Below are 57,671 nucleotides of genomic sequence, written 5' to 3' on the forward strand. Positions count from 1 at the left end.
CTGAAGTGCTCTTTGATGGTATTAATATTCATGGCAACACCTTAAAAAAGGAGCATAAGATCACAGCCCGCACGTCAGGTCAAACTTAACCTCGCATTGCGCAAAAAACGTTCATGATCTTGCCCTGAGTATAGGTAGAGGTTAAAACATCATTGATAATGAGCACTTTCAGCAAACCGATAAAAAGGAGACCGAAGTCTCCTTATTTATAGGGGAAGAAAGAATGAGAATTAACCGTGGTTGCGAATCCACTCATCCATTTCTGTTTTTAAGTTATCTGATTTAGTACCAAAAATAGCTTGTACACCACCAGACACCACAACAACGCCAGCAGCACCGAGTTGTTTTAGTTTCGCTTGATCAACCAACTCTGTCTCTGCAACCGATACGCGTAGGCGAGTAATACAAGCATCTAAGTTAGTGATATTTTCTTTACCACCAAATGCCGCTACTAATTCACCTGCTAACTCTGACCCTGTTGAAGTATTCGCATCAGCGGATTCATCTTCACGGCCCGGTGTTTTCAGATTCAAAGTACGAATAACAAACGTAAATACCACATAGTAAAGCACAGCATAAGCAATACCTAAGCCTACCAGTAGCAACATGTTTTCTGCACGAGGAGATTGAACAACAAAGTCAATAAAGCCGTTAGAGAACGTGTGGCCATGAACAATGCCTAGCGAGTTGGTTAAGACATACGCCAAGCCCGCAAGTACCGCGTGAACCGCGTAAAGTACAGGAGCAATGAATAGGAAAGAGAATTCAATTGGCTCAGTAATACCGGTTAGGAAAGAAGTTAATGCCGCAGAAGCCATGATACCCATGATTTTTGCACGGTTCTCAGGTTTAGCACAATGCGCAATCGCAAAAGCCGCTGCAGGAAGACCAAACATTTTAAATAGGTAACCACCCGCTAACTGACCAAAACCATTACCCGCTTCGCGAGTCACATCATTCGCAGTCAAGAAACAAGTCATAATACCTGTTGCTGGTTGACCGGAGTTAGTCACACAAGAACCTGCTTCGTAGAAGAAAGGTACGTTCCAGATATGGTGTAAACCAAATGGAATCAGTGCACGCTCAACAATACCGTAAATACCAAATGCAGTGACTGGGTTTTGATGCGCAGCCCAATCAGAGAAAGAAGCAATAACGCCACCAATCGGAGGCCAAATTACCGATAAGAGAATACCTAGAGCAATCGACAAGAAACCGGTAATAATAGGTACCGCACGTTTACCCGCAAAGAATCCGAGATATTCTGGTAGCTGAATTTTATAGAAACGATTGAACGACCACGCTGCAACACCACCCGCAAGAATACCGCCAAGTACGCCTGTTTCGATGCCATCAACACCCATTACCTCTGCCATAACGTTCAAGGTCGCAACCATGATGCCATAGCCGACAATAGCAGAAAGTCCTGATACACCATCGTTATTGGTAAAGCCTAGGGCGACACCAACGGCAAACAAGAGTGCCATTTGACCAAATACCGAGCCACCAGCTTGTTCCATTAAATGGGATACGACTTCTGGCAGCCAACTAAAGTTTGCCGCCCCAACACCAAGCAAAATACCTGCAACAGGTAAGACTGATACTGGAAGCATCAGTGCTTTACCTACTTTTTGCAGGTTAGCAAAAGCGTTCTTTAACATGTTTATGCTCCTGATTAAGTTATTAGAATTTTTCGGGTTCCAACGGCACACCCCCGTAGCCTAAATGTTAGCACCCAATGAAAATGTAACCACAAATGTATTATATTTTCCGCCTCTAAATATATCTTGATGCCCCTCAAACTTTCCAGTTCGCAAAGAAATTTAGTTTCAAAGTAATAGACAGATCACACAGCCATCACTTGTCGACAAGGCAACAGAAGCATTCTATCCTATTGTTTATATTAATAATAATTTTCCATCAATTAATTTTACTTGGTAAATTAAATTGATGAGGTTGTTATTTTTAGTAACAAAATTACCAATTGATTAGTTTAGACTAAATATTCAACATATTAAGTAAACAAGGCTAATTCTTGATGATAATTTGAAGTAAAGCACGTAAAACAGCCATTCCAGGCGTCTTACACCTATAAAATTTGATTTTCATCGCAAAAAAAGATCTTGGAAGTTTTTGCTGGTTTTTTCTGCAACTTCGCCCAAAGAAAGCCCTTTAAGTTGAGCAATATACGCCGCAACCTCAACCACATAAGCCGGCTGATTCTCTTTACCTCGATGAGGTACTGGCGCTAAATAAGGCGAATCGGTTTCAATCAACAACCTATCTAATGGTAGTGCCTTTACCACGGCTTTGAGCTCTGTTGCTTGGCGAAACGTAACGATCCCAGAGATCGAAATATAGAAGCCTAAATCCATTGCCGCCTGCGCAAAAGCCCAATCTTCAGTAAAACAGTGTATAACCCCGCCACAACGCTCTGCGTGATGTGCTTTGAGTATAGCTAAAGTATCTTCTCGCGCTTGACGAGTATGAATAATCAATGGCTTATTGAGTTCAACGGCAGTATCAATATGCTGAATAAAACGCTGTTGTTGTAATTCCGCCATTTCTGGCTGATAGTGATAATCGAGCCCAGTTTCACCAATCGCAACCACTTTAGGGTGACGGGCATAAGTGTGAAAACGCTCTAGATCAAAATCACTTTGCACGTCGAGAGGATGAACACCACAAGAAGCATGAATATTATCGAAGGGAGTAATCATCGCTAACATATTGGGAAATGAGTCTAACGTCACACCCACAGAAAGTAATTGTGTCACTTTAGCCCGTTCGGCTTTAGCAAGAACATCGCTGATATCTTGGTGTAAATCTTGATAGTTCAGTTTATCAAGATGACAATGTGAATCTACAAACATGTTTCCTCATTAAATTTAAATAACCAATCAGCAATTAAAAGTTCACTATTTAACCCACTAAATCCCTGTAATTGATTGATCAACTGCGCCAATGAATCCGTTTGTTGTTGTAATAAAGACAAAGAACGAGCTTGAGCAAGCCACTGACTTTGCGGAGTAAAGTAAGGCTGCCATACCCCAAAAGCGGTTTTTTGGGCGTCAGTCAAGAGATACCAAAGCCAACGTAGTCCACTGAGAGGCTGGCCACTGATCGTTTTCGCACAATTTAATAATGCCGAAATGTCGCCTTGTAATGCCTGAACAAATTGCTGCTCAATCGCCAAATAATTTTGGAGTTCACCTTGTAAAATAAACGCTCGAGTCAGTAATGGAGCATTACCATGAATATGAGCAGCAAAAGCAGGAATCGATTGTTGACACTGTTCGGTTAACCACGGCATAACGGCTTGTGGCTGCGGTTCTGGAATAATAATTTGTTGGCAACGACTGACGATTGTCGCCAGTAAACGGCTCACTTGATGAGTCAGTAAAATGAAAACACATTTTTCTGCGGGCTCTTCAAGCGTTTTCAGTAAAGCATTCGCTGCTGATTCATTCATTGCTTCGGCAGGCTCAATCACGATCAACCGAAAGCCTGAGAGCTGTGAAGACTCTTGTGCTAATCGATTCGCTATACGAATTTGCTCAACCGTAATCGACTTGCCCTCTTTTTCAGGACGAACAAGATGATAATCCGGATGCGTGGCCGATAGCATTAACTCACAGCCATGACAAAATCCACAGGGCTCACTACGCTGTGTAGTACACATTAATGCCTGCGAGAATTTCTCAATCAACTGCTCTGCGCCTACTCCGTGTGGGGCATTGATTAAGGTTGCTGAAGCAAAGCGCTGATGCTCAAGCTGTTGTTTCCAACGCTCCCATGCCTCGCTTAACCAAGGATATACTGCGTTCATCATTAACCTTTATGTTGATTTAACCAGTTTAATAACGCTTGCTGAATATCTTGTGTCACCGCTTGTAAGGTTTGCTGCGCGTTAATAATCGTGACTGATGGATTGTCCTTAGCCAGTTCTAGATAACGCTGTCGTGTACGTTCAAAAAAACTCAAGTCCATTCTCTCAATACGATCCAACTCCCCTCGCCCACGAGCTCGCTCTAATCCGACTCGCGGATCGATATCTAAGTATAAAGTAAAATCTGGGCTAAACGCCCCTAACGCTAACTGCTTAAGCTGCTGCATCGTCGCAGGGCTAATCTGCCGTCCGCCGCCTTGATAAGCTTGCGAAGACATGTCATGGCGATCGCCCACGACCCAGCATCCTGCCGCCAATGCAGGTTTAATGACGTTTTCCACAAGTTGTACCCGTGCGGCGTACATTAGCAGCACTTCCGTCACATCTTGTAAAACTTCACCAGGGTGATCTTCTTTGACTAAAGCACGCATTTTTTCAGCCAATACCGTGCCACCGGGCTCACGAGTCTGGGTAATTGACTCAATACCAAAAGCTTGTAACGTATCGATCACAACCTGAATAGCCGTGCTTTTTCCTGCGCCTTCTAGCCCTTCTACTACGATAAATTTTGCGTTCATTGTCGACTTCTGATCACTTGTAAATAGGCGCGAACCGCGCGATTATGTTCTGCTAATGTTTTTGAAAACACGTGATCACCATGACCACTGGCCACAAAATAAAGGTAATCACTCTGTTCCGGATTTAAAGCGGCCTTAATCGAAGCGGGGCCAGCCATCGCGATCGGCGTCGGAGGGAGTCCATTGATCACGTAAGTATTATATTCTGTCGCTTCACGCAAATCAGCACGGCGAATCCGCCCTTGATAACGATCACCCATTCCATAAATAACCGTAGGGTCCGTTTGTAAACGCATTCGCTTGTTTAATCGATTAATAAACACCGAAGAGACTCGCTCCCGCTCCGCATCGATCGCCGTTTCTTTTTCAATAATTGACGCCAAAATAAGGGCTTCGTAAGGAGTTTTCAATGGCAAATCAGGCTGACGATGCTCCCATTCATGCTCAAGCAGACGATTGAGCTTACGATGCGCTCGACGAAGGATATCAATATCCTTCTCCCCTTTAGTAAAATGGTAGGTTTCCGCCAAAAATAAGCCTTCTAACTTTGCATTATCGATGCCTAATAATTGGGCGATGTCTGCCTCTGAATGCTCAGTCAGCGTTTGTTGTAAGTTAGGATTTTGCGCTAAGCTAGCACGCCATTCAGAAAAACGGCTTCCTTCAATAAAGGTGATCGAAAACTGAAATTCTCGCCCAGAAACCAATAACGCTAAACTATCTTGTAGCGATAACCCGGGCTGTAATTGATACGTTCCCGCTCTAATCGGCGTTAATTCAGGGTAGAAACGACGTAATAACTTCGAGGCCAAAGGATCATCAACTAACCAAGCTTGATCGGTCATTAACGCCAACGCTCTGTTTAAACTCGTCCCACCATGAATAGTGATCAACTGCGGTTCAGTGATCAATAACGGCTGCGCGAGGTAATCATTGGTCTTTTTAACTGCATAAAAGTAGCTTGCAGTAGCAAAAACAATGATGACTAAAATTAAGGCCAGTAATTTTTTAATCACGAATTAAAACTCTCCTGAAAATATCGTACATAACGGCCGATGGTATACAAATGATGCGCAATACCGATGACAGGCGCGACTTCAATGATGGCATTAGAAATAAAAACCTCATCAGCAGCAATTAAATGCTCCATTGGAAACTGACCAATTTCCACGGTCAACCCGAATGATGTTGCCGATTGTAAAATCATCCGCCGCGCGACACCAGCAACACCAGCATTATCAAGACTCGGCGTATATAAGGTGCCATTTTTCACCCAGAACAAATTTGCCATCGTTGTTTCAACGATATGATGATTAAGATCCAAACAAACGCCATCGTCATACCCTGTACGATCCATTTCACCACGCAGTAAAACTTGCTCTAAGCGGTTATTATGTTTATGTCCCGCCAGCAATGGGTTGAGTCCCATGCGCTGCTCACAGACGCCTAATCTGATCCCTTGACGTTGCCATTGATGATAATGAGCTGGAAAATCAAAGTGACTCAATGTAATTCTTGATGAATGTTGTTGGCTTGGACTATAACCTCGTCCTCCTTCGCCACGGCTAATATGCAGTTTCATTCCCGCCAGTGACTTACCTATCGCCGCTTGATTCAACGCAAGTTCTATTTTCAACCAATCAGGAGATGGAATCGCCAAGCGCTGTAAGCAAGCCTCCATTCGCTCTTGATGATAATCCCAGAACTGAATTTTACCTTGTTTAATCAATAGAGTACTAAAGCAGCCATCGCCATATTGGAAAGAACGATCACTGGCGGTAATTAGGGGCTCGTTGAATCCATTTTGCCCAATCATGCTTGACTCCCTGAAAAAATAAACGGCCTAATGCAAAGCACCAAGCCGTTTAAACTCAAACTCAATCAGATAGATTAATTATACGCGTTTAAAAATCAGTGAACCGTTGGTACCACCGAAGCCAAACGAGTTGCATATCGCATAATCCATACCTGATACTTTACGCACCGTATGGGGCACTAAGTCTATCTCTAACCCTTCTTCTGGGTTATCAAGGTTAATGGTTGGTGGAACAATTTGGTCAACCAACGACATGATGGTAATGATCGCTTCAACAGAACCTGCTGCACCGAGCAAGTGACCCGTCATTGATTTGGTTGAAGAGACTAATACTTGTTTAGCGCCTTCTTCACCTAATGCTCGTTTGATGCCTTTTACTTCCGCGACATCACCGGCCGGAGTTGACGTTCCGTGAGCATTAACATAACCAATTTGAGTCCCTGTGACTCCAGCATCACGCATCGCGGCTTCCATCGCTAGAGCGCCACCAGAACCGTCTTCACTTGGTGAAGTCATGTGATAAGCATCACCTGACATACCAAAACCGACCAACTCAGCATAAATTTTAGCACCACGAGCTTTAGCGTGTTCATACTCTTCAAGCACAATCACACCAGCACCATCACCCAATACAAAACCATCACGATCTTTATCCCAAGGGCGTGAAGCTTTTTGTGGTTCATCATTGCGAGTGGATAACGCTTTCGCAGCACCAAAACCAGCCATACCTAAAGGTGTGGAGGCTTTTTCTGCACCACCCGCAACCATGGCATCGGCATCACCGTAAGCAATCATCCGTGCGGCATGACCAATATTGTGCAAGCCAGTGGTACAAGCGGTTGAAATTGCAAGATTTGGACCACGTAAACCACGCATAATAGAAAGGTTACCTGCAACCATGTTAACAATGGTTGAGGGAACGAAAAATGGGCTAACCTTACGTGGACCTTTTTCGATTAATGCCTGATGGCCAGATTCAATTAACTCAAGACCACCAATTCCCGAACCAATGGCGACACCAACACGTGGCGCATTAGCTTGCGTAATTTGCAGACCGGAATCGTCTAGAGCTTGAATACCCGCAGCAATGCCATATTGGATAAAAAGATCCATTTTTCTGGCATCTTTTTTAGACATATACTCTTCGCAATTAAAGTCTTTGACTAGACCTGCGAAACGAGTTGAGAAATTTGTAGTATCAAAGTGCTCAATATTAACAATACCACTTTGACCAGCTAGCAGGGCTTTCCAAGAAGATTCTACAGTGTTGCCTACTGGTGACAACATACCCATGCCAGTGACAACGACACGACGCTTGGACACGATCATATTCTCCGGGATAGAAACATTCTATGAGAGGGATAGATGACTAAAAAACTCAGGCGGCCAGAGGGCCGCCTGGGGAGAACATTACTGAGCGTTGCTGGTCACGTAATCAATCGCAGCTTGAACAGTAGTGATTTTCTCTGCTTCTTCATCAGGAATCTCAGTATCAAATTCCTCTTCAAGAGCCATAACTAATTCAACAGTGTCTAGAGAATCTGCACCTAGATCTTCAACGAAAGAAGATTCATTTTTTACTTCTGCTTCGTCTACACCTAGCTGTTCAACGATGATTTTCTTTACGCGTTCTTCAATGTTGCTCATGTTTTCTTTTCCTTTACAGATTTCGCCTAATGCGATGATTCCGTAGTTTATTCGAACTAGTGAAAGTTGCAAGGGGGACCTTGCTGGTCAAACCACAAATTTACCGATTTTAACCGAAATTCACACCATTTTTGACATAAATCATGCACAAATGTTGCGCACCTAAAAACCAACTGTTAAGAAAAGTCAGCATTTATTGACGACTGTCGCTTAACTTCTCCAAACACTTGGCATTAAACCATGTACATTCCGCCGTTGACGTGCAGAGTCTCACCCGTAATGTAAGCTGCTTCATTGGACGCTAGAAAAGCCACTGCAGAAGCAATTTCATGAGGTTCACCCAGACGACCCGCTGGAACTTGCGCTAGTGTAGCAGCACGTTGCTCATCATTCAGCGCTTTTGTCATATCTGTGGCGATAAAACCTGGTGCAACTGTGTTCACAGTCACACCACGGGATGCAACTTCACGTGCCATCGACTTGGTAAAGCCAATTACGCCCGCTTTTGCCGCTGCATAGTTAGTTTGTCCAGCATTACCCATGGTACCAACAACCGAACCAACATTAATGATTCGACCATGGCGTTTTTTCATCATGCCACGTAATACCGCTTTCGATAAGCGGAAAATCGACGTTAAGTTGGTATCTAAGATATCCATCCACTCTTCGTCTTTCATACGCATCAATAGGTTATCACGTGTGATACCGGCATTATTCACTAAAATGTCGATGCTGCCAAACTGTTCATTGATCGCTTTGAGTACCGATTCGATCGATGCAGGGTCAGTCACATTCAAAGCAAACCCTTTACCCTTCTCGCCTAGATAAGTACTAATTGCATCTGCGCCACTATCGCTGGTTGCTGTTCCAATCACGGTTGCACCGCGTGCGACAAGCACTTCTGCGATTGAGCGGCCAATCCCACGACTTGCTCCCGTGACTAGAGCGACTTTACCTTCAAGGCTCATGAATTCATTCATGTTTGATTCCTACTTTATTGCACAGCTTCGAATGAAGCGCTATCGTTTACGGCTACCGCATCCAGTGTTTTCACTATGCGTTTGGTTAATCCAGTTAACACTTTACCTGGACCAACTTCAATAAGTTTTTCAATCCCTTGGTCACTCATGCTTTGTACCGCTTCTGTCCAACGTACCGGATTATAAAGCTGACGCACAAGGGCATCTTTAATTTTTGCAGGATCCGTTTCAGCCAGCACATCAACGTTATTAATGACCGGAATTGATGGGCTATTAAACTGAAGTCCAGCGAGCGCAATGGCTAATTTTTCTGCGGCGGGTTTCATTAATGCACAATGCGATGGCACTGACACTGGCAAGGGTAATGCTCGCTTGGCACCCGCTTCTTTGCACAGTACACCAGCACGCTCAACAGCCTCTTTCTGCCCAGCAATCACGACCTGACCTGGGGAGTTAAAGTTTACCGGAGAAACAATTTGACCTTGAGCGGCTTGTTGGCACGCGTTGGCAATCGCCTCATCATCAAGACCAATGATCGCATACATTGCTCCCGTGCCAGCAGGTACAGCCTCTTGCATTAATCGACCACGTAATTCAACTAAGCTGATCGCCTGCTGAAAATCAATCACCCCCGAGCATACTAACGCAGAGTATTCACCTAAACTGTGTCCTGCTAAGACTTCAGGTTGAGGCAAGTTCAATGACTGCCACACACGCCAAATAGCAACCGATGCAGCAAGGATAGCGGGTTGCGTACGATGAGTTTGGTTAAGATCTTCTGCTGGGCCTTGTTGAACTAATGCCCATAAGTCATAACCTAATACTTCAGAAGCTTGGCTAAACGTCTGTTTTACAACATCATACTGTTCACCAAGCTCCGCAAGCATACCGATTGCTTGTGAACCTTGGCCTGGGAATACAATAGCAAACTTGCTCATCTTCTTTCCTTAACCTAATAAAATGGATAAAGAGTCAAGCGACTCTTCAACGTCAAATAAGTGATTGGGGAGCAATCAGAATTTAACCAAGGCAGAGCCCCAAGTAAAACCACCACCAAACGCTTCTAACAGCAATAACTGGCCACGTTGAATGCGTCCATCGCGCACCGCTTCATCTAATGCGGTTGGTACCGTTGCAGCTGAAGTATTACCATGGCGATCTAACGTCATCACAACTTGATCTAATGACATAGAAAGTTTCTTTGCAGTAGCAGAAATAATTCGATAATTGGCTTGATGCGGCACCAGCCAATCTAATTGCGACTTATGTAAATTATTCGCCGCTAAAGTATCTTTGACTAATTTTGATAATTGAGTCACGGCGACTTTAAACACTTCGTTACCGGCCATATGCAGCCACTTATCAACATTACCGCCACGCTCAGGCACTTCAAGACTGAGTAACTCACCAAACTCACCATCGGCATAGATATGAGTTGATAAGATACCGGGCTCTTGACTAGCACCAACCACCACCGCTCCTGCCGCATCACCAAATAAAATAATGGTTGAGCGGTCGGTTGGATCGCACGTTTTCGATAATGCATCCGCACCAATCACCAGTACTTTTTTACACATGCCTGATTTAATGTGTTGATCAGCAACCGACAATGCATACACAAAACCAGAGCATGCTGCAGCCAAATCAAAAGCTGGACAACCTTTGATCCCGAGCTTAGCTTGAACCTGACAAGCAGAAGAGGGAAAAGTATGACTGCCGCTCGTCGTGGCAACAATAATCAGATCAATCTCATTCTTATCAATTTGCGCCATTTCGATGGCTTTTTCAGCAGCATAAAATGCCATATCGGCGACGGTTTCGTTATCAGCGGCAATTCGACGCTCACGAATCCCCGTCCGGGTCACAATCCACTCATCATTGGTATCTACCATTTTCTCTAAATCTGCGTTAGTACGCACTTGAGATGGCAAGTAGCTGCCAGTACCTAAAATTTTGCTATACATGAAGACTAATAATGCCTCTCGAGTAAAACCGCTTCCAAACGATCGCTTATGCGGCTGGGGACTTGTCGTTTCACTTCATGAACCGCTTCACCTATCGCATTGACGACTGCGGATACATCGGCACTTCCATGACTTTTAATGACTATGCCGCGTAATCCTAGCAAACTTGCGCCGTTATACTGGTCGGGGTTCAAGGTTTTTAATTCATAAAACAGTTCAGAAAACACTTTTCGGGCAATCCAACCCTTTATGGATGAGGCTAAAAAGAGATTTTTTAACTTATCAATAAAGAGTTGTGCAGTCCCTTCACAGGTTTTTAAACAAACATTACCGACAAATCCATCACACACCACAACGTCGGCGGCATCCATCAATAACTGATTCCCTTCAATATAGCCAATAAAATTCACCGCTTGAGTTTGCTTTAGCAGCTGTGCACAACGCTTAACCAGATCATTACCTTTTATCTCTTCCGCGCCAATATTTAAAATCGCCACGCGGGGGGAACGTTGTAAATGTTGCTCAGCCAATGCCGATCCCATCACTGCAAATTGAAACAGGGAATCAGCATCACTAGAGACATTCGCACCAAGATCCAATAACCACGTTTTACCACCCGATATCGTGGGTAAAGCGGTTACTAATGCCGGACGCTCAATCCCAGGGAGAAGCTTTAAACGAAAACGTGAGAGTGCCATCAGCGCGCCGGTGTTACCAGCACTGACACAAGCATCCGCCTGTTGTTGAGCGACCAGATCGATAGCCAAACCCATTGAACTGTCATGGCTATGGCGTAATGCTAGTGAGGGTTTTTCTGAGTTAGCGATCACTCGATCACTGTGCACAATACTCAAACGAGGATCGGGTTGGTAACCTAGTAAAGATAATTGCTGAGTGATCGCGCTATGATCACCCACTAATATCACTTTTAGCTCTGGGAAATGCGACAGTGCCTGCACGGCGGCAGGCACTGTAACGCGAGGACCGAAATCCCCGCCCATTGCATCAAGTGCAACGGTTAGATTTTGCAAAGGTCACAACCTTACTTGTTGATAACCTTTTTGCCACGGTAGTAGCCTTCAGCGGTTACATTGTGACGTAGGTGAGTTTCACCTGAAGTTGCATCTACAGATAGTGCAGCTGAAGTTAGCGCATCATGTGAACGACGCATACCACGCATTGAACGTGATTTCTTGCTCTTTTGTACGGCCATTGACCCTACTCCTGTGTTATGGATTGAAGATTTACTTCTTCAAACTTTTTAAAACATCGAATGGATTCGGCTTATCATCCAACACTTCGTCGGGGATCTCACCAAACACCAAATTGTCTGAGTTAACGCTACAATCCGCTTCATCGTGCATCGCTACTTGGGGTAAACCAAGAATGAACTCGTCTTCAACTAACTGAATCAAATCAATCTCACCGTACTCGTTAGGATCTACCAAATCGTACTCATCCGGTGCATCTTGCTCACTTTGCTCACTGTAGTAAGGAGTATAAGTAAACTCAATGGTGCATTCATGTGCAAATGCTTGATTACAGCGCTGACACTCTAAATCAACTTCGATGTTAGCTTTACCAGAGATAACAACCAGTTGCTGTTCATCCATCCCAAATGACAATGAGACTTGTGCGTCGCGTTTTACGCCATCAACTGACTCTTCTAAGCGCTTTAAAAGACTGGCTTGAATGATACCATCATAATCCAATCGTTTTTGAGCGGCTTTTGCCGGGTCAATCGTTCGCGGTATTTTTACCTTTTGCATAGGGCGCGAATATTATCTTCCAAAATTGTTTTAGTCAAAGAAAAAGGCAAAAAAGTTGCTATGCCTTATTTCGCTATTGGCTTAAGAAGCACGTTACTATTGTATGATAAATACAGGATTAATCCGTCGTAAGGTGTACCATATCGCTCACTTTACTTGAGACGATCTGCCAGTTTCCGGTATGCTACTCATACACTGAAGACAATTGTAAATCAAAATGCAAAATTACCAACTAGTTTTGGCTTCAACCTCACCTTATCGACAACAATTACTAGAAAAACTGGCTATTCCTTTTGTTACCGCTAGTCCTGATTGTGATGAGACACCGTTGACTGACGAGACACCAGAACAGCTGGTGATGCGCTTAGCGACCAACAAAGCGCGCTCTTGCCAGCTATCATCACCAAGTCTAGTGATTGGTTCAGATCAAGTATGTGTTATCAATGGTCAAATCATTGGAAAACCATACAACCGAGAGACAGCGATTCATCAGTTACTGCAACAAAGTGGTCAAACCATCACTTTTTACACTGGTCTCGCGCTACACAATACTCAAACCGAACAAACGCAAGTCACTATCGATACTTTTAAAGTACACTTTCGTACGCTGACACCAGATATGGTGGCTCGATATGTCGATAAAGAGCAGCCTTTCTACTGCGCTGGGAGCTTTAAAAGCGAAGGACTGGGCATTGCTCTCTTTGAACGTTTGGAGGGGGATGATCCCAATTCATTAATCGGTTTGCCACTGATTAAGCTAATTAAACTCTTAGAAAGTGAACAGATTAGAGTGATTTAATCATCGAACGAATCTCACCACGACAATACACACCGAGGCGAGATTCATCCCCAAAAAACCATCAAGCTTGGCGCATTTGTCCTAATGCACGTTCTAAGGACGCGTCCAATGGTGCACTGATATCCATTTTGTCTCCTGTTGCGGGATGCATAAATTGAATATTGGCAGCATGTAAAAACAGTCGATTAATGGAAAATTGACTCACGTAGGCGTCAAATCGGCGATCACCATATCGGTCATCCCAAGCGATGGGATGACCCGTATATTGAGTGTGTACACGTATCTGGTGCGTTCGCCCTGTAATCGGGCTTGCTTGAAGCAAAGTTGCCTGGGCAAACTGTTCGAGCACTCTAAAACGAGTTTCTGATGGTTTACCATTAGGGTTTACCCGAACAATACTATTAACCTCATTTTTTAATAATGGTGCATTGACCACTTTAACATTCGCAGGCCAACGCCCCATCACCAATGCAAAATAGTATTTTTGTACCGTTTTCTCACGAAATTGCGCTTGTAAATGACGTAAGGCCGAGCGCTTCTTAGCGACCAATAGAATACCAGACGTGTCTCGGTCAATACGATGGACGAGTTCTAAAAAACGTGCCTGTGGACGCAATGCTCGCAAAGCTTCAATTGCACCAAATTTTAAACCACTACCACCATGTACTGCCGTTCCAGAAGGTTTATTGAGAATCAAAAGATGATCGTCTTCATAGACGATACACGCTTCTAGTTCAGCAACGCGATTAAGCTTGATACTGGGTGCGGCCGGTTCTGAGTCATTGACCTCCATCGTCACCGGAGGAATACGGATGCTATCGCCTGCGGCCAGTTTATACTCAGCCTTAACGCGCTTTTTATTAACTCGCACTTCTCCTTTGCGCAAGATTCGATAAACCACGCTCTTAGGAATATTTTTTAATTGGTTACGCAAAAAATTATCAATGCGTTGACCAGCCATATCTTCATCGATATCGACGAACTGGACTTGGGTTTTAATTTCGCTCATAACCGCCATTTTAACCTTAATTGGCGGAAAATCACCTTTTTCTTCACAGGAAAAAACTACGTTTACGATAAATGCCACTTCAAACTGGCGAAAATAACAGCAAATCTTCGTTACACCTTGAAACACCTATGACAGTGAATCAAAGAATCACAAAGTTATTGACGTTTTTCGTGACGTAGACCTCGCGAACTGTGATCTTTTTGTACAGACCGTTAAAAAAATAAGGAGTTTCTTACAATGCCGATTGCTGAGTTTAGCAGTCACTGCTATAGTTCACAGCTGCAAAGTATGAAAGGTTTGGCATGTTGTTTAGCCTTTTATTCCTTGCAAAAATGTGAGTAGTTCTCTGACTATTGATGTGCAGCATATGGCGTAAGACACGATTGATAGCGGTTTTCTTGTTGTTCTACTCCTCGCCTTTTCATGTTGAGTACCTACCGCCACCGCGCGGTTCACAAGCAAACGTATGCTTGTGATAACTGAAGTGCCCTCAGAGCATCCCCTCCAGCCGGGAGGCTGTAATCAATAAGCCATGGGATCTGGCACCGTGAAAACGAAATACAACAACAAGAATAATAATCAAAACAAAGAAAAGATAACGAGATTTTAAATGAAAAGAATGTTAATTAACGCAACTCAAAAAGAAGAGTTGCGTGTCGCTTTGGTTGATGGCCAGCGACTGTTTGATTTAGATATTGAAAGTCCTGGACATGAATCCAAAAAAGCCAATATCTACAAAGGCCGTATCACTCGTATTGAACCTAGTCTCGAAGCTGCATTCGTTGACTATGGTGCAGAAAGACACGGTTTCCTCCCTCTTAAAGAAATTTCCCGCGATTATTTTCCTGAAGGTTACACTTACCAAGGTCGTCCAAGCATTAAAGAAGTGCTGCGTGAAGGCCAAGAAGTAATTGTTCAAGTTGAGAAAGAAGAGCGTGGCAGTAAAGGCGCAGCCTTAACCACCTTTATTTCATTAGCCGGAAGTTATTTAGTTCTTATGCCCAACAACCCTCGTGCTGGCGGTATTTCTCGCCGTATCGAAGGCGATGAGCGTACCGATCTAAAAACAGCATTAAGCACCTTGGTCTTACCACAAGGTATGGGACTTATCGTCCGTACTGCGGGAGTCGGAAAAAGTGCTGAAGAACTGGAGTGGGATCTGAATGTTCTCCTCAATCATTGGAGTGCCATTAAGCAAGCCTCTGAGTCCAACCCAGCGCCTTTTCTCATTCACCAAGAGAGTAACGTTATTGTTCGTGCGATCCGTGACTATTTACGTCGTGATATTGGCGAAATCCTCATTGATAGCAATACCATTTACGAACGAGCGCTTGAGCATATCCGTCTTATTCGCCCAGACTTTGCCAGTCGCGTAAAGAAATACGACGGTGAGGTTCCGCTATTCAGTCACTTCCAGATTGAAAGCCAAATTGAATCGGCCTTCCAACGTGAAGTTCGCCTGCCTTCTGGTGGTTCGATTGTTATTGACCCAACCGAAGCCTTAACGTCGATCGATATCAACTCGGCTCGTGCAACCAAAGGCAGTGATATCGAAGAGACTGCCTTAAATACCAACTTAGAAGCTGCGGATGAAATTGCTCGTCAATTGCGTCTTCGCGACTTAGGCGGCCTAGTGGTGATCGACTTTATCGATATGACGCCAGTTCGCCATCAACGTGAAGTTGAAAACCGTTTACGTGAAGCCGTGCGTTTAGATCGCGCTCGCGTACAAATCGGGCGTATCTCTCGCTTTGGTTTGTTGGAAATGTCTCGTCAACGTTTAAGTCCTTCTCTAGCAGAAGCCAGTCATCACATTTGTCCTCGCTGCTCAGGCACTGGGGTTATTCGTGACAATGAATCACTGGCATTATCTGTACTGCGCCTTATCGAAGAAGAAGCACTAAAAGACAATACGGTTCAAGTTCTTGCCGTGGTGCCTGTTTCAATCGCGTCTTATTTGCTGAATGAAAAGCGCCGCTCGATTAACCATATTGAACGTAATCAAGAAGTGAAAATCACCATTGTCCCTAACTCGGATATGGAAACGCCACATTTTGAAGTGCTACGTATTCGTGAAGGCGAAGAGCAAGAGATTCTCTCTTACTTGATCCCAAATAAACTGGAAGCAATGAGAGAAGCCGAAGGGAAAGAACTGACTGACGCTGAAATCAAACCTAAGCGTATTGAAGAGCCAGTACTGAAAGGTTTTGCTTCTCCAGCCCAAAATGCACCGGCACCGAGGGTTCAGGTAGAAACAGCGCCAGCAGAACCAGTAACAGAAAAGCAGCCGACACTGGTCAGCCGTTTCTTTAAAGCACTATCAACGCTATTCAGCTCAACGCCTGAAGAAGTGAAAGAACCCGTTGTGCCCGCTCAAATAGAAACGAAACCCGCACAACCTCGTCGTGAGCGTAATGAACGTCGCCGTAATCCGCGTGATAAGCACAATAAACGCAAAGCGGATGACGTGGTTGAAAAAGCAGAGAAAGAATCAGCAACACCTGCGCCACGTAAACAACAAGATCGCAAACCTGCCCAAGAGCGTCCTGAGCAGCCTCGTCGTAATAAACCACAACGAGACAACAACCAATCGCTCAAACTTCAAGAGCAAGGTCGTCAACTGGCTGAAGAAGCACAAAAAGAGGCCGTTCCATCCCCTCGTGCCGACAAAGCCATCACACCAGACATTCAAGAAGTAAAACCAGCGGTTGTGAAAGAACGCCGTCAACGTCGTAAGTTGGAGAAGTCGATTCGCGTTAAGGATCAACAAACTTCAAATCCTGTCGTTGATGAGCCGATAGTGTTAGCGCCTGATGCGGAACAAGCAACACCAACACTGGTTGACACCACACCATTAGCAGCTATTGAAAGCCCAGTCGACCAAGAGCAAACCAGTCATGCTGATGCTCAAGATCAAGACGAACAGAAACAACGCCGTAATCGCCGTTCACCTCGCCACTTACGTGCCAGTGGACAACGTCGCCGTCGTGGTCGTGATCGCCGTCCAAACCCTTTCCGCTTACGTAAAGGAGGAGTGGCATCGCCTGAAATGGCAATGGGTAAAGTCATGCCGCGTTATGATCTTGCTAAACCACATGGACAACAGCATCAAGCAGTAGCAACGCCAACAGAGGTAACGACCCATCAACCGTCTGTTGATGTCAATACTGAGGCTTCGCCAGTGACACCAACTGTCGTGCTCGGTGGATTTGCTTTCCCAGAAATGGCCATGGGTAAAGTAATCATTCGTCGTACTGAAACAGACGTTGTATCACAAGATGCGCTAGTCGCGACCGTCGATAGTCAGCAAAGCGTTGTTGAGCAGCCTATAACAAGTGAAGCAATGCCTGATGCAGACGTGCAGATTATCGTCGCTAGCGAGTCAATAGAGACCTCTGTTGAGAGCATAGAACAGTGTGCTCCACAATCAGAGACACAAAATGAGACCGTTGAAGATCTACAAGAGCCATTGGTGATCAGCGATACGGATATTGAACCTGTGATTGTTGAAACCGATGACTTATTACCTGAAGAAGCACCGATTGTCATTAACGCCCCTACGTTAACCAATCATGCTCGCAAACAAGGTTATGCGTTTGCTCCAATGGCAAAAGCCCCGGGTTCAGCAGACTTAAAAGAGATCAATGTCGTGGCAGCTCCAGTCCGTGACCAACGTTATCAGCCTCAAGGTGCTGGTAGCCAAGCTGCACGTACACAAGCAGCGGCAGGCATGACCAAACCTCAGTCTTTCTAACTCGTTATACCGATTAAAAAGGCGTCCTTATTAAGGACGCCTTTTTTATTAGTTAACTAACCACTCGTCAATCAATCTCTGTGACAAACTAAAAAGCATAGCTTAAACTAAGCGTACTATAAATTTCATCGCGGCTCTTTCCTTTAGCAACCGTGCTGTTATTGATGTACTCCGTATCAAAAACCAAAGCTAAACGTTCAGCCAATTTATTGGATAATGAGCCTTTTATGCTCGTCGTTGTATTGCTATCACCATAATCGACTCGCGCTGACGCACCAATCGCTAAATTTTGGCTAATCGCACTTTGCGCTTGTACAAATGCATTCGCAATCCATTCATTATCACTACGTGAACCCTGCACCGTCGAAGAAGGCTGACGTACCGAATGACGAAAACCTGGACCTAAACCTAGATCCACTTTAGTGGTTTCTGTATCCAGTAATGTCGCCCCAAGTCCTCCAACTGCTAAAGCTTGATGACGATAGGTCGCATACTGATCATGCTCATACTTACTATTACCAAATACGAATAAGTGCCGGCTGACATCATGTTTAATATCGTAAATAAGACGATACTTGTTAGTACCATCATCATTACTGTCAGATTTATAGGAATAAAAGGTCGCTAATGCTAACTGCTGTCGCCATTGCTCCTGTTGATATTTAACCAGCGCACCTGAGTTTACCGACAGTGTTGATGCACTATTTTTAGAATAAATAAACCCAAGCTTAGCATCACCACTCCATGGGCTTTTTGTATCGGTAACGTCTGCTACAGCAAAACTAGAAGTCAATAATCCGATCCAGAGTGTACTCAATGAAAATGGAATCGTGTGTTTCATCATCAGCGTTTATCCGTTCATTAATCGAAATAAACGGTCACTGTAACAAACCTATTGAATACCTAAGTAAGAATTATGTTAAAATCTTTCTATATTAATCGACTTAACATAGATCATTATTGTTTTACATGCGTCATTCTCTTGATGGTAAATACGCTGCTTTATCGCTATCTCTTGAGCGTATGAAGGATAATTTCAGATCACCATCAACATTGATTACATAAAAAAGCAGCCATATAACTGGCTGCTGAAATCAAGGTTCATCGAGAATCATTAAGCGTTTTTGAACGCTTTGATAGCCTGTAAATGCTGAGAGATTTTTTTGAATTTGTGTGGTTGCTCTTCATCCCATACAATCGAATAATAGGCTTGTAACTGCTGTTCCGTTTGCTGGTTATCTAAAACTGCATCCTGTCGTGATAAGAAAACTAGGCAGCGGCCTTTATTTTTCATGCGATACTGCTCAACACATTTCGTGGCAATATCTTCATACTCTTCTGGCCTGTCAATTTTGCCTTGCATATTGCGTTCTGGGTGCAAGTTGGGGTTAAACATTACTTGCTTAATACCACACAGAAAACCTATTCGCTCAGCCCAATATCCGCCTAATCCAACACCGCAAATCAGTGGATGGGGATCATCTGAACGTTCAATCGCGCGATGCACTTCTTTTAGTAAATGCTGCATATCATGCTTAGGATGTTGTGTGCTATAGCTGATAAAGTGCACATCATCATCAATAAATTGCAGTTGTAAAATTTTCTCGTGATTGCCCGGACTGGTTGAATCAAATCCATGTAAATAAATAATCATACGCTTCCCCCACTGCTTTGAATGTTTAATCTACCACGAAAGCTAGGGATTAAAATGTTATCTACTGCATTATTCATGACTTCAACTCAAGCTTGCTGAGAAAAAACCGCTAACGTTTGTTGTAATTTAACCGCTTGCTGCAAATAAGAGTCATCGCCCCAAAGTTGAAATGCGAGTAAATACCACAACATCGCCATCAATTGGCAGCGAGGTTGCCACATTTTTACACCAGCAATCCATTCATCAACCTGATCGATCTGACGATAGTGGCAATAACGAAATACAGATTCCAATAATGGCAGCTCAGTCGCTTCAATCATCAAAGCAAGATCCAAACGAGGATCAGCAAGAGTGGCGTACTCCCAATCGATCACTCGGTAGCCTATATGGGTTTGAATAATGTTGTAACCAGCAAAATCGAAATGACACAAACTCGCAGGTATTGACGAGCAACTCGGTGCTGATCGCCATTGATGATAGAGGGCTTCATACTCGGCACTCTTCAATTTATCGGATAGCTGCAACCAATAGTGATCGACACGTGCGGTGTAATTAAAAGGGGCTACGGGTAGACGAGTTACCGAGGTTTGATGGATCTTGGCGAGCAACGGAATTAATGAGTCACCGGGTAAGCCTTCCATCAACGCTTTGCCCGCTACCCATTCAACCAATAATCCTTGATCATTAATGGTGATGGCTTTAGGTCCGAGCTGTGTTTGCTCTATCGCTTTTAGAATTTGATATTCTTGAAAACGAGAAATAGCGAACGCTTTAGTGATTGTGGTGACGGGCCGCCACACATAGTGCTCATTAGCAGAGTGTTCAATCCGCCAACAGCGATTGGTTAGACCACCGACTAGGGTTTGTGCATATTCTGGAGGAGAAGGAAAAAAGTGAGTTAATGACGCTAACGTCGTATCCAGTCGACATGCTTCACGCCACGACATTTTCGCCATCACTCACCTCATTACTGTATACTTACCAACCAAATAAGCTTCTAGACTGCTGTTTACGTATTTCTGTTTCATCAGCCCACTCAATCAAACCCGTTCTCAGGTCCATTAAGCGCATGGTCATTTTGTAATAGACATCTTTATCATTACCGGCACTTTTAACAATGCTTGATAAGTTACCGTACAGCATGTATTGCGCACCGACCATTTGTCCAAATTGAATCGCGGAACGTTGGTCAACCAACTCATCGGTATTTTGGAAATTCAGTTGCTTACGTACTGCTTCAACCCGATCCATATCGACAAACCGGAATTTACCTGAATTGAGCATTTTGGTACTAATAGTGTCAGTGATCGATTCAGTATCAATATGCTCACTGGTTTTATTCTTAATCCGTTCCACAAAGACGATAGGACGTGCATCGCGAGTGATCGCTGCTACGGAGCCCGACATCATCATGCTATCGACCATCTCCGCCGCGATTTTTTGTAAATCCGTAGAACCAAAGTCGACAGTTACTGTTTCCACCGCTTGTGCATCACCATAACTGACTCGGTTCGAACATCCGCCCAATAAAACCGCGACACCAAGCAGTGCAATTACACTCTTTCTCATGTTGTTTCCTCAATTCATCTGATCAATTAATTATTTAACTCACGGATTTGTAATCGAAACTGCGTTCCTTGCGGATTAACTGACACTTCTGACATGGTGCGTTGTTCACCGCCACGTAACATCAGTGCCTGCCAAGTTCCCGGCTGTGGATTAACTTCAAGCCCATTATCATCATACCAATAAAAACGATATTGAAGATGTTGATCACCGCGATAACGACTGAGTACTTGTACTACGCCTCGAGTATGACCATGAGCTTGAACGGTTTTAATCTCTTCTATTTGTACTCTTCCCGCCAGCACATTATCAGCAAATAACACCCGTTGACTCATACCATCAACTCGCATACCGGCGGTATTACTGGCACAAGCCGTTAGAAAAAAGAGCGCCAATACACTTACTATGATTGTTTTCATCATAACCTTCCTAGTTGTCGGTGCCAGATGGTGGCTTTACTTCCTTGCCGAGAAACCCACACCAAAGTCGTACCGCCTTCTGGCACATTAAAGGTATAGCTTAGACCATCAGAAGTCAGAGTTTGCTCACCTGATTTTACGCTATGATGCGCCGCATAAACACGACCGGGCAAAGTTATCCAACTTCGAGTGTCCGGTTGCTCCGTTAACGTATTAAACACATTCAGCAAAAGGCTACTCACCCCATCACCCTGTGTACTCTCTTTACGAATTTGATCTTTGGCAACCACCCGCAAAGCTTGACGAACCACCATACTCGGCATACGTTCGGAGAGGTCATGCCTTGCCATCAAATTAACATCGGTCAGTAAATCACTTGGTAACGCTTGTTGATTTAAGAATAGTGGAGAAAAACGCGTCGGTGCGGCTGTTGGATAATAAGGTAACGCCAAAGAGTATAATACCGTATTCCCCCGCCGATCCGAGAGAGGGAGTGTCAAACGCCAATTCTGTCTCGCATCAACAACCCCCTGCTCCTCAATAATAATCACTTGACCTTGCTGAGCATGCAGCGCTGTTCTTTCACCATAGCGTTGCGTCAGTTGAGATAAATGCTCATTCATACCTAAACGCTTCGCGACCCGCATCGTACCATCAATCACGGCACGATTGGAGGGCACCACCGCTAATGCTCGCCGATAATCAACATAAGCACTGTTTAGGTCATCCGCGGCTTCATACAACAACGCCGACACGTACAACAGATAACCACTCTGTACTGCTTGTAGTGTCTCTCCTGCATCCGGGTATTGCGCTAAAATACTGCCAATATTGGGAGTAATACCACTTGCTCGTAACTCTTTCTGTGCTTTTTCTAATTGCGCTTGACGGTTTTTACGAGCTTGCTCTTGTACCTGATTCGCGCGACGCATTTCAACCAATGCACTTTCTAATTGATTACTATGCAGGTAGTTCAAACCCAAATAAAGGTGTAAAAAACCGAGCTCATAATCAGCAGGCGTATATTCTTGCAAGTTATCATTGATAGCCAATGCACCAGCACTGCTTGCTGTCGCACTTAATGAAATAACGGCTTGATCTTGCTGACGTTGAACAGCCGCATCAGATAAGGCGAATGCCGAACGACTCTGTTCAAATTGCTCAGCAAGTAAATAAACCCGTCCTTTTTCGAGATTATCTAAAATATCACCAGCGACATAATCCGATAACGTTGCACTAGCTTGAGCATAATCGCCCTCTTTTACGGTCTGATGTAATCGAGCATTTTGCGCACTGTAATGGCTAAATAAGTTACCAGCGGTAAAACTAGCACAAGCGCTCAGTAATACGCAGACCGAAAGTAAACCGCTGCGCAGCAGATAAACGTTCACTCGGTGTTTTCTCCCCCGCAAAGCCAGCATCAACTCATCAACAACGGACCTAAAGGTCGGCCACCAACCAAATGCATGTGAATATGATAAACCTCTTGACCACCGTGGGCATTACAGTTGACGATCAGACGATAGCCATCGGCTGCAATTCCTTCTTGCTTAGCTATTTTTTTAGCCACGGTAAAAAGACGTCCTAAGGCTAATTCATCCTCATCGGTCACATCATTCACAGTCGCAATCAATCGGTTAGGGATAATTAAAATATGGCTTGGTGCGCGTGGATTAATATCGCGAAATGCGGTAACCAGTTCGTCTTGATAAAGAATATCAGCAGGGATTTCTTTACGGATGATTTTGCTAAATAGGGTTTCTTCAGCCATGACATACTCCATTAATAGGGATGAATAAAATCGTTTCCGTTGAGTATGCGACAAGGGACGATAAAGCTCAATACAAAACACGGCCCACTTAACAGAATGGCTTTCAACTACTTACGCAACCGACGTTTTGCTGCCCGGATCATGAAATGCGTGTGTCATTATCAATACAATACTGACTAATTTGTTAATTTTTTATGACTGCCATTCACACCATTTATTGTTGCACGTCAAACACTAGAAACGTCACCCGATTGACAACGTTCAATCATACTAAGGGGCTGCGAGTCTGACGAAGAGTACAATCTTAAATGGAATGAATCTTGTTGAGTCATTTTGCTACAAAGTACTTCATGGAGAGAAATATGCAAGGTTCTGTTATTCGACGAATGTACGCAGGCTTTACACTGATCATTATCATGTTCGCCATTACCGTGACCATCATGATGGACAGCATGCGTCAGATCCACCAAAATTTCGAAGGTGTAACGAGTTCGGTATTACCACTGGTCTCGTTATCTAATCAAACCAGTGTCCAACTCCTTTCTGCGGATAAATCGTTTAAAGATTTTTTGACCACCCAAAATGTTGAGCTGATGAATCAACGCCGTCAGGAATTTACCCAAGCACAAAGTGAATTTCAGCTCTTGATTGATAAACTAGCCGCCGCGAGCGCTCAACATGCAGTACTCGAAGAGCGGATCAGCGCTTTACGAGAACTAGAACAACGCTACTTCAATGAAGCCTATTTAGCGATGACCAACTATCAAGCGATGTTTGATGCGCAGGCTAAAGTGCAGCAATCGACTCGTGACTTTCAACGCCTGCATTCATCACTCAGTGTTGGTATGAGGGAACTGGTTGATCAACAAACCAGCGTATCGATAAAGATGATGGCGAATGGTTATTTTATGCGCCTAAGGGATGCCGAGCTAATCACCTCTGATGCCCTAGCAAGTTCAGATCGAGAGTTTGTCGATAAATCTCTCGCCAGAAATCGGCGGGCAGTCTCTCAACTCAATGATGCATTCAGAGGCCTAGCAGCTCAATTACCTGAACTTAACCGAAATTTTAGTGAATCTATTCAACAGTTCACTCTAGATGTAGGTCATAAAGGTGGCGTGCTTGATCAACATAATGAGTATCTACAAGCCCGCTATGCTCTGTATGATAATATTGCCAACCTAGCGAAGGATGTCGATAACGCAATGGTTATTTTAGATTCCTTTAACCAAGCAGCAACGCAAGATTTAAATCACGCGTTGTATGATGCGGGAGAAGTGTATGATTCTGGCGTCTATCGAGCGATTGCGATCGGTTTATTGGTCACTCTATTAGCAGCGGGGATTGGCTATCATATTGCTCATAGTGTAAGAAGCCCCCTCAAGCACATACTCACCACCTTAGAAAGTTTAACCCAGGGCGACATGACCAAACGTATTGAAGTTCGCCATCATAATGAATTTGCTCGAGTGAGTTCGCACATTAACTCTTTAGCCGATAATCTGCATGATATTCTAATGAAGCTGAACACCGCATCCGATGATCTCACCCTGACCGCGAATACTAACCAATCAACATCACAACATGCGCAAAATAAACTCAATAGCCAGCGTGAGCAAACCGCGAATGTTGCGACAGCAATGACCGAAATGGCTCATTCGGTACAAGAAGTGGCGAATAATGCGCAAAACTCTTTGCATATGGTCCAACAAGTAGAAAGCGCGTCAGAATCTGGACGACGGATCATGAATGACAACATCACCACCATCAATCAACTTGAATCGCGCCTGACCGATTCCGTCAGTGCCGTCAGTGAACTGCACAAAATGAGCAGTAAAATTGGCTCGATTTTGGATGTAATTCGCAATATCGCCGAGCAAACGAATCTGCTCGCACTAAATGCGGCTATCGAAGCGGCACGCGCAGGAGAACAAGGACGAGGCTTTGCGGTTGTCGCAGATGAAGTGCGTGTATTAGCGCAGCGTACTACGCAATCGACGTCTGAAATCGAAACCATGATCAGTAACTTGCAATCTAGCTCAAATACGGCCAGTAAAGTGATAGAGAGCTGCATGCAAGAGATGGATCAATCGGTCGAAAAAGCTTCAACGGCCAATAGTGCCATGGAGGAGATCCAAGCTCTGATCATCGAGATTAGCCAAATGAGTACCCATATTTCCCAAGCGGCACTCGAACAGAGTGAAACCACTAGTTCAATGGCTCGCAGTATTGAAGACATTAATCATATTGCCGATCAAAGCTATCAAGCGATGAGTGAAATCGCCCAAACCAGTGCAAATTTAACTCGTCTCGCCGAGCAACAAGGGCAATTAGTACACCGTTTCACCTTGTAATTTATCCAATCATTATGCCCTGAGTTTTCAGGAACCACACCCAGCCCCATGATCATAGATACAGCTTGTGAATGGGGCGCTTACTCATCCCCCCAGCTAAGCGTATTGTTCTCCAGCATTGGGTTAGCTCTGTGTCAAAACTGCGCTGCTCTGGTACTTTTATTCGCTCTTCTGGTTGTTTTTTCACGGCCTCACCGTTATATCAACACAAAGGCTTGCACACTTCCTATTTCCCCTCTCCACTTTGCAAGCCACACATGAGGATTATCTATGGCCGTTCATGTTGGCATTATTGACCAAGACCCCGTGCGTTTAGTCACCCCCCTACTCGACAATCGGACCATCAGTCGGCACATTGTGTTTATTGGTGACGACTCTCAGCGCAGTCTGTTTTCTCGCTTAAGTACCGTTCTGGATCGGCGTAAGATCACATCAGAGTTTTTTGAAATCCCTGCTGGCGCTGAGATAGCCAAAATAAAAGCCGCAATTCGACAACTGGCAGAAAAACTCAAAAATCGTAAAGAAGAGGTGAAATTGAATGCCAGCTGTGGCCTTCGTCATCGTTTACTGAGTGTGTATGAGGTATTTCGTACTCATCATTGGCCTATTTTTGTCGTTGAACCCAGCAGCGACAGACTTTGCTGGCTCTATCCAGAGGATGCTGGCGACACACAACTGCAAGATAACATCACCATTGCCGATTATCTGACTATCTTTGGCGCTCGGGGTGAGTTCAGTGAATACCATTTATCGCCTCAGCTCGATCTCAAACTCCACGCTCTAGGACAGCGTTGGGCAAGTCACGCACTGGAACTCGGTCCCGGTCTGGCTACGCTCAACTATCTGGCGACCACGTGCCGAAAAGAGCAACGTTTAGAGGTTGAATTATCAGAAAAGCAGCAAGGCTATCGAGAGTTAAATTTATTGCTCGATGATTTGGTTGACAGTGGAATTGCCACTTATCAACAAGGGATACTGACCTTTGTCAATGAAGATGCACGCCGCTTTGCCAATGGCGAATGGTTAGAAACCTTAGTCCACAGTACAGTAAAACAGATCCAACACGATCTACCGACCATTCAAGACTGCTCTCTTAATGTACAAGTCTATCGTCAGCTTGGTGAGCGAGAGGTTCGTAATGAGCTGGACGTCGCCACCGTAGTCAACAACAAACTGCACATCATTGAATGCAAGACGAAAGGCATGCGCGACGATGGCGATGACACCCTCTATAAGCTTGAATCTTTGCGTGATTTACTTGGTGGCTTACAAGCGAGAGCAATGTTGGTGAGTTTTCGTCCACTCCGCCACAATGATATAACTCGAGCAGAGGATCTAGGCTTGGCCCTGATTGGACCCGATGAGTTAAAAGATCTGAAAACTCATCTTACTCATTGGTTTAAAGCAGCAGGAGGTGGAGAGGCGGTATAATCTTTACGACCAACAAGCGTGAGATTCCAGTGAACCATCAGGTTCATCAGCGCTCAGCAAGATAAGCATTCCTCGTTCAATAGCGCGTCATGAACGATTGAACGAGGAAAAGGATAGCTAATAGCTAGTGATCATCCTCGGTAAAGTTCGATGGCAACGTCATCTTCATTTGATTCCAAATCTGCGCACTAGCAATACCATAGTGGCGGATCACATGAGGCAATTGCTCAAAATTTTCGGTCTGACACACATCCAGCAACTGACGATAAAACGCAAGGGCCAGTTGACGAGCCTCAGGATTAGAAAAATAGTAGCTACCAACACGGTCATAGAGCTTCTTAACCCCATTAAAGATCAAGCCATAAATTTGGTTGCCCGAGTGGAAAGCTAAACGTTGAAAAAGCATGTAATCATAGAAGTTGAACGTTTTAGCGATCAGGGCATCTTGACGTTTTTCTTCATCTTTCTCACCATCTTCTTTGATATGCTGTTTGATTTTTTCGGCATAAGGTGAAGAAGCGATAAACGCATCCCAACTTTCAGCATTCAGCAGTGCTTCACTGCACTCAATCACATTACTGATGGTTCTTGCCGAGCTCTCTTGATTGTTTTTAAATGCGTAACGCATAAAGATTGGGCTGATATTAGTCCGTGCCGCTAACAGATCCTCAACGATACTGGTGGCATTTTCGGCATCCAATGTCATCAAGGTGTCTAATATATGCAAACCTGAGGTTTCCATAAATTGATTCACTTTGGTCGGCTTGCCATGTTGAATGGTTAACCATCCATCACGAGCCAGACGCTGTAATACTTCACGTAAAGTGGTTCGAGTAACGCCGATAAGTTCTGATAATTCACGTTCTGCGGGTAAAATTGACCCAGGAGCAAAGCGGCCATTCCAAATGCTTTCGATGATGTATTTTTCTGCAAAACCCGCTGGGCTTTTTGCCTTGATAACCATTAACTACTTATCCAGTGTCTGTTGATTTGCGTCGAATAGTACTCATCATACCACCAGTTGTCATTCAGCGGAAACAAACCCTCAGTAAAGTTATGTGAGCTTTTTGTTGGAGTAATTACTCTATTTTTTGACAAGGTTTTATTAGTCTCGTCATATAACTACGATTTTTTCAATGTAACTTACCAAAAACAAAGCGTTAAAAGCCGTGCTACTATATTTACTCTCCAATCCTCATCCTCTACTCTTATCCATCTCTATCCTCAACGACTGAGGAAGCCAGTAGCAGAGCTGCGGCTCATCTCATGTCATCAAGGTCGCTAACTAACTGAGAGAAATAACCATGCCGATGTCACTCGGAAGTGCCTTTATTAAAAACTTTTTAGGCAAAGCGCCTGATTGGTACAAAGTTGCCATTATTACCTTCCTTATTATCAATCCTATCGTCTTCTTTTTCATCGATCCTTTTGTTGCCGGATGGTTGTTAGTCGCGGAATTCATTTTCACTTTAGCTATGGCGCTGAAGTGTTATCCTCTCCAGCCCGGTGGATTACTGGCGATTGAAGCGATTGCGATAGGCATGACCAGTCCAGAACAGGTCAAACACGAGTTAGTCGCCAACATTGAAGTTCTACTTTTATTGATGTTTATGGTCGCAGGGATCTACTTTATGAAGAACTTGCTCCTGTTCATTTTCACCAAAATCTTACTCGGCATCCGCTCCAAAATACTGTTATCTGTCGCCTTTTGTCTGACTGCCGCATTCCTTTCCGCTTTCCTTGATGCGTTAACCGTCATCGCCGTGATCATCAGTGTCGCAGTCGGATTCTATGCCATTTATCATAAAGTGGCTTCTGGGCAGCCCATTCTCGCTACGCACGATCATACTCACGATGAGCAAATCTCTGAACTGACTCGTAATGACTTAGAAGACTATCGCGCTTTTCTACGCTCACTATTAATGCACGCAGGTGTCGGTACCGCTTTAGGGGGCGTGATGACCATGGTTGGTGAGCCGCAGAATCTTATCATTGCCGATCACGCGGGTTGGCTTTTTGGTGAATTTTTCATCCGTATGGCCCCCATTACTATTCCTGTGTTGCTTTGCGGTATTTTAACTTGTGTGGTGATAGAAAAATTTCAGATATTTGGTTATGGCGCTCCACTGCCTATCAATGTACGACAAATACTCATGGACTTTGATAGCCAAGCTCGCCGCAACCGAACAAAACAAGATATTGCCAAACTTTGGGTTCAGGCCTTGATTGCCGTTTGGCTGATTATAGGCTTAGCTTTACACCTTGCTGCGGTTGGTCTGATCGGTTTATCAGTGATCATTCTCGCCACCAGCTTTTCTGGCATCGTTGAAGAACATGCGATGGGTAAAGCTTTTGAAGAAGCGCTGCCCTTTACCGCGTTACTGGCGGTTTTTTTCTCGATTGTCGCCGTGATCATCGATCAACAACTGTTTACACCTATTATCGATGCGGTGCTGCATATTGATGATAAGGGCAGTCAACTGGCTCTGTTTTATGTTGCTAATGGCTTGCTATCGATGGTTTCTGACAACGTATTTGTCGGTACGGTCTACATTAGCGAGGTTCAAGCGGCGTTAACACACGGCATTATCTCAAGAGATCAATTCGATCTTCTTGCAGTGGCAATAAATACCGGGACCAACCTCCCCTCTGTAGCAACGCCTAATGGCCAAGCCGCTTTCTTATTTTTACTCACTTCAGCGCTAGCGCCATTAATTCGCTTGTCGTATGGGCGCATGGTGTTTATGGCGCTACCCTATACCATTGTCATGACCTTAGTGGGATTAGTCGGTGTGATCGTCTTCCTAGAACCGATGACTGGGTATTTTTATGATCTTGGCTGGATAACCCATCATAGCCTCAAAGCGGGAGCCATGCTCAGCAGCCATTAAAAATTGTATTGAATAAGAAACCAATCCAAGCTAAAAAGCTCTAATCGACGACGAAATGACTATTTCGTCGTCATGTTAATTTAGCAAGGACAGTCATGTGAACTTTATCTTTCAACTTCAACGCTTTTCCCGCTCTCGTCTATCATGGGCTTTACTGCTTGGCTTAGTGATTTTTTTTGAACTTTGCGCACTTTACTTCCAGCATGTCATGCTGCTTGCTCCCTGCGTGATGTGTGTTTATGAACGTATCGCTATGCTCGGCATTGTCGGTGCCGCAGGTATCGGCTTAATTAACCCCCAACGCGCTCTGTTGCGATGGCTTGGTTTTGCCGGTTGGGGTTACAGCGCTTATCAAGGCCTAAGCCTTTCACTCCAACATGTCGATTATCAACTGAACCCATCTCCATTTAATACTTGCGATCTGTTTGTTACTTTTCCGAGTTGGGCACCACTTAATCAATGGATGCCGTGGATGTTTGAAGCGTATGGCGATTGTAGCCAAATCTCTTGGCAATTATTCAATCTATCGATGCCGCAATGGTTGGTGGTAATTTTTGCAGGTAATTTACTCGCGCTGAGCGTGATGGTGGCCGTACAGTTTGTAAAACAGAAATAATAAAAATGCCCACCATCAGGTGGGCAAAATCAGCAGTGCGATTAATACTTAGAAGAAATATTTGAAACGAACGCGAACCCCTACATCTTGATCATCGGCAGCGTTGTCAACTTTCGAGAAGTAAGAACCCAAGTAGATAGAGAAATCTTGTACATCCATTACGTTAGCAATTTCATAAGATGCCCAAGTCGTATTCATTTTCTCTTTGCTGCCAGTGTCTGCTTGTGAATAGATATGGCCTAAACCAAAGCGCTTATACTGAATCACTGCACCAATGGAAGTATCTTCTTTGGTACCAGTGACATCAAAATCACGGTAGGCGTAACTCAAATCCAGACTAAAGTCTTGTACTGAGTAGTTAACCGTTGCACCGTAACCAAGATAATCATTAGCCGCATCGGCTTTATCTGCCGTTAAGTTTGCTTCTAATGCTGCAGCAAAACGTAAGTTATCTGTAGCTTGGAAAGCGACCACAGGGCGAACAAAAACTGCGTTTTTGTCAGCGCCATCATTTTGCTTAAACAGCGAGCCTAATTCAAAATAGAGACTATCGATCGATTTTGCATAGCTCACTTGACCATAGTCACCACGGCCACGAGCGTCTTTCATACGGTAAGGTTCAGCATCAGCAGCAAAATCGAGCATCGTATCTTGGCCAACAGGGAACATATCAAAGCCTTCAAAGCGACCAATTTTTAATTCCCAATCGGCTTGACGACCAATAGCGAAGAAAGCATCATCCAGATCCACATCACCGCTGGATTTTAGTAGCGGCTGAACTTGAACTCTTAAATAGTGATCATTCGCGACTTCACGTTCTGCTGCGATCTGCACCAAAATACGGCCACTTTGACTAAAGTCTTGAGTACCTTGATTGTTTCTATCTTTATCGACGAAGTTAAGATCATACTCAACATCACCGCCAATCGTAAATAAACCCTGTTCATTTTCAACGCTGATCCCTGCATTCGCAGCCAGTGCAGCAGAGACCAAAACAGAAGCAAGCGAAAGTTTACCAAAGGTATTAAATTTCATTATTATCTCCATTGACCTTAAGGTCATTGTGTTGATTTTATTAGTTTAGTGCTGTCCTTAGCTTTACCCAGACCCCAAGTGTGCGATTAGGGGGTACATCGTTTTCATGTGGTTATCGTTTTGAAGTCCGAGGTCAGTGACCACTGTGCATGAGAATCCCTTCGTGCCGCTGACGAGCTGAGTGTACATTCACCAAATAGATAGAAACCATGAATCTGATCACAATGAAAACCGTTCCCAATTAATAAATTACGAATTATTTCCGTTTCGTCACGCTTATTAAATTAATTTGGATACGAAATTAATTACTGGCATGATTTTTAATGTTAATTTTTTTACTGAAAAAATTAATTAAACCCAAGAATGTTATTAGCTTGATAAAACATGTGGGCATAGGCATAGATAAAATGATGAATGGCGGAGACGAGAATGATATTACTTATGTGTGCATGATATCGTTAGAGGTTAAATAATAGATCCCTTCTCTCGGTCTGAAAATAATCTTGCTTTCGCCTTGACATGATTTAGCTTATCGTCAATCAAGCCTCACCATCATTGGGCCTGTTACGGTCGACTTGCCGAATTGGTCATGGCAAACCTTCCTCTAGCAGTCATAAAAATAGCGCGCCATGTCAATGCGAAAAACAAATATAAATATGCCAATGATCGAACCACTCTCATTATCCGTAAACGAGCTTAACTGACAGCGAATTAATCGTTTTAGCACTTTTCTTTGTTGACAAAATGAAAAACTGCAGTGAACTCGGTAGCTTTGTTGTGACGTAGAATGCCAAATGGCTACTTAGTTGTAACATACGTGTATAATGTGTTGCAGACTGCTTTGTTTTCTTTAGAATAATGTGCCGAAGCAAACTAGTTGATAGATAATCCCTCATCACTGACTTAGTTTTGACGTTTATTTATCCATTACATAAGACTCTATGGTTTCCTGGGAGGAAAAATGAAAACCAAAAGTAACATTAAAGTTACTTTGATATTGTTAGGGGTTGCGGTTTTAGGTCTTATTGGCGCTATCTTCAGCACTGATATGGTGTTGTTTGATCCCAAAGGACCGATTGGTGAAGCGCAAAAATCACTGATCATTACCTCCGTGCTACTCATGGCAATTATCATTATCCCGGTCTTGTTCATGGCGATTTACTTTCCTTACAAGTACCGTCATAGCAACACTAAGGCTGAGTACAAACCCAAGTGGGAACACTCAACGAAGATTGAAATCGTCGTTTGGGCGATTCCATGTTTGATTATTCTCGCGTTGGGCCGCATCACTTATCTTACTGCTTTTTCACTCGATCCGAGGCAAGCAATAGAGTCAGATAAGCCACCGTTGACTATTCAGGTCGTCGCGATGAACTGGAAATGGCTATTCATCTACCCAGAGAAAGGAATCGCCACCATCAACGAAATTTCATTTCCCGTTGATCGCCCAGTGCAATTTCTGGTGACTTCAGATACAACAATGAACTCTTTCTTTATCCCTCAATTAGGTAGTCAAATCTATGCGATGGCAGGGATGGAAAACCGTTTGAGTTTAATGGCTTCTGAACAAGGTGTTTATCGTGGCATGTCAGCGAACTACAGTGGATTAGGTTTTTCCAATATGCATTTTAAAGCTCATGCCGTCACTGATGAGCAATTTGAGCAATGGGTTAACCAAGTAAAAAGTTCAGGCAACGTGCTTGATGACTATAGCTATCAAGCGCTAGTGGATAATTCCCACGAGCAAATTCGAACTCAGCACCCGATTACCTACTTCTCTACGGTTAATCCACTGCAATTTAAAGACATCATTGAGAAATATTCAGGAGTCCAAAATGGCTTATAAAGGCGATGTTCATGCCGAGCCGAATGCAGTCTTCGGTAAACTGAACTGGGACGTTATCCCGTATCATGACCCGGTTATTTTACCCGTCATGCTTGCGGTGGTTCTCGGCGGTTTAGCACTGCTCGGTTATATCACTTACGCAAAAAAATGGGCTTACTTATGGCACGAATGGTTTACCTCTGTCGACCATAAGAAGATAGGTCTGATGTACATCATCGTCGCAGGTGTGATGATGTTTCGTGGATTTGCTGATGCTGTCATGATGCGTTCGCATCAAGCTGCAGAGAGCGTCGGTCTTGGATACCTTCCACCAGAACATTACGACCAAGTCTTTACCGCTCACGGCGTGATCATGATTTTCTTTGTTGCGATGCCCTTTATCGTCGGCTTAATGAATATCATTGTTCCGCTGCAAATCGGGGCTCGAGATGTCGCCTTCCCTTTCCTTAACTCTTTGAGTTTTTGGTTATTCGTGGCAGGGGCAATTCTTGTCAATATCTCATTGTTTGTCGGTGAGTTTGCAGCAACGGGTTGGTTGGCTTATCCTCCTCTTTCAGGGAGTGAATATAACCCTTGGGTCGGGGTCGATTACTGGCTGTGGGCGCTGCAGATATCCGGGATAGGTACCTTGTTAACTGGGGTTAACTTCATCGCGACGATATTGCGCATGCGAGCGCCTGGAATGAAACTCATGCAGATGCCGGTATTTACTTGGACATCGCTCTGCGCCAACGCGTTAATTGTCGTGGCATTCCCGATTCTAACCGTCACTATTACCCTACTCACCCTTGACCGTTATATCGGTACTCACTTCTTTACAAGTGACATGGGTGGTAACCCAATGATGTACGTAAACTTGATTTGGGCTTGGGGTCACCCTGAAGTTTATATCTTGATTTTACCTGCATTTGGTATTTTCTCAGAAGTGGTGGCGACGTTCTCACGCAAACGTCTTTTCGGTTATACATCGTTAGTTCTTGCTACCGCTGTGATCATGCTGCTCTCTTTCGTAGTTTGGTTACACCATTTCTTCACCATGGGGGCGGGGGCGAGCGTCAATGCCTTCTTTGGTATTGCGACCATGATTATTTCCATTCCAACCGGGGTGAAAATATTCAACTGGCTGTTTACCATGTACAAAGGACGGGTCGAGTTCTCAGCCAGTATGTGGTGGACTTTCTCATTCCTTATCACCTTCACTATCGGTGGTATGACAGGGGTTATGCTGGCCGTTCCTGCGGCTAACTTTGTCCTACACAATAGTTTATTCGTTATCGCCCACTTCCATAACGTGATTATTGGTGGTGCGCTGTTCGGCTACTTTGCAGGTTTAACCTACTGGTTCCCGAAAGCAACCGGCTTTAAGCTCAACGAAAAATGGGGCAAGATCTCTTGTGTCCTATGGAGTGTCGGCTTCTTTGTTGCCTTTATGCCTGTCTATGTATTGGGCTTTAACGGCATGACTCGTCGCTTATCGAGCATAGAAAACCCAGAATGGGCACCGCTGTTGTGGATTGCTGCTGCGGGTGTTGGTCTCGTCGCTCTTGGCGTGGCTGCGCAAGTATGGCAAATCTTCATCAGTATCCGTGATCGCAAAGATAACTTAGATACCACAGGTGACCCATGGAATGGCCGCACTCTTGAGTGGGCGACCTCGTCACCACCACCATTCTATAACTTTGCGACATTGCCAAAAATTCACGATCGTGATGAGCATCACTACCGTAAAGAACATGGTATGGCATACGTGAAACCTGAGCGTTACAAACAGATCCATATGCCAAAAAATACTTGGGCTGGCGTCGTAATCAGTGCTTTCTCATTGGTATTTGGATTTGCTTTTGTTTGGCATATCTGGTGGATGGTGATTGTTGGCTTCGTTGGTATGATTGGGGCGTGGATTGCTTACAGCTTCGACCGCAACAAAGATTACTATGTTCCAGTATCGGAGGTTGAAGCGATTGAAACTCCGCATCTAGAGCGCGTTTATCAAGACCACCCGCATTTCAACTCTCAACCAGAGCTTTCTGGCTCTAAACAAACGGTATGAGGATTGAGGAGTAATAATGAGCACACATACTCAAACTAATGACTTACATGATGATCATGATCATCATGATACCGCCGGTGACGATCTCTTTGGCTTTTGGGTTTATATCCTAAGTGACTGTTTATTGTTCGGTACCCTGTTCGCTGTTTTTGCGGTTTTTTCTAACAGCTTTGCTGGAATGGTTGAACCAAGCGCTCTGTTTGACCTTTGGTTTGTTGCTGGCACAACGGCTTTACTATTGCTAAGTAGCTTAACCTTCGGTATGGCAATGCTAAAGCAAAATGCCCATGATATGAAAGGCATGGCGACTTGGCTAGGCATTACTTTCGCGTTAGGCTTTGGCTTCTTGATCATGGAGCTCTATGAGTTCCATCATCTTAGCCTCGCTGGGGCTACTCTTAGCACCAGTGCCTATTGGTCATCTTTCTACGCATTGGTGGCGACTCACGGTCTGCACGTCTTTGCCGGTTTAATTTGGATGATCGTCTTATTCTTCCATTTTAAACGCGATGGTTTCACCACAGCGAATAAGACTCGCTTAGCACTACTCAGCTTGTTCTGGCACTTCTTAGATATTATCTGGATCTGTGTATTCAGCGTAGTGTACTTAATGGGGGTAATGTAATGGAACACTCTTATGAACAGACCCATGGTGGTCAAGCGCATGGTAGCGTGAAAGAGTACTTACTGGGTTTCTTGTATTCGGTACTCCTGACGTTAATCCCATTTGCGATGGTGATGGCAGACATTGGCTCGCCAACCACCAAAGTTGTGGTCATTCTGATCTGTGCCGTGGCTCAGATCCTAGTACAACTTGTGTTCTTTCTACATATGAACACCTCATCAGAGCAAGCTTGGAATGTGATTACCGCCGTCTTTTCTGTGGTAATTGTCGCTATCGTCTTAGTCGGCTCTATGTGGATCATGCAGCATCTTAACCACAATATGCTGATGGGACACTAACTGGAAGTAATGATGTTCAAGCACTATTTACAACTTACTAAACCAGGCATCATCCGCGGCAACCTCGTTGCCGCGGCGGGTGGTTTCTTTCTGGCCTCACAAGGCCAGATTGACTGGCAACTTTTTATTGCTGTTTGCCTTGGCACCAGTTTGGTCGTAGCCTCTGGCTGTGTCTTTAATAACTACATTGACATAGACATAGATGCAAAAATGCAGCGTACACGTAACCGTGAACTGGTACAAAAAATCGTTCCCGTTTCACACGCGCTGATGCAAGCTTGCTTACTTGGGCTTGCTGGCTTTGCCATTTTGTATTTTTTCACCTCAAAACTTGCCTTTGGCTTCGGTGTACTGGGTTTTGTCGTTTATGTCGGCTTTTACAGCCTCTATTATAAACGCCATTCTGTGCATGGTACTTTAATTGGTGGTTTATCTGGTGCTTGTCCTCCTGTCATTGGTTACTTTGCCGTCACTCATCAACTTGATATTGGTGGCGCCATTTTATTTTTAACGTTCTGTATTTGGCAAATCCCCCACTCTTATGCGATTGCCATTTATCGATTTAATGATTATAAAGCGGCTAACATTCCTGTTCTTCCTATTCAAGAAGGTATCGCTAAGGCTCGCTACCATATCATTGGTTATATTATTGCCTTTGCTGTGGCATGTTGGGCACTCACTTACCATGGATATGCGGGAAGTTGGTTCGCTTTAGGTATGGGATTGATTAGCCTTTATTGGTTATATATCGCCAAGGTTGGCTTTCAAAAGATGCCGACCGAGCAGTGGGGCAAACAATTAATGTTGTTATCTATTGCTTGTATCATGTTGTTCTGCTTATTGATTTCAGTTGATTTCGCTCATGTAGCAGTACATAACGATATTCAAGCGGCACTGCCAACGTTCAGTTTAGAAGGCCTATCGTCATGAGTTCAAAAGCGATTAAATACACCTTAATAACTGGGGCGATTTTGATCGCCATTGTTATTAGTTTGTATGTTAAATATTCAACCGTCCCCATCGGGGAGCGACCAGTACAACCCAATCAAATCGGTGGTAACTTTAGTCTTCATACCGCACTGGGTGACATTAATTTGGATGATTATCAAGGGAAAGTAGTGGTACTTTACTTTGGTTATCTGAGCTGTGCAGAGGTCTGTCCGGCGTCAATGGGCGTCATGTCGGCGGCTTTTCGCATGCTACCAGCCGAAGTCGGTGATGAGGTACAAGGCTTGTTTATCAGTGTCGACCCCTCGCGCGATGATCTGACATCATTGCATCAATTTGCGCAGCATTTTGATCCCAGAATTAAAGGCGCAACTGGTACTGCAGAAGACATTAATAAAATCACAAACCAATATGGTGTCTATTATGACATGGTTAATATGCAAAATTCCGCATTGAGCTACACCGTTGATCATGTCTCCCGATTCTTTGTTATCGCCCCTAATGGACAGTTTGTTACGTCGATGAGCTACAGTACAACACCGACAGAACTGGCTGCCCGTATCGAACGCACACTACAACGCTACCAAGAAACTAAACAAGGTTAATCATGAATCGTATTGTCCAACTCTTTATTGGCGTCATTTTGCTACTCGTATTAGCAACCATCGTTCGTCATTTCACGGCTGAAAGCGATGCCGCCTCTAGTCATCATCATGCTCATCATTCTTTACAAGATGAACAACTGATTGCTATCGGTAAAGGCTTATCGATTGCAGAGCCTAAAGCGAAAGCCACCATTCCTGGAACCAAAGTCAGTGCCGGATACCTCTCATTGGTCAACCAGTCTGACTCTGATATTGTTTTCGTCGCTGCACGTAGCGATGCCGCAACACATACTGAGTTACATCATATGGTGATGGAAAATAGCCGTATGTCGATGCGTCAAGTCGAGAGCATCACGGTGCCAGCTCGTGGTCAGTTTGATCTTACTCCAGGTGGCTATCATATTATGTTTATGGATATTGCAACGCCCTTCGTCGCTGGGCAAACTGTTGTTGTCGAATTGATCGATGATGCGCAAAATGTTTATCCTGTTGAGCTACCGGTACTGGATATGAGTAACAACCACACTCACGCCCATTAATCACCTCGGGAGAAAAAAGTGCTTACCTCCGCGAAAAAACTGTCTTTGATTGCACTCACCAGTACCATCTCTTGCAGTGTCATGGCTGAGTCTCCGACAAGACCCACAACCTCAATGGATATTATTGCCGAGCAGCAAGCACTGCCCTGCGAGAGCATGCTCACTGAGTTTGCGGCAGAGGTACTGAAACTCAATCCACACCGCATGCTAGAGCAGATAACCCCTATTAGCCATGATCAGTTGTTTCATGCCTTCACGGTCACCGATTATCGAGACAGAGCGAGCCATATCACTTTTCATGCCGTAGAAAATGCCGCGGGCCAATGTCAGGTAACGGCGATCGAAAGTTACTTGTTACAAACCAATTGTGCGGACGCAAGGCACGAAGCGTTCAGTAAGTGGACATTTCAAGGTAAACTGAATCAAGAAACTATGGTTCTTACTAGCGATCGTATCGCTGGTAAACAAGCTTTTCTGACCGATCAAAGCCCCGCAGTTTGCTTAGTTACAACTCGCTATCAAGTGATAAAACCAGCTAGCCAATAACCTACGCGTTTAATGATGAAAAAAGGCCCTGTTGAACACAGGGCCTTTTTATGTATAGATTAATTTTAAAGGCTACTCTCGGTTAGAGGAAGGCGCTAGCACTTCACGATTACCATTATGGCCTGGTGCACTGACAATACCTTGCGCCTCAAGCTGCTCAACGATTCTTGCCGCACGATTGTAGCCAATTTTAAACCGACGTTGGACACCAGAGACCGAACCTCGGCGAGTTTCTACAACGTGTTCAACGACTTGATCGAATAGCGGGTCCATGTCCTCATCATCGTCCATTTTCTCACCTGGCAGCAGCGACTCTGGTCCTTGATCACCGGCGATAATATCACTGATATAGTTAGGCTTACCGCGAGCTTTCCAGTTATTGACCACCGCATGGACATCATCATCAGACGCAAACGCTCCATGAACGCGAATAGTATGGCTCGACCCCGGAGGGAGATAGAGCATATCCCCCATTCCCAGTAATGACTCTGCGCCACTTTGATCAAGAATAGTTCGAGAATCCGTTTTGGTTGATACGGTAAACGCCACGCGAGTTGGAATATTTGCTTTAATTAAGCCGGTGATCACATCCACTGAAGGGCGTTGAGTAGCAAGAATAAGGTGTATACCCGCCGCTCGGGCTTTTTGCGCCAAGCGCGCGATCAACTCTTCTACTTTTTTACCAACCACCATCATTAAGTCTGCAAACTCATCGACGACGACAACAATATAGGGCAGCTTTTCCAAACGCGGGGGAGCGGTATCCATGCTATCCCCTTCTTTCCAAAGTGGATCGTGAATCGGATGCCCAGCCTCCGCTGCCATTTTGAGTTTATCGTTAAACCCTTTGATGTTACGCACGCCCAATACTGACATTAATTTATAACGACGCTCCATTTCGCCGACACACCAACGCAATGCATTGGACGCATCTTTCATATCGGTGACAACCTCAGACAATAAATGTGGGATGCCTTCATATACCGATAATTCGAGCATTTTAGGGTCAATCATGATAAATCGCACATCTTCTGGCGTCGATTTGTAAAGCATACTGAGGATCATCACGTTAACCCCAACCGATTTACCGGAACCTGTGGTTCCTGCCACTAACACGTGTGGCATCTTTGATAAATCGACAACCACGGCTTCACCAGCAATATCTTGCCCAAGAACCATGGTCGTTGGTGACTTCGCCTCTTTAAATTGCGCACTACTGACGACATCCGACAAGTACACCGTTTGTCGACTCATATTCGGTAGCTCTAAGCCAACATAAGGCTTACCAGGAATAACTTCCACGACTCGTACCGCCATCGCCGATAAGGAACGCGCTAAATCCATCGATAAACTCGATATTCGGCTGACCTTGACTCCAGGCGCTAAATCCAATTCAAAACGCGTAATCACCGGCCCAGGAAAAATCCCCACCACTTGAGCTTGAATTTTATAATCAGCCAATTTTGATTCTACTAAACGGGCAATCTCTTCTAACGCTACGCGATCTATGAAGTTTTCACGTTTCTCAGGATGATACAGCAGCTCTAAAGTGGGCATTGGCTCAGCAGGTTTGGGCAAATTGACATTTTGCTGCATCAAAAATGGATTTTGGGTCGCCGCCATATTGGCTTGCGCATCAGACACCATGCTTTGAAATGCCTGAACATCAGCGTCCAATGGCAATGACTCATCGTCGTCATCACTCATCTCAATATTCTGCTCATGATCAGCAGTCAGTCTCGGCTCCGATGATGGCGAGTGGCTTAATGTGGGCGACGATGACTCGTCTTCAACAACATCTAAGCGAGATATCGCAGGTTGAGTCATGGGATCGTCCCATTCCGTTTCCTCTAACATTTGAGGATTAAATACAGGTTCATCATCCACGTTCGCTTCGCTCAGCGTCACCGATCCTATCGATTCGACTGGCTGAACAGGATTTTCTTGAACAGGGGGAGTGAAATCCGGTTCTTCAGCAAAGTCGTCGTATTGACGAGCTTGCTGTTCTAACTCTTCTATCGTCGCATTAAGCGAGACTTTCCGCTCCGGTTTCTCTGTATTTTGGTTATCCGGAATATGAATATTGAAGCGTCGCGGTGCTTGCTCTGTCGTTGTTGACTGGCGTTCAACAATCTTATTATTCGTCTCCAAAATACGCTCAGAGATCGAATTGACGGATGAGGTATTGTCAGGCGCGACATCGGGAGACATCGGCTCAAGATCAACACTCTGTGGCTGGATAAGCTCGTCTTTGTCACCACGGACACGGCGAATCAACCACTGACCGCCTCGGATACCGTTACTGCCGAGCCACTCGACAATCGTTAACCAAGAGATTCCGGTTAATAACGTTAGCCCCGCTCCCCATAAAAAGAGCAGCACTAAGGTCGTACCAAGTAAGTTCAGGGTCGGTAATGCTAAGCTAGTGAGAACATCACCAATCACACCACCGGACGAAAAATACCAAATATCATCAAAATTGATATCAGCTAACCCACAACTGGTGAGGATCAAAATAACTAAGCCAAGTAAACGAGTCCCCCACAGCATCAAATCAATACTTTCTTGCTCCTCACGACGGCGTAACGTTATCCATGCCGTGACAGTAAAAATAATCGGCAATAGATAAGCCAGCGAGCCAAAAACAAAAAAGAGTGTGTCAGCAACCCAAGCGCCAACGATACCACCAGCATTTTGAATGTCAGAACCCCACGCGGTTTGTGACCAAGAAGGATCCGCAGGGTGAAAGGTCAGTAAAGCTACCGCCAGTAACACGGAGCAGAGAACCGCCAAGATAAGCCCACACTCTTTTAAACGCTGCTTGCCATTTAAACGTGAGGGAGGCAACTGCTCAGAGGTTTTGATGATCGTTTCAACTTTATTGTTACTGTGTTTGAACATATACCAACTTGACTATGATAATGGCCAGTATAAAAAATACTATAACCCATATTGGAGAGGAGAAAACAGTCTGAGCGGCGATGGCCGCTCAGACTGTTGGTAGATTTAACCATATCACGGTTAAAAACCCAATGTATCAACGTCAGAATGCGGTAAGAAGTCTCTTATTCACATCATCAAGCTTAACGAGTTTTTATCACCAGTTGATTGGTTTGTTTCACTTCTTCCATGACCACGTAGGTGCGCGTATCGTTAACGCCAGGTAACCGCAACAAGGTATCACCCAATAGTTTACGGTAGGCTCCCATATCGGATACTCGTGTTTTCAATAAATAATCGAAATCCCCAGAAACGAGATGACACTCTTGGATGTCATCGAGTTTTTGCACAGCAACATTAAATTGCTCAAAAACATCTGGTGCCCCCCGATTAAGGGTAATCTCCACAAACACGAGCAGTGAGGCATCAAGATACTGGGGATTTAACAGGGCAGTATACCCAGTAATGTATCCTTGACGCTCAAGTCGTCTTACCCGCTCCAAACAAGGGGTTGGCGAGAGACCAACCCGTTTGGATAATTCTACATTCGAAATACGACCATCTTTTTGCAACTCATTTAAGATATTGCGATCAATACGGTCAAGATCCTTGGAGGGCCTTTTATAGTTGTCTGCCATTTTTTATTCCACCTTATTACTTCCTTGCAAAAAAATATATTACAACTTCTTCATATTCAGCATCAAACTTTATATACGCACAACTATACTAGTCATAAACTCGACACAAAATTCCAACAAAAACCCAACATGAATGATTCATGTAAGGAGTTAGAATGATTATTGGTGTACCTAAAGAGATCAAAAACCACGAATATCGCGTGGGAATGATACCCGCCAGTGTAAGAGAGCTCACTTTACATGGCCACCAAGTGATTGTCGAAACCGAAGCAGGATCCGGTATCGGCTTTTCAGACGATGATTATATCGCTGCAGGGGCATCCATTGTTCCTAATGCAGCAAACGTATACTCGCAAGCCGAAATGCTCGTTAAGGTCAAAGAACCTCAAGCCACAGAACGCGCTATGCTCAAAGAAGGGCAAATTTTATTTGCCTATTTGCATCTTGCTCCAGATTTTCCACAAACTGAAGCACTTATCAAGAGTAATGCTGTCTGTATTGCCTATGAAACTGTAACAGATAGTATGGGTCGATTACCACTACTAGCACCAATGTCTGAGGTGGCTGGCAGAATGTCCATTCAAGCCGGAGCTCGTATGTTGGAAAAATCTCACAAAGGAATGGGAATTCTCCTCGGCGGCGTGCCCGGTGTCGCGCCGGCCAACGTATTGATATTGGGAGGTGGAGTAGTCGGCGCGAGTGCCGCAAGAATCGCCATTGGCTTACGTGCGAATGTCACTCTACTCGACCGTAATCTAGAAACCTTACGCAAATTAGATGAAGAGTTCCAAGGTCGAGCGACACTGCTCTACTCCACCGCTGACGTCATTGAACAACAAATTATTCACGCCGATCTAGTGATTGGTGCGGTGTTGATCCCTGGAGCCAGCGCCCCAAAATTGGTCAATGAACAACATATTAAACGCATGAAACCCGGATCGGTGGTCGTTGATGTCGCTATCGATCAGGGGGGATGCTTCGCGACTTCTCATCCCACTACCCACGATCAACCCAGTTATGTCGTGCATGATGTGGTTCACTACTGTGTCGCGAATATGCCGGGAGCCGTAGCACGAACCTCCACTTTTGCTCTCAATAACGCTACCCTTCCCTACATTGTAAAACTTGCCAATCTGGGTTATCAACGAGCGTTGCTCGAGGATAAAGGATTATTGGCGGGACTGAACATCCTCAAAGGACAAGTAACTTGTAAAGAAGTCGCAGACAGCTTTAATTTACCTTATATCAACGCGATAGAGGCGCTAAAATCTACGCATTGAGTTTAAGTCGACGCTAAAACTGGCTGCACGTAACGATAGTGTCGACTGATACGACCGCTTTACCCCAGTAAAGAAGCCTGCTTGGCATGAATGAGCAAGTTTCTTGGTGTTACCTCTCGCGGACAAAATTCACTGACTGACACTTGATAACCTTGCTCTTCTAAGAACAGTGCCTTATCACAAACGAGCCACATTTCTAATAAGCGTCTAAAGCCTTGTTGAACAAGGCTCAATTTTTCCATACGCCAATAACGGGCTAACCCTTGCTGTTCATAGTTCGCAAAATTAATCTTATCTAACGCCAACAAAAAGCCTTTTTGTTCTGCTGCCCAAAGACAAAATGCTTTAAAGCCTTCAGAAAGCTGTGATTTTTTAATGCTTGGTGTCGGTTGATAGTCTATTAAGCCTAATTCCGCTTTAAGTAACTCATCCCAGCCTAAGCGATAACTCATCTCTTGTTGACGGTGACGTTTCACTCGCTCACCTCCAGTAACCGTCTCTTGAACAGGAATACGTAACTCTTGGCGAGTGAGATTCAACCCAGACTGCTGACCTAAACTCGATAATGGTTGATAGTGATCCGCTTCGATAAGATGATAACAACAAGGCGCAACACTCACTGCAGACACCGAAGCTTGCGCAGCGTATTGCATTAAGCGCACATGTAAATCACCACAAGCGTGCAAAGCCACCGCATGTTGACAGGGTTTAAACAACTTTTGGCTACTCGGTTTAAAAGCATCGCCTTGCACAAACATCATCGCTAATTGGCGCTTATCCGCTTCAGCTTGTCCTTGTAGACATAAGGCCTCTTGATATTCAAAACTGAGCACTGGACTATCAGAATAAGTGGCTAAAAAACGCCCCAGATACCCTTTACCTGCACACCACTCTAACCATGATTGACCTTGATGCCGAGCGATCAACTGTTGTCCCAATCGCTTAATTTGTTCAATTTTTCGCCCAGGAATACCCGTATAGAGCGAATGCAGCCTTTGCGTATTCTCGTCAGTAGGCAATACCGTGAGTAATGGCTGTTTTACAAGAAAATCGTGAGTGCTGGCAATGATCTCAGCAAGTCCTTCAATATATATCGATAGATGGCAAAGCAAAACATCCGGTTGCTGTTTCAGTTGAGCTATTTGCTGTGGAGAGAGCGAGTTAAGCCAACGATCCAGTTCAGAGTTAACCCCATGCCAATGATCAGTATCATCCACACTATGATGAAAGGGCTCAAAACGCCAAAACAACGCGGTTTGAGAAAGAAATTTATCGAGCTGAGTAAAAAGTGTCTGCATTATGCCCCCTAACTAAAGCGCTATTTTAGGGTCAAGTTAACGAGGAAGAAAGAAGACCATTGGCAAAAAACCGTACTATACTGCCAATAGATCGCCTATCCTCATCTAAAATGACGGCTCGGTTACACTTTTTTATGCTTAACACATAAATAATTAAGATTGTCTATTTGTTGGTGATGTCGATACAGGTAGGATAGTGTATCCTTTATTATCGGGCTCTAAAAAAGATACGGATTTTATGAATATAGGTTTACTTATCGCTCTCGGAGTCGTGCTTCTGGTTTTGATCTTAGGCTACAACATTATGTTGCAGTATCGATTGAAAATAGAAACGGCCAAGAAACAAGAATCTGCACGTTATCTAACCATTATTGATGCTACTGAAGATTTAATCGGTAATGCGCATCATATGCCATTTAGTAAAGATTTGCTGGTTTGTTTAAATAACCGAATTCTTGATGCTCTGCAAAACATGCTTGATTTAGATCCCAAAAATAAGCAATTGGCACAGCGCGTCGAAAATATGCAGGCACAAATTAAACACCTAAAAGAAAACCATCCCGGTGGAGAAAGTACGCCGTTTAAAGTTCCAAGTAGCGATAAGCAAGCCATTGTCATGCTCAAACTGGTTAAACGACTCCGAGATACGGTACGCAGTGAACACAACAAAGGTCGTTTTGATACCCAAGCCTTCGTCGCAGAAAACGCTCGGCTTGAAACCATTCAAATTCGAATTAATATTGAAAACGTGATTAAGCGTGCCAACGATTCGATTGTTCGTGGACAACCAGGTACCGCACTGCAACTTCTCCGCAAAGGGATTGATGTTCTGAATACCAAAAACGACAGCTATTCGACTCAAGCAAGAGAAAAACTGCAAACCATGCATGATGACATTGAACAACGCCGTCAAACTAAAAGTGCTGCTGATGTCCAACAAATGGAAGACAAAGAGCGCAACAGTGATATGGAAGCATTATTTGGTGAGAAGAAAAAGTGGTAAAGGGACAACTCGATACTTTTCCCATAGCCATCCTCCATCATCAAATGCCAGACAGACGACAATTCATCATTTACCGTCTTTTATCCCGAGACAAGTAACCGTATAGGACGTTACCATTGTTCCCCATGAATATCGACCAATGGTATGATTGGGGCTCCACGTCAAGTTCATCCTATCACTACTGATCCAAATGATAGCTTAAGCCGATATTTTTTAATGACCATGATACAGACCGCCATTCAACCATTACTCGCTCCAATTGAGCAATTCCTACTCTGCCCGACGCCCGACTCTTGGATAGTTCAAGCCAAACGACCTGAGAATTTAAACGTTATTTTACGAGATCATTTATTGTGTGAGCTGAAGGCGGCGCAAAGCGCCATTTTTTTACTCAAACGCTATGTGCTAACCGATGAAGCCGCTCAGCAATTGACAGCCTTAATTCAACCCTATGAACGTTTTGCTTATCAATGCCAAGGCGATTTGCTTTCTCTCAAAGGAACCAGTCAGTTGTCGAAATCGATTCACGCGAGAAGTGACTGTGCCTATGGCGAAGCGATGATTGAGAAAATGGTTTTATTGATCAAAGAAGAGTTGCATCATTTTTATCAAGTAGCAGAAATTATTGAACGCCAAGAGTTAGAGTATCAGCCAATCAATGCGAGTCGCTATGCCAAAGGCATGCTTAAGCACGTTAAAACCTTCGAACCGGATGCATTGATTGATAAATTGATCATCGGTGCGTTTATCGAAGCTCGATCTTGCGAACGATTTGCTAAGTTAGCTCCTCACTTACCAGAAGAGATTGGACGATTCTATCTCTCATTATTGCGTTCTGAGGCTCGGCACTATCAAGATTATCTAGCATTAGCTGAACACATTGCAGTAAACGATATCCGTCAACGTATCGACTATTTTGCTGCTATTGAAGCTGAGCTCATCCAGAGCCCAGATGATGATTTTAAATTTCATAGCGGTGCGCCAATTTAATTGGCGCACTCTCAATGCTAAACAGCCATCAGTGAGGCATTAATCTCGGCTAAGACTTGAGCGGGATGATTAGCTTGAGTGATAGGCCGTCCAATCACTAAATAGTCCGAGCCCGCTTCTAGGGCTTGAATCGGCGTCATAATCCGTTTTTGGTCACCAACATCAGCTCCAACCGGACGAATCCCCGGTGTAACCAACTTAAACGATGAGCCTAAATGCTGTTTTAATGCAGAGGCTTCTTGAGCAGAGCAGACCACGCCATCTAAGCCAGCATTTTTAGTTAAGGTCGCTAAACGTAGTACATGCTGCTCTGGCGCAAGGTTAATCCCTATCCCTGCCAAATCGACCTGCTCCATACTGGTTAATACGGTCACCGCTATCAGTAACGGACGCTCGTTACCATAAGGTTCGAGTATTTCACGAGCGGCCACCATCATTCGCTCACCGCCACTAGCATGGACATTTACCATCCATACGCCAAGCTCTGCTGCAGCGCGAACCGCTTTCGCACAAGTATTCGGAATATCATGAAACTTTAAGTCAAGAAAGACAGAGAAGTCACGGCGATGCAATTCACGTATCAACTCCGGGCCAAATAGGGTAAACATTTCCTTACCCACTTTTAATCGACAGCTCGATGGGTCAATCTTATCGACGAAGGCAAGCGCCTCTGCTCGTTTTTCATAATCCAAGGCAACAATGACTTTTTGGTCGTTCATTTTTACTCCTAATAATGACCTATCGTTTTGATACTTAACCTTTGTTCCATTCAATACGTACCGATGGATGCTCGGTCTATTTCTGGTTAAACATACATGAGGGAATTACTCACCATCTAAACCACGGATCGGCTTAATTGTCCCCCACCCCTTACAAGAGGGGCAATGCCAATACAGCGAGTGAGTCGAGAATCCGCAATGACGACAGCGATAGTGAGGTTTGGCTTTTAGCTGTTCTCCAACCAATTTTTGTAAGGTAGAAAGGCTGGCTTTCGCTCTGCCTTCTTCCGCTTCTGCGATGTGATAACCAATTAAGCGATAAAAACCTTTCATGGTCGGGTTTTTAACTAATTGACGAGTTAACAGCTCTTGAGCACTTGCCACACCATCATGTTGAGCGACCAACTGCGCAAGCATTAACTCCGCAGAAACTCCGGCATTGTTATCAATACATTGGCGCAAAAACTCAACCAGAGCATCTTCTTGACCAAGGTGATGATAACATTCAGCCAAGGTTGGTAACACTTCACCAATGAAGTCAATATCTTGGCTTAAGACACGCTCTAAATGACTGATCGTCTGCTGATATTGCTGATTCGCGAGACATAGCTTACCCAGCGAAATACTGGCGCGGACACATTTAGGATCTTCATGCAATGCACGTTTAAAAAACTGCATGGCTTTATTATCTTGCCCGTCAGATTGCTCTAGCATTGCCAACTCACACCAAAAATGAGCGATACTATTTTTCATCCGCTTACGCCCCAACTTCACTAACGCCTGTGCACACTCAATCGCTTTATGCCATTCGCGTGTTTGTTGGTAAATCGCCGTTAATTGTTGCAAAGCGGACTCGCGATGCTCAGGTTCATCGATCAATTGTTCAAATATTTTTTCGGCGCGATCGAGAAAACCTGCCACCATATAGTCTTTAGCAAGCTGTTGCAGTGCTAGATTTTTTTGATCAATCGTTAAGCCTGATCGGGAAATAAGATTCTGGTGGATGCGAATGGCGCGATCGACTTCACCACGGGAACGAAACAGATTACCTAACGCGAGATGAGTATCAATCGTTTCATTATCAACTTGAAGCAGTTCAATAAAATGGTCAACGGCTTTATCAGATTGATCAGAAAGTAATAAGTTTAACCCCGTAACGTATTGGCGGGAGATTTGGTGAGAGTGCTTCTGCTTGTCTTGCTGGGCGCTACGATTGCCCATATACCATCCGTAAGCGGCAGCAATGGGCAAGAGCAAGAAGAGAAGTTCTAACATTAATTATTCCAGATTAGCTTTTGGCTTGATTGGCGTTTGCGGCACGACTTGCTTGGCTATTTTACGATTAAGCTTACGTATCTCAAGCTTCGCTTTAAGATACAAACCACCAAATAAAATCCAAGCCACTAAAAAACCGGTCACAAACACGCCGCCCAATAACGTTGATAAGTGAAACTCACCTTGGGCAAGCAGATAATTAAACGTCACGATCGCTTGATTTTGAGCACCTAACGCTAACGCGATAAGAAATAAGGCCAATAACACGATAATTTTTATTATTTTCATAATACCTATCCTATTTAGGTTCATATTCACCAATTCGCTTGCTGATTATGCAGTAAATTCGTCTGACAAACCATGCTCAATCTAATAATCCAGTGACTTTTGAGACACAAAAAAGCGGCATACTGAAAAAAAAAGCATGCCGCTGGTGTACTTGTCGTATTACTAAATGTTCTGGTTAACCCGCTCACGTAGTTCTTTACCCGGCTTAAAGTGAGGTACATATTTTCCCTCTAACTCTACTTTTTCGCCAGTCTTTGGATTACGTCCAATGCGAGGCTCACGATAGTGTAAAGAGAAACTGCCGAAACCACGAATTTCGATTCTCTCTCCGTCTTCTAACGTTTTGGACATGTGTTCAAGAACATCTTTTACGGCATCTTCAATTTCTTTGGCTGACAGATGCGTTTGTACTGCACACAGCCTTTCTATCAATTCAGACTTAGTCATAGTTTCCCTCATTGAGTTTTTACCTTGATTATAGTCAGTAATAGCAGTTCCAACAAACACTTGCTTAATTTTGTAGAGAAAAGGCAAAAAAAAGGAACCTATGCAGGTTCCTTTCTATTTACGAATTTAACTTATTCGCCTTTAGCAGCTTTGAAAGCATCAGCCATTGCATTACCAAAAGCAGCTTCATCTTGCTTGTTGATAGTTGCCATTGCTTCTTGCTCATCAGCTTCATCTTTCGCTTTGATAGATAGGTTGATTACGCGGTTTTTACGGTCAACACCAGTAAATTTCGCTTCAACTTTATCACCAACGCTTAGAAGAAGAGAGGCATCTTCAATGCGGTCACGAGCAATTTCAGAAGCGCGGATATAACCTTCTACGCCATCTTCAAGAGTGATCGTTGCGCCTTTAGCATCAACGGCTGTTACTGTACCGTTAACTAGAGTGCCTTTCTTGTTGTCTGCAACGTAAGCATTGAATGGGTCATTTTCCATTTGCTTAACGCCTAGAGAGATGCGCTCACGCTCTGCATCTACTGCTAGAACAACTGCTGAGATCTCATCGCCTTTCTTGTAATCACGTACCGCTTCTTCTCCAGGAACATTCCAAGAGATATCAGATAGGTGAACAAGACCATCGATACCACCGTCAAGACCGATAAAGATACCGAAATCAGTGATAGACTTGATCTTACCAGTTACTTTGTCGCCTTTAGCTTGCGCTTCAGCGAATGACTGCCAAGGGTTAGCTTTACACTGTTTTAGACCTAGAGAAATACGACGACGCTCTTCATCGATATCAAGAACCATCACATCTACTTCGTCGCCAACATTAACAACTTTAGATGGGTGGATGTTCTTGTTAGTCCAATCCATTTCTGAAACGTGTACTAGACCTTCAACGCCTTCTTCGATTTCTACGAAGCAGCCGTAATCTGTTAGGTTAGTAACACGACCAGTTAGTCGGTGACCTTCTGGGTAACGCTTAGCAATAGCTACCCATGGATCTTCGCCTAGCTGTTTTAGACCTAGTGATACACGAGTGCGGTCACGGTCAAACTTAAGAACTTTAACTAGGATTTCGTCACCAACGTTAACGATCTCTGATGGGTGCTTAACACGTTTCCACGCCATATCAGTGATATGTAGTAGACCATCAACACCGCCAAGATCAACGAATGCACCGTAATCAGTAAGGTTCTTAACGATACCTTTAACTTCAGTACCTTCTTGTAGAGTTTCAAGAAGTTCGTCACGCTCAACACTGCTTTCTGATTCGATAACAGCACGACGAGAAACAACAACGTTGTTACGCTTCTGGTCTAGCTTGATAACTTTGAACTCTAGCTCTTTGTTTTCTAGGTGAGCAGTGTCACGGATAGGACGTACGTCAACTAGAGAGCCTGGAAGGAATGCACGAATACCGTTCAATTCAACAGTGAAGCCACCTTTAACTTTACCATTGATGATACCGATAACCGTTTCAGCTTCTTCGTAAGCTTTCTCAAGAACGATCCAAGCTTCGTGACGCTTAGCTTTCTCACGAGAAAGTTGAGTTTCACCGAAACCGTCTTCAACAGCGTCAAGTGCTACGTCAACTTCTGAACCAACTTCTACTTCTAGTTCGCCCGCAGCGTTTTTGAACTGTTCTGCTGGAATAGCAGACTCAGACTTAAGGCCTGCATCAACAAGTACATAGCCATTTTCAATCGCAACTACAGTACCTTTAACGATAGTACCTTGTTGAAATTGGGTTTCGTTTAGAAACTCTTCAAAGAGTTGAGCAAAAGATTCAGTCATGTATTTAATCTTCAATAATTAAACGTCCACGGGTATCCTACCGCATGGGGTTGTTAAAATCGCCAGTCATCATCCTTGCGACCAACGTTCTTAGCTAACGTGGTTTATTCCGCTAACTTCGATTCGATGTATTGTAATGCTTGAGCCACAACCTCGTCGATAGACAAAGTCGTTGAATCTAATAATAGCGAACCTTCCGCTGGACGCAGTGGCGCCACTGAACGATTACGATCTCTATCGTCACGTTCTTGAATTTCGCTTAAAAGGGCGTCAAATTTAACATCAAGGCCCTTCAGTTGCAACTGCTTATAGCGTCTACGCGCACGCTCTTCTGCACTTGCATCAAGGAAAATTTTTACCGCAGCTTCAGGAAAGACCACGGTTCCCATATCTCGCCCATCGGCCACTAAGCCTTTACCTTGCTCGAACGCACGCTGTCTACGCAATAACGCCTCACGGACACGAGGCAAGGCAGCAATTTTTGAGGCGGCCATACCCGTTTCTTCTTTACGCAAGGCCTTAGAAACGTCTTCACCTTCTAAAATTACTTTAACCAAGTCGCCTTCAGCAATGAACTCAACATCAAGGTGTGTGGCTAGAGGAACTAATGCCTCTTCAGACTCAGGGTCAACGCCATGATGAATCGCGGCTAAGGCAAGTACGCGATAGATTGCGCCCGAATCTAACAGTTGAAAACCGAGCTTTTTCGCCAACAACATACACAGTGTGCCTTTACCAGCGCCACTAGGTCCATCCACGGTAATTACCGTTGTTTGCAAGGACATGCTTTACTCCATTCGTTTAGTTCACGACTCATCGCGTGATTGGTCAACGATGAATTATATACTGAACTGGCAATAAGATGCGAGTTTCAGACGAGGAGTCCCCCTCATAAAAAAACTCAGGGCTAAGCCTGAGTTTCTTGTTCGCGGGTGGTTCACATTACAGTAAAATACGTTTATCGTTTCTTGCCACGATTGCTGGCCCGATTCCCTTCACTTTAGTTAGATCTTCTTTTGTTAAAAACTGACCATTTATCTCACGATATTCAACAATCGCCTGAGCTTTTTGCAAGCCAATGCCTTGTAACAAAGTTGCGATCTCTTCTGCAGAGGCGGTATTAACATTCACTGTGATCTCAAAGCCCTGATTAACGCTGACCGTTTCTTCGCCCATCGCTTGGCTAACGGGCAGGCTTAAGCCCAGCAGCAGGGCAAGTAAATAATTCTTAATCATTGTTCCTTCCTTGTTTAAGTGTTTATCGCATCCCTACACCACCAGATAGAACAGGAATCACCGATCGAACACGCTGGATCTTGGTGATCAACAACGTTGTATTTTCTCATAGCACAGGGGTAGACAAGACGATAATAAAGGATTAGTCACATCGACTATTTGAACAAAACAAGAAAATAAAATGGGCTGCAAATGCAGCCCAAAATGACAAACATGTTATTTACATAACAGGCCGTTATTGCTCTAAACCATAATATTGGATTTTCGTATTTTGACGTAATACACCCAAAATACCCTCAACATTCTGTTGTAGTCCAATGCGAGATAACTGAGCGCCAATTTGCTGATTCAATTGTGGGTCAACCTCAGTCGTCACAGCAGCTAAAGCGATAACAACAACGTTGCCTTGTGCATCTTTGCCATGTGCATAAACATGATGCTCGCCTTCTGGCTTCGGCATAGAGAAGACGATTTCAGCCAATGGAGAACTTCTGTCCATACGCTGAACCTCACTAAAGGCTAATTGATGGTCGTCTAATAAACTATTATCGCCAGCGTTTAAACCCGTGACTAAATCGTTTGCCAATTGCAATGCTTGCTGCTCCGCTTTTAAACGCGATAACGTCGCAACGATTTGCTCACGAACCTCGGCCAACGGTAAAATAATTTCTGGACGAGTTTGCTCAACACGGACAACCACAACATGCTCAGGGGCAATTTCAATTGCATCCGAGTTCAGTTGATCTTCTTTGACTTCTGGCTGTCGCAGCGCTTGTATAACCGCAGGAGCACTCAATGTAGCAGGCAATTCTGCGACTGAAATAAAATCCGTACGTTGAATGTCTGCGCCAATTGCCTTAGCGGCTTCATCTAACGAGTCTGGTGACTCAAAAGCAATACGCTCTAGCTCAGTTTGTAGTTGATAAAACCGATCAACCGCTTGCTGATCTTGTAACTCTGCTTTTATCTCAGCAGCAACTTGCTCATAAGGCTTAATCACTGGAGCCTTAAGTTCATCAAGTTTAATGATGTGGTAGCCGAAATCCGATTTTACCAGCCCGCTAATTTCACCGACTTGTTGAAGAGCAAAAGCCGCACTTTCAAAAGCCGCGTCCATCGTATCACGTTCAATCCAACCTAGCTCACCACCCTCTTGGGAACTACCAATGTCTTGTGATTTCTCTTTCGCCAATTGAGCAAAGTCCGCCCCATTGTGTAATTGATCTAAAATCGCCTGAGCTGCTTGTTGATCATCACCTTGGATCATGATGTGGCTGACTTTACGCTGTTCTTTAGAAGCATATTTATCTTGATGCGCGTCATAGAATGCTTTGGTCTGCTCATCCGTAATGGTGATGGCTTGTTTCAACTGCTGCGCTGACAACTCGATATAAGAAATTCTCATCTGTTCCGGACGAGTATATCGATCATCATTTTGTTGATAATACTGCTCAATCTCTTGATCTGTTAGCTGAACCTCTTTTGCGAAATCAGTGGTCGGTAGCGTGATGGTTCGCACATCTCTAGCTTGAGCCACTAACGCACTCAACCCTTCGACTTCACCGGGTAAAGTAAACTCGCTGGTCTGTAAAGCCGCAACCAGTTGATCACGGACCAGACTACGACGCATATACTCGGCAAAAGCATCGGGGGTAAACCCTGCACGACGCAGAGCAGATTGATAGATATTTTGATCAAATTGACCTGCCGACTGGAACTCTGGCATGGCAATAATGGCTTGACGAACTTGATTATCACTTACACGTAAACCGAGCGACTGTGCATGCTGCTCAATTAAAATATCATTGATCATGCTATCAAGCACTGAGCGTCGTAGTGAAGCGACATAAGTTGGGTCTGCTAGTAATGTAGAAAAGTAATCGCCAAGTTGTGACTGCATGCGATTACGTTCATTTTGATACGCCTGTTCAAATTCCCCACGACTGATCTCTGTCTTGCCGACTTTGGCCGCTGCATTATTGCCGCCGCCAACGATATAGTTACCCACGCCTGCAAAGATAAACGATAGGATGATGAGTCCTAGGATAATTTTCACCGCGATGCTGTTCACGCCTTCGCGTAATCGTTCCATCATAGTTGTACTGCTCTCCGGGTTTGAAGCTAAATGCTTCAGCCAAAATTGAATAGCGCGATAATATCAGAAAAAGAAATGCGCATCAGTAGGATGCGCATAATTTCAAAAGGTTCGAATTATTTTTGCGTTAAAACGGCAAAAAACACCCTGTATTAGTTACAAGCGTCTTTTAAAGCTTTGCCAGCCTTAAACGCGGGTACTTTAGCTTCAGCAATTTGGATCTCTTCACCCGTTTTTGGGTTACGGCCAGTACGAGCTGCGCGTGAGCGGACAGAGAAAGTACCAAAACCTACTAACGCTACTTGATCACCAGATTGAAGTGTATCGGTCACTGCTTCGATAAATGCATCCAGTGCGCGACCTGCGGATGCTTTGGAAATATCCGCATTTTCTGCGATTTTTTCTACTAGTTGTGTCTTATTCACTGTAATTCCCCTTTGGTCACCAAGTTATTGTTTTGTTCGGTGCCGATTTCGTTCCATTAAGATTAAAAACAGGCTTAATGCCTTATTACAACAGGGCTTAAGCCATAGTTGGTAACGTTAGCTCCCAAAAAAAACGCTGACAAGCCTTTTTCGACCTATCAGCGTAATCTTTTAGTTATTTTTGCTACACATCACTATTTTACAACAGCAAAACTAACCCCAGCTGGGTCATTTTCTAAGGCAAGCTGCAAGACTTCATCGATCCACTGGACAGGGATCACTTGTAAATCTGCGATGACATTATCTGGGATCTCTTCCAAATCACGTTCATTGTCTTTTGGAATTAAGACCATTTTTATACCGCCACGATGCGCTGCTAACAACTTCTCTTTTAAGCCACCGATAGGGAGCACTTCACCACGTAACGTGATTTCTCCCGTCATTGCGACTTCAGCTTTAACAGGGTTACCCGTTAAGCTTGATACCAGTGCCGTACACATTGCAATACCGGCGCTTGGCCCATCCTTCGGAGTTGCGCCTTCAGGAACGTGGACATGGATGTCTTTTTTCTCGTAAAAATCGCTATTGATGCCTAATTTATCGGCACGAGAACGAACGACGGTCATGGCGGCCTGAATAGACTCTTGCATCACATCGCCAAGTGAACCCGTTTGGGTTAACTTACCTTTACCTGGCATCGATTGAGTCTCAATCGTCAGTAAGTCACCACCAACTTCTGTCCACGCTAACCCCGTTACTTGACCAATTCGATTACTATCATCGGCTTTACCGTAATCAAAACGCTGTACCCCTAAAAACTCTTTTAAGTTTTCTTGGTTGACCGTTACCGTTTTCACTGAGGCATTGAGCAGGATCTTCTTCACCGCTTTACGACAAATTTTCGAAATTTCGCGTTCCAGTCCACGCACACCAGCTTCACGCGTGTAATAGCGAATAATGCCAGTGATCGCTGAATCTTCGATGATGATTTCGCTGGGCTTTAGTCCATTACGCTCAATCTGCTTATTCACCAAATGGCGCTTAGCAATATTGAGCTTCTCATCTTCGGTATAACCAGACAAGCGAATCACTTCCATACGATCCAGCAGTGGCCCTGGAATATTCATCGAGTTTGATGTCGCAACGAACATCACATCAGATAAATCGTAATCCACTTCCAAGTAATGGTCGTTAAACGAATTGTTCTGTTCTGGATCCAAAACTTCTAACAGCGCTGAAGCAGGATCGCCACGCATGTCTGAAGACATTTTATCAATTTCATCCAACAGGAAAAGTGGGTTTTTTACCCCAACCTTAGCCATTTTCTGAATTAATTTTCCAGGCAGTGAGCCAATATAAGTCCGACGGTGACCACGAATCTCCGCCTCATCACGTACCCCACCTAGTGCCATACGCACATACTGGCGACCCGTTGCTGATGCAATAGAACGACCTAATGACGTTTTACCAACCCCTGGAGGTCCAACCAAACATAGGATAGGGCCTTTGAGTTTATTGATCCGAGTTTGCACCGCAAGATACTCTAAGATGCGCTCTTTAACTCGTTTCAAACCGTAATGATCAGCGTTAAGGATTTCTTCCGCTTTCGCGAGATCTTTTTTAACCTTCGAACGCTTCGTCCAAGGCACGCTGACCATCCAATCGATGTAGCTACGCACCACGGTTGCTTCTGCTGACATCGGTGACATCATTTTGAGTTTGTGTAGCTCTTGCTGAGTTTTATCGCGAGCTTCTTTGGGCATTTTTGAATCATCGATTTTCTTTTGCAGAGTCTC

At 44.2% G+C, this 57,671-nt stretch carries 54 protein-coding genes (1 of these 54 running past the window's edge); 17 read left to right on the forward strand and 37 right to left on the reverse strand.

Annotated elements, in window-relative coordinates; genetic code table 11:
- Positions 1-230: 230 nt before the first annotated feature.
- The 14 genes from ptsG to yceD all read right to left on the reverse strand — a co-directional run bounded on the left by ptsG (position 231) and on the right by yceD (position 12,643).
- Entirely contained in the window at positions 231-1,661 is a 1,431-nt protein-coding gene (gene ptsG / locus FKN88_RS11030) for a PTS glucose transporter subunit IIBC (RefSeq protein ID WP_004395584.1), read from the reverse strand.
- Between the two features lie 444 nt (positions 1,662-2,105).
- A complete protein-coding gene (locus FKN88_RS11035; protein WP_154168601.1) occupies positions 2,106-2,873 on the reverse strand; it encodes a TatD family hydrolase in 768 nt (255 codons plus the stop codon).
- Complete coding sequence (holB, locus tag FKN88_RS11040) at positions 2,864-3,829, reverse strand: DNA polymerase III subunit delta' (protein WP_110167924.1); 966 nt, start codon at positions 3,827-3,829, stop codon at positions 2,864-2,866. Before holB ends, FKN88_RS11035 begins: the two co-directional genes overlap by 10 nt.
- A 2-nt stretch (positions 3,830-3,831) precedes the next feature.
- Positions 3,832-4,467: a dTMP kinase gene (gene tmk, locus FKN88_RS11045; RefSeq protein WP_004395587.1), complete on the reverse strand. Its 636-nt coding sequence runs from the start codon at positions 4,465-4,467 to the stop codon at positions 3,832-3,834.
- On the reverse strand, positions 4,464-5,483 hold the full coding sequence (gene mltG / locus FKN88_RS11050) for an endolytic transglycosylase MltG (protein ID WP_154168603.1): 1,020 nt from the start codon (positions 5,481-5,483) through the stop codon (positions 4,464-4,466). Before mltG ends, tmk begins: the two co-directional genes overlap by 4 nt.
- Complete coding sequence (gene pabC, locus FKN88_RS11055; RefSeq protein ID WP_154168605.1) at positions 5,480-6,283, reverse strand: aminodeoxychorismate lyase; 804 nt, start codon at positions 6,281-6,283, stop codon at positions 5,480-5,482. The genes mltG and pabC overlap by 4 nt, the downstream gene beginning before the upstream one ends.
- Before the next feature lie 78 nt (positions 6,284-6,361).
- Positions 6,362-7,606, reverse strand: coding sequence for a beta-ketoacyl-ACP synthase II (gene fabF / locus FKN88_RS11060; RefSeq protein WP_154170676.1), 1,245 nt, complete (start codon positions 7,604-7,606; stop codon positions 6,362-6,364).
- A gap of 87 nt (positions 7,607-7,693) precedes the next feature.
- Positions 7,694-7,930, reverse strand: coding sequence for an acyl carrier protein (gene acpP / locus FKN88_RS11065; RefSeq protein WP_000065130.1), 237 nt, complete (start codon positions 7,928-7,930; stop codon positions 7,694-7,696).
- Between the two features lie 233 nt (positions 7,931-8,163).
- Positions 8,164-8,898 (reverse strand): 3-oxoacyl-ACP reductase FabG, encoded by a 735-nt coding sequence (fabG, locus tag FKN88_RS11070; RefSeq protein ID WP_040904873.1) that lies wholly within the window; start codon positions 8,896-8,898, stop codon positions 8,164-8,166.
- 26 nt (positions 8,899-8,924) lie between these two features.
- On the reverse strand, positions 8,925-9,848 hold the full coding sequence (gene fabD / locus FKN88_RS11075) for an ACP S-malonyltransferase (RefSeq protein ID WP_110167927.1): 924 nt from the start codon (positions 9,846-9,848) through the stop codon (positions 8,925-8,927).
- Between the two features lie 75 nt (positions 9,849-9,923).
- Positions 9,924-10,874, reverse strand: a complete 951-nt coding sequence (locus FKN88_RS11080) for a beta-ketoacyl-ACP synthase III (protein ID WP_004395600.1) — start codon at positions 10,872-10,874, stop codon at positions 9,924-9,926.
- A gap of 5 nt (positions 10,875-10,879) precedes the next feature.
- Positions 10,880-11,905, reverse strand: coding sequence for a phosphate acyltransferase PlsX (gene plsX, locus FKN88_RS11085; protein WP_004395601.1), 1,026 nt, complete (start codon positions 11,903-11,905; stop codon positions 10,880-10,882).
- 11 nt (positions 11,906-11,916) lie between these two features.
- Positions 11,917-12,087 (reverse strand): 50S ribosomal protein L32, encoded by a 171-nt coding sequence (rpmF, locus tag FKN88_RS11090; protein ID WP_004395602.1) that lies wholly within the window; start codon positions 12,085-12,087, stop codon positions 11,917-11,919.
- Positions 12,088-12,118: 31 nt separating this feature from the next.
- Positions 12,119-12,643, reverse strand: coding sequence for a 23S rRNA accumulation protein YceD (yceD, locus tag FKN88_RS11095; protein WP_040904477.1), 525 nt, complete (start codon positions 12,641-12,643; stop codon positions 12,119-12,121).
- Positions 12,644-12,860: 217 nt separating this feature from the next.
- On the opposite strand from yceD, the gene FKN88_RS11100 reads away from it, so the two are divergent.
- Entirely contained in the window at positions 12,861-13,442 is a 582-nt protein-coding gene (locus FKN88_RS11100; protein ID WP_154168607.1) for a nucleoside triphosphate pyrophosphatase, read from the forward strand.
- Between the two features lie 61 nt (positions 13,443-13,503).
- Here FKN88_RS11100 and rluC read toward each other — a convergent pair whose 3' ends face one another.
- Positions 13,504-14,451, reverse strand: coding sequence for a 23S rRNA pseudouridine(955/2504/2580) synthase RluC (gene rluC / locus FKN88_RS11105; protein ID WP_154168609.1), 948 nt, complete (start codon positions 14,449-14,451; stop codon positions 13,504-13,506).
- A 610-nt stretch (positions 14,452-15,061) separates the two neighbouring features.
- Between rluC and rne the strand changes: the two genes are divergently transcribed.
- A complete protein-coding gene (gene rne, locus FKN88_RS11110) occupies positions 15,062-18,205 on the forward strand; it encodes a ribonuclease E (RefSeq protein ID WP_203342036.1) in 3,144 nt (1,047 codons plus the stop codon).
- Positions 18,206-18,293: 88 nt separating this feature from the next.
- Here the strand turns inward: rne and FKN88_RS11115 are convergent, their stop codons facing one another.
- From FKN88_RS11115 to hinT, 7 genes are all read right to left on the reverse strand, one after another.
- Positions 18,294-19,049 carry a YdiY family protein gene (locus FKN88_RS11115; protein WP_154168611.1) on the reverse strand — a complete coding sequence of 252 codons (756 nt, stop codon included), beginning with the start codon at positions 19,047-19,049 and terminating at the stop codon, positions 18,294-18,296.
- Positions 19,050-19,319: 270 nt separating this feature from the next.
- Positions 19,320-19,859, reverse strand: coding sequence for an alpha/beta hydrolase YcfP (ycfP, locus tag FKN88_RS11120; RefSeq protein ID WP_040904480.1), 540 nt, complete (start codon positions 19,857-19,859; stop codon positions 19,320-19,322).
- Between the two features lie 86 nt (positions 19,860-19,945).
- A complete protein-coding gene (locus FKN88_RS11125) occupies positions 19,946-20,815 on the reverse strand; it encodes a phosphotransferase (RefSeq protein WP_154168612.1) in 870 nt (289 codons plus the stop codon).
- A gap of 22 nt (positions 20,816-20,837) precedes the next feature.
- Complete coding sequence (lpoB, locus tag FKN88_RS11130) at positions 20,838-21,428, reverse strand: penicillin-binding protein activator LpoB (protein ID WP_072668550.1); 591 nt, start codon at positions 21,426-21,428, stop codon at positions 20,838-20,840.
- Positions 21,429-21,454: 26 nt separating this feature from the next.
- Complete coding sequence (locus tag FKN88_RS11135) at positions 21,455-21,844, reverse strand: YcfL family protein (RefSeq protein WP_040904485.1); 390 nt, start codon at positions 21,842-21,844, stop codon at positions 21,455-21,457.
- Complete coding sequence (locus tag FKN88_RS11140) at positions 21,844-23,265, reverse strand: COG3014 family protein (RefSeq protein WP_238925739.1); 1,422 nt, start codon at positions 23,263-23,265, stop codon at positions 21,844-21,846. Before FKN88_RS11140 ends, FKN88_RS11135 begins: the two co-directional genes overlap by 1 nt.
- Complete coding sequence (hinT, locus tag FKN88_RS11145; protein WP_004395614.1) at positions 23,265-23,615, reverse strand: purine nucleoside phosphoramidase; 351 nt, start codon at positions 23,613-23,615, stop codon at positions 23,265-23,267. The genes FKN88_RS11140 and hinT overlap by 1 nt, the downstream gene beginning before the upstream one ends.
- Before the next feature lie 362 nt (positions 23,616-23,977).
- Between hinT and FKN88_RS11150 the strand changes: the two genes are divergently transcribed.
- The gene (locus FKN88_RS11150) at positions 23,978-25,969 is read left to right on the forward strand and encodes a methyl-accepting chemotaxis protein (protein ID WP_154168614.1); all 1,992 of its coding nucleotides are present in this window, start codon (positions 23,978-23,980) and stop codon (positions 25,967-25,969) included.
- Between the two features lie 270 nt (positions 25,970-26,239).
- A complete protein-coding gene (locus FKN88_RS11155; protein WP_154168616.1) occupies positions 26,240-27,400 on the forward strand; it encodes a DUF1887 family protein in 1,161 nt (386 codons plus the stop codon).
- A 124-nt stretch (positions 27,401-27,524) separates the two neighbouring features.
- Here the strand turns inward: FKN88_RS11155 and fadR are convergent, their stop codons facing one another.
- Entirely contained in the window at positions 27,525-28,364 is an 840-nt protein-coding gene (gene fadR / locus FKN88_RS11160; RefSeq protein ID WP_154168618.1) for a fatty acid metabolism transcriptional regulator FadR, read from the reverse strand.
- Positions 28,365-28,704: 340 nt separating this feature from the next.
- On the opposite strand from fadR, the gene nhaB reads away from it, so the two are divergent.
- Together nhaB and dsbB are read left to right on the forward strand one after the other, a co-directional pair.
- On the forward strand, positions 28,705-30,291 hold the full coding sequence (nhaB, locus tag FKN88_RS11165; RefSeq protein ID WP_158144075.1) for a Na(+)/H(+) antiporter NhaB: 1,587 nt from the start codon (positions 28,705-28,707) through the stop codon (positions 30,289-30,291).
- A 97-nt stretch (positions 30,292-30,388) separates the two neighbouring features.
- Positions 30,389-30,907 carry a disulfide bond formation protein DsbB gene (gene dsbB, locus FKN88_RS11170; RefSeq protein ID WP_158138161.1) on the forward strand — a complete coding sequence of 173 codons (519 nt, stop codon included), beginning with the start codon at positions 30,389-30,391 and terminating at the stop codon, positions 30,905-30,907.
- A gap of 48 nt (positions 30,908-30,955) precedes the next feature.
- On the opposite strand, the gene FKN88_RS11175 is transcribed toward dsbB, so the two are convergent.
- Positions 30,956-31,942 (reverse strand): carbohydrate porin, encoded by a 987-nt coding sequence (locus FKN88_RS11175; RefSeq protein WP_072668557.1) that lies wholly within the window; start codon positions 31,940-31,942, stop codon positions 30,956-30,958.
- Between the two features lie 961 nt (positions 31,943-32,903).
- On the opposite strand from FKN88_RS11175, the gene cyoA reads away from it, so the two are divergent.
- Genes cyoA through FKN88_RS11215 form a run of 8 tightly spaced genes read left to right on the forward strand, consistent with a single transcriptional unit; the run spans position 32,904 to position 39,439 of the window.
- Positions 32,904-33,788 carry a ubiquinol oxidase subunit II gene (gene cyoA, locus FKN88_RS11180; RefSeq protein ID WP_154168622.1) on the forward strand — a complete coding sequence of 295 codons (885 nt, stop codon included), beginning with the start codon at positions 32,904-32,906 and terminating at the stop codon, positions 33,786-33,788.
- Positions 33,778-35,838, forward strand: coding sequence for a cytochrome o ubiquinol oxidase subunit I (gene cyoB, locus FKN88_RS11185; RefSeq protein ID WP_115152710.1), 2,061 nt, complete (start codon positions 33,778-33,780; stop codon positions 35,836-35,838). The genes cyoA and cyoB overlap by 11 nt, the downstream gene beginning before the upstream one ends.
- Positions 35,839-35,854: 16 nt before the next feature.
- Positions 35,855-36,463 carry a cytochrome o ubiquinol oxidase subunit III gene (gene cyoC, locus FKN88_RS11190; protein ID WP_154168624.1) on the forward strand — a complete coding sequence of 203 codons (609 nt, stop codon included), beginning with the start codon at positions 35,855-35,857 and terminating at the stop codon, positions 36,461-36,463.
- Positions 36,463-36,801, forward strand: a complete 339-nt coding sequence (cyoD, locus tag FKN88_RS11195) for a cytochrome o ubiquinol oxidase subunit IV (RefSeq protein ID WP_004395624.1) — start codon at positions 36,463-36,465, stop codon at positions 36,799-36,801. The genes cyoC and cyoD overlap by 1 nt, the downstream gene beginning before the upstream one ends.
- A 9-nt stretch (positions 36,802-36,810) precedes the next feature.
- Positions 36,811-37,731 carry a heme o synthase gene (gene cyoE, locus FKN88_RS11200; RefSeq protein ID WP_199244801.1) on the forward strand — a complete coding sequence of 307 codons (921 nt, stop codon included), beginning with the start codon at positions 36,811-36,813 and terminating at the stop codon, positions 37,729-37,731.
- Complete coding sequence (locus FKN88_RS11205) at positions 37,728-38,354, forward strand: SCO family protein (protein WP_004395626.1); 627 nt, start codon at positions 37,728-37,730, stop codon at positions 38,352-38,354. Before cyoE ends, FKN88_RS11205 begins: the two co-directional genes overlap by 4 nt.
- A 2-nt stretch (positions 38,355-38,356) precedes the next feature.
- Positions 38,357-38,893, forward strand: a complete 537-nt coding sequence (locus tag FKN88_RS11210) for a copper chaperone PCu(A)C (RefSeq protein ID WP_154168626.1) — start codon at positions 38,357-38,359, stop codon at positions 38,891-38,893.
- Between the two features lie 18 nt (positions 38,894-38,911).
- The gene (locus tag FKN88_RS11215) at positions 38,912-39,439 is read left to right on the forward strand and encodes a hypothetical protein (protein WP_233268198.1); all 528 of its coding nucleotides are present in this window, start codon (positions 38,912-38,914) and stop codon (positions 39,437-39,439) included.
- A gap of 72 nt (positions 39,440-39,511) precedes the next feature.
- Here FKN88_RS11215 and FKN88_RS11220 read toward each other — a convergent pair whose 3' ends face one another.
- Positions 39,512-42,340 carry a DNA translocase FtsK gene (locus FKN88_RS11220; RefSeq protein ID WP_187985574.1) on the reverse strand — a complete coding sequence of 943 codons (2,829 nt, stop codon included), beginning with the start codon at positions 42,338-42,340 and terminating at the stop codon, positions 39,512-39,514.
- Between the two features lie 182 nt (positions 42,341-42,522).
- Complete coding sequence (gene lrp / locus FKN88_RS11225; protein ID WP_115152709.1) at positions 42,523-43,017, reverse strand: leucine-responsive transcriptional regulator Lrp; 495 nt, start codon at positions 43,015-43,017, stop codon at positions 42,523-42,525.
- A gap of 155 nt (positions 43,018-43,172) precedes the next feature.
- On the opposite strand from lrp, the gene ald reads away from it, so the two are divergent.
- On the forward strand, positions 43,173-44,297 hold the full coding sequence (gene ald, locus FKN88_RS11230) for an alanine dehydrogenase (protein ID WP_170904664.1): 1,125 nt from the start codon (positions 43,173-43,175) through the stop codon (positions 44,295-44,297).
- 59 nt (positions 44,298-44,356) lie between these two features.
- Here the strand turns inward: ald and FKN88_RS11235 are convergent, their stop codons facing one another.
- Positions 44,357-45,595, reverse strand: coding sequence for a methyltransferase (locus FKN88_RS11235; RefSeq protein WP_154168628.1), 1,239 nt, complete (start codon positions 45,593-45,595; stop codon positions 44,357-44,359).
- 238 nt (positions 45,596-45,833) lie between these two features.
- Between FKN88_RS11235 and FKN88_RS11240 the strand changes: the two genes are divergently transcribed.
- Positions 45,834-46,598 carry a hypothetical protein gene (locus FKN88_RS11240; RefSeq protein WP_040904878.1) on the forward strand — a complete coding sequence of 255 codons (765 nt, stop codon included), beginning with the start codon at positions 45,834-45,836 and terminating at the stop codon, positions 46,596-46,598.
- 216 nt (positions 46,599-46,814) lie between these two features.
- Positions 46,815-47,588, forward strand: coding sequence for a tRNA isopentenyl-2-thiomethyl-A-37 hydroxylase MiaE (locus FKN88_RS11245; protein WP_199244803.1), 774 nt, complete (start codon positions 46,815-46,817; stop codon positions 47,586-47,588).
- 17 nt (positions 47,589-47,605) lie between these two features.
- Here the strand turns inward: FKN88_RS11245 and pyrF are convergent, their stop codons facing one another.
- The 10 genes from pyrF to lon form a co-directional block, all read right to left on the reverse strand.
- A complete protein-coding gene (gene pyrF / locus FKN88_RS11250; protein WP_154168630.1) occupies positions 47,606-48,307 on the reverse strand; it encodes an orotidine-5'-phosphate decarboxylase in 702 nt (233 codons plus the stop codon).
- A 105-nt stretch (positions 48,308-48,412) separates the two neighbouring features.
- The gene (gene lapB, locus FKN88_RS11255; protein ID WP_004395636.1) at positions 48,413-49,582 is read right to left on the reverse strand and encodes a lipopolysaccharide assembly protein LapB; all 1,170 of its coding nucleotides are present in this window, start codon (positions 49,580-49,582) and stop codon (positions 48,413-48,415) included.
- A gap of 3 nt (positions 49,583-49,585) precedes the next feature.
- Entirely contained in the window at positions 49,586-49,870 is a 285-nt protein-coding gene (locus FKN88_RS11260) for a LapA family protein (RefSeq protein ID WP_004395637.1), read from the reverse strand.
- A gap of 162 nt (positions 49,871-50,032) precedes the next feature.
- The gene (ihfB, locus tag FKN88_RS11265; protein WP_004395638.1) at positions 50,033-50,317 is read right to left on the reverse strand and encodes an integration host factor subunit beta; all 285 of its coding nucleotides are present in this window, start codon (positions 50,315-50,317) and stop codon (positions 50,033-50,035) included.
- Positions 50,318-50,448: 131 nt separating this feature from the next.
- On the reverse strand, positions 50,449-52,119 hold the full coding sequence (rpsA, locus tag FKN88_RS11270; protein ID WP_004395639.1) for a 30S ribosomal protein S1: 1,671 nt from the start codon (positions 52,117-52,119) through the stop codon (positions 50,449-50,451).
- A 104-nt stretch (positions 52,120-52,223) separates the two neighbouring features.
- Positions 52,224-52,904, reverse strand: coding sequence for a (d)CMP kinase (cmk, locus tag FKN88_RS11275; RefSeq protein WP_154168632.1), 681 nt, complete (start codon positions 52,902-52,904; stop codon positions 52,224-52,226).
- A gap of 157 nt (positions 52,905-53,061) precedes the next feature.
- Positions 53,062-53,355, reverse strand: a complete 294-nt coding sequence (locus FKN88_RS11280) for a helix-hairpin-helix domain-containing protein (RefSeq protein ID WP_154168634.1) — start codon at positions 53,353-53,355, stop codon at positions 53,062-53,064.
- Between the two features lie 235 nt (positions 53,356-53,590).
- Positions 53,591-55,450 (reverse strand): peptidylprolyl isomerase, encoded by a 1,860-nt coding sequence (gene ppiD / locus FKN88_RS11285; protein WP_154168636.1) that lies wholly within the window; start codon positions 55,448-55,450, stop codon positions 53,591-53,593.
- Between the two features lie 152 nt (positions 55,451-55,602).
- Positions 55,603-55,875, reverse strand: a complete 273-nt coding sequence (locus FKN88_RS11290) for an HU family DNA-binding protein (RefSeq protein ID WP_004395643.1) — start codon at positions 55,873-55,875, stop codon at positions 55,603-55,605.
- Between the two features lie 194 nt (positions 55,876-56,069).
- Positions 56,070-57,671: the 3' portion of an endopeptidase La gene (gene lon, locus FKN88_RS11295; RefSeq protein ID WP_004395644.1), read on the reverse strand. Its footprint extends 750 nt past the window's final position; 1,602 of the gene's 2,352 nt are visible here — the last part of the coding sequence; its start codon lies off the right edge, out of view; it ends in the stop codon at positions 56,070-56,072.

The organism is Vibrio sp. 2017_1457_13 (genome assembly GCF_030851525.1).
In the GTDB taxonomy this organism is placed as follows: Bacteria; Pseudomonadota; Gammaproteobacteria; order Enterobacterales; family Vibrionaceae; genus Vibrio; species Vibrio metschnikovii.

Excerpts from the sequence above, each read along its gene's own strand:
- ptsG (WP_004395584.1), bottom strand. The coding sequence starts at position 1,661 with ATGTTAAAGAACGCTTTTGCTAACCTGCAAAAAGTAGGTAAAGCACTG.
- FKN88_RS11035 (WP_154168601.1), bottom strand. The coding sequence starts at position 2,873 with ATGTTTGTAGATTCACATTGTCATCTTGATAAACTGAACTATCAAGAT.
- holB (WP_110167924.1), bottom strand. The coding sequence starts at position 3,829 with ATGAACGCAGTATATCCTTGGTTAAGCGAGGCATGGGAGCGTTGGAAA.
- tmk (WP_004395587.1), bottom strand. The coding sequence starts at position 4,467 with ATGAACGCAAAATTTATCGTAGTAGAAGGGCTAGAAGGCGCAGGAAAA.
- pabC (WP_154168605.1), bottom strand. The coding sequence starts at position 6,283 with ATGATTGGGCAAAATGGATTCAACGAGCCCCTAATTACCGCCAGTGAT.
- acpP (WP_000065130.1), bottom strand. The coding sequence starts at position 7,930 with ATGAGCAACATTGAAGAACGCGTAAAGAAAATCATCGTTGAACAGCTA.
- fabG (WP_040904873.1), bottom strand. The coding sequence starts at position 8,898 with ATGAGCCTTGAAGGTAAAGTCGCTCTAGTCACGGGAGCAAGTCGTGGG.
- fabD (WP_110167927.1), bottom strand. The coding sequence starts at position 9,848 with ATGAGCAAGTTTGCTATTGTATTCCCAGGCCAAGGTTCACAAGCAATC.
- FKN88_RS11080 (WP_004395600.1), bottom strand. The coding sequence starts at position 10,874 with ATGTATAGCAAAATTTTAGGTACTGGCAGCTACTTGCCATCTCAAGTG.
- rpmF (WP_004395602.1), bottom strand. The coding sequence starts at position 12,087 with ATGGCCGTACAAAAGAGCAAGAAATCACGTTCAATGCGTGGTATGCGT.
- yceD (WP_040904477.1), bottom strand. The coding sequence starts at position 12,643 with ATGCAAAAGGTAAAAATACCGCGAACGATTGACCCGGCAAAAGCCGCT.
- FKN88_RS11100 (WP_154168607.1), top strand. The coding sequence starts at position 12,861 with ATGCAAAATTACCAACTAGTTTTGGCTTCAACCTCACCTTATCGACAA.
- rluC (WP_154168609.1), bottom strand. The coding sequence starts at position 14,451 with ATGAGCGAAATTAAAACCCAAGTCCAGTTCGTCGATATCGATGAAGAT.
- rne (WP_203342036.1), top strand. The coding sequence starts at position 15,062 with ATGAAAAGAATGTTAATTAACGCAACTCAAAAAGAAGAGTTGCGTGTC.
- FKN88_RS11115 (WP_154168611.1), bottom strand. The coding sequence starts at position 19,049 with ATGATGAAACACACGATTCCATTTTCATTGAGTACACTCTGGATCGGA.
- ycfP (WP_040904480.1), bottom strand. The coding sequence starts at position 19,859 with ATGATTATTTATTTACATGGATTTGATTCAACCAGTCCGGGCAATCAC.
- FKN88_RS11125 (WP_154168612.1), bottom strand. The coding sequence starts at position 20,815 with ATGGCGAAAATGTCGTGGCGTGAAGCATGTCGACTGGATACGACGTTA.
- lpoB (WP_072668550.1), bottom strand. The coding sequence starts at position 21,428 with ATGAGAAAGAGTGTAATTGCACTGCTTGGTGTCGCGGTTTTATTGGGC.
- FKN88_RS11135 (WP_040904485.1), bottom strand. The coding sequence starts at position 21,844 with ATGAAAACAATCATAGTAAGTGTATTGGCGCTCTTTTTTCTAACGGCT.
- FKN88_RS11140 (WP_238925739.1), bottom strand. The coding sequence starts at position 23,265 with ATGCTGGCTTTGCGGGGGAGAAAACACCGAGTGAACGTTTATCTGCTG.
- hinT (WP_004395614.1), bottom strand. The coding sequence starts at position 23,615 with ATGGCTGAAGAAACCCTATTTAGCAAAATCATCCGTAAAGAAATCCCT.
- FKN88_RS11150 (WP_154168614.1), top strand. The coding sequence starts at position 23,978 with ATGCAAGGTTCTGTTATTCGACGAATGTACGCAGGCTTTACACTGATC.
- FKN88_RS11155 (WP_154168616.1), top strand. The coding sequence starts at position 26,240 with ATGGCCGTTCATGTTGGCATTATTGACCAAGACCCCGTGCGTTTAGTC.
- fadR (WP_154168618.1), bottom strand. The coding sequence starts at position 28,364 with ATGGTTATCAAGGCAAAAAGCCCAGCGGGTTTTGCAGAAAAATACATC.
- nhaB (WP_158144075.1), top strand. The coding sequence starts at position 28,705 with ATGCCGATGTCACTCGGAAGTGCCTTTATTAAAAACTTTTTAGGCAAA.
- FKN88_RS11175 (WP_072668557.1), bottom strand. The coding sequence starts at position 31,942 with ATGAAATTTAATACCTTTGGTAAACTTTCGCTTGCTTCTGTTTTGGTC.
- cyoA (WP_154168622.1), top strand. The coding sequence starts at position 32,904 with ATGAAAACCAAAAGTAACATTAAAGTTACTTTGATATTGTTAGGGGTT.
- cyoB (WP_115152710.1), top strand. The coding sequence starts at position 33,778 with ATGGCTTATAAAGGCGATGTTCATGCCGAGCCGAATGCAGTCTTCGGT.
- cyoC (WP_154168624.1), top strand. The coding sequence starts at position 35,855 with ATGAGCACACATACTCAAACTAATGACTTACATGATGATCATGATCAT.
- cyoD (WP_004395624.1), top strand. The coding sequence starts at position 36,463 with ATGGAACACTCTTATGAACAGACCCATGGTGGTCAAGCGCATGGTAGC.
- cyoE (WP_199244801.1), top strand. The coding sequence starts at position 36,811 with ATGATGTTCAAGCACTATTTACAACTTACTAAACCAGGCATCATCCGC.
- FKN88_RS11205 (WP_004395626.1), top strand. The coding sequence starts at position 37,728 with ATGAGTTCAAAAGCGATTAAATACACCTTAATAACTGGGGCGATTTTG.
- FKN88_RS11210 (WP_154168626.1), top strand. The coding sequence starts at position 38,357 with ATGAATCGTATTGTCCAACTCTTTATTGGCGTCATTTTGCTACTCGTA.
- FKN88_RS11220 (WP_187985574.1), bottom strand. The coding sequence starts at position 42,340 with ATGTTCAAACACAGTAACAATAAAGTTGAAACGATCATCAAAACCTCT.
- lrp (WP_115152709.1), bottom strand. The coding sequence starts at position 43,017 with ATGGCAGACAACTATAAAAGGCCCTCCAAGGATCTTGACCGTATTGAT.
- ald (WP_170904664.1), top strand. The coding sequence starts at position 43,173 with ATGATTATTGGTGTACCTAAAGAGATCAAAAACCACGAATATCGCGTG.
- FKN88_RS11235 (WP_154168628.1), bottom strand. The coding sequence starts at position 45,595 with ATGCAGACACTTTTTACTCAGCTCGATAAATTTCTTTCTCAAACCGCG.
- FKN88_RS11240 (WP_040904878.1), top strand. The coding sequence starts at position 45,834 with ATGAATATAGGTTTACTTATCGCTCTCGGAGTCGTGCTTCTGGTTTTG.
- FKN88_RS11245 (WP_199244803.1), top strand. The coding sequence starts at position 46,815 with ATGACCATGATACAGACCGCCATTCAACCATTACTCGCTCCAATTGAG.
- pyrF (WP_154168630.1), bottom strand. The coding sequence starts at position 48,307 with ATGAACGACCAAAAAGTCATTGTTGCCTTGGATTATGAAAAACGAGCA.
- lapB (WP_004395636.1), bottom strand. The coding sequence starts at position 49,582 with ATGTTAGAACTTCTCTTCTTGCTCTTGCCCATTGCTGCCGCTTACGGA.
- FKN88_RS11260 (WP_004395637.1), bottom strand. The coding sequence starts at position 49,870 with ATGAAAATAATAAAAATTATCGTGTTATTGGCCTTATTTCTTATCGCG.
- ihfB (WP_004395638.1), bottom strand. The coding sequence starts at position 50,317 with ATGACTAAGTCTGAATTGATAGAAAGGCTGTGTGCAGTACAAACGCAT.
- rpsA (WP_004395639.1), bottom strand. The coding sequence starts at position 52,119 with ATGACTGAATCTTTTGCTCAACTCTTTGAAGAGTTTCTAAACGAAACC.
- cmk (WP_154168632.1), bottom strand. The coding sequence starts at position 52,904 with ATGTCCTTGCAAACAACGGTAATTACCGTGGATGGACCTAGTGGCGCT.
- FKN88_RS11280 (WP_154168634.1), bottom strand. The coding sequence starts at position 53,355 with ATGATTAAGAATTATTTACTTGCCCTGCTGCTGGGCTTAAGCCTGCCC.
- ppiD (WP_154168636.1), bottom strand. The coding sequence starts at position 55,450 with ATGATGGAACGATTACGCGAAGGCGTGAACAGCATCGCGGTGAAAATT.